The sequence below is a fragment of the Streptomyces sp. NPDC059917 genome, assembly GCF_042730635.1.
GTDB lineage: Bacteria > Actinomycetota > Actinomycetes > Streptomycetales > Streptomycetaceae > Streptomyces.
Genome location: NZ_JBHWLC010000037.1, coordinates 1 through 57,171, shown reverse-complemented (window position 1 = coordinate 57,171; position 57,171 = coordinate 1). Strand labels below are relative to the sequence as shown.

The window sequence follows — 57,171 nt, the reverse complement described above, 5'->3', positions numbered from 1 at the left end:
TCGCCCAGCCGAGCCACGTGCTGCTGGCCACCGGCACGGACCCGGACCTGGCCCGCGGCACCCTGCGCTTCTCCCTCGGGCACACCTCCACCAAGGAGGACGTCGCCGCCGTGGCCGCCGCCATCGGCCCGGCGGTGGAGCGCGCCCGCACCGCCGGTCTCAGCTGAGGCGGACGCGGGGCGGTCCGCTCAGCGCAGCAGCTCGCCCACCAGGCGCAGGTAGCGGTCCCAGTCCCAGTGCTGCCCGGGGTCCGTGTGGTCGGCGCCGGGCACCTCGGAGTGCCCGAGCAGGTGCTTGCGGTCGGCGGGTATCCCGTACCGGCGGCAGATGTCGGCGGCCAGCCGCGCGGAGGCGGCGTACAGCGCGTCCGTGAAGTCCTGCGGGCGCGTGACGAAGCCCTCGTGCTCGATGCCGATGCTGCGCTCGTTCATGGAGCGGTTGCCCGCGTGGAAGGCGACGTCGAGCTCGCGGACCATCTGCTCCACGTGCCCGTCCTGGCGGACTATGTAGTGCGCGGACGCCTTGTGCCACGGATTCTGGAAGGCCTCCACCGACGAGGCGAAGTCGCCCTGGGTCACATGGATCACGATCCGGTCGACGCGGTAGTCGTCCGGCCGGTCGGCCAGCCGCCAGTTCGCCGGGGAGGCCGCCGACCAGCTCGCGCCCGCGTGATCCAGCGCACCCTCCTGGCGCGGCTTGCGCACCCCCGGCAGCAGCCACCAGCCCCGCGCGATGCTGTCCCGGCCCGCCACCGCACCGGCCGCGACCACCCCGAGCCCCCCGATCAAAAAAGCCCGGCGCCCCCTGGAACCCATCCGAACCACCCCCCGCACCCGATAACGCGCCGTGACCCCGCGCGGTTCCCCGTACCCTGGACGGTGCTATGACTGAGAACCTGCCGAGCACCCGCCCCCTTCGCGTCCTGGCCGCCATGTCCGGTGGCGTGGACTCCGCCGTCGCCGCCGCCCGCGCGGCCGAAGCCGGGCACGAGGTGACCGGTGTCCACCTCGCGCTCTCCGCGAACCCGCAGTCCTTCCGCACCGGCGCCCGCGGCTGTTGCACGATCGAGGACTCCCGCGACGCCCGCCGCGCGGCGGACGTCATCGGCATCCCCTTCTACGTGTGGGACCTGGCCGACCGCTTCCGCGAGGACGTCGTCGAGGACTTCATCGCCGAGTACGAGGCCGGGCGCACCCCGAACCCCTGCCTGCGCTGCAACGAGAAGATCAAGTTCGCCGCGCTGCTCGACAAGGCCCTGGCCCTCGGCTTCGACGCCGTCTGCACCGGCCACTACGCCACGGTCGTGCTCAAGGAGGACGGCAGCCGCGAGCTGCACCGTGCCTCCGACATGGCCAAGGACCAGTCGTACGTGCTCGGCGTCCTGGACGAGAAGCAGCTCGCCCACGCCCTCTTCCCGCTCGGTGACACCCTCACCACCAAGGAGGAGATCCGGGCCGAGGCCGAGGCGCGCGGCCTGGCCGTCGCCAAGAAGCCCGACAGCCACGACATCTGCTTCATCGCCGACGGCGACACCCAGGGCTTCCTCGCCGGGCGCCTCGGCAAGGCCGAGGGCGACATCGTGGACGAGTCCGGCGCGAAGGTCGGCACCCACGAGGGCGCCTTCGGCTTCACCATCGGCCAGCGCAAGGGACTGCGCATCGGCCACCCGGCCGCCGACGGCAAGCCGCGCTACGTCCTCGACATCTCCCCGGTGAACAACACCGTCACCGTCGGTCCCGTCGAGGCCCTGGACGTCAGCGCCCTCACCGCGATCCGGCCCCGCTGGTGCGGCTCCACCCCCGCGGCCCCCGGCACCTACACCGCGCAGCTGCGCGCCCACGGCGGCGAGACCGAGGTCTTCGCCGAGGTGGTCGACGGCGAACTGCACGTCTCCTTCACCGAGCCGGTCCGCGGCGTGGCCCCGGGCCAGGCCATCGTGCTCTACGACGGCACCCGCGTCGTCGGCTCCGCCACCATCGCGACGACCGCGAAGGCCGCCCCGGCGGTCTCCGCCTGACGCGTCTCCTCCTCGCCCTCCGGGGTCGAACGCCCCGGAGGGGTCCCCGCCGCCGCTCAGGCGGGGTCGGCCACCGTCAGGACGATCTTGCCGGTGGTCCGGCCGAGCTCGCCGAGCTCGTGGGCCTTCGCGGCCTGCGCCAGCGGGAGCACGGTGTCGACCAGGGGGCGCAGGGCGCCCTCCTCGGCCAGCGCGGCCAGGGCGAGCAGGCCCTGCCGGTCCGGCTCCACCAGGAGCACGCTCAGGCGCACCCCGGCCGCCTCCGCGTCGAAGCCCTCGGCGCCCGCGATGGTGACCAGGTGCCCGCCGGGCCGCAGGACCTCCAGCGAGCGCCGCCCGTAGTCGCCGCCGATGGTGTCGAGCACGACGTCGACGTCCCGCACCTCCTGCGCGAAGTCGGCGCTGCGGTAGTCGATCAGCTCGTCGGCGCCCAGCTCGCGCAGCAGGTCGTGCTTGGCCGCGCTCGCGGTGCCGATGACGTACGCGCCGCGCGCCTTGGCGATCTGGACCGCGAAGTGGCCCACCCCGCCCGCCGCGGCGTGCACCAGCACCCGCTGGCCCGGCCGGACGTCCGCGGTGTCCACCAGGGCCTGCCAGGCGGTCAGCGCGGCCAGCGGCAGCGCCGCCGCGGCCACGTGGTCCAGGGCGGCCGGCTTGCGCACGAAGTGCCGGGAGGGCGCGGTGACGTACTCGGCGTAGGCACCCGCCTGCTTCGGGAAGTGCGGCATGCCGAAGACCTCGTCGCCGGGCGCGAAGAGGGTCACGCCCATCCCGACGGCCTCGACGGTGCCCGAGACGTCCCAGCCCGGTACCGGGACCGCGCCCCACTCGATGAGGGCGCCGGAGGCGCGGGTCTTCCAGTCGACCGGGTTCACCCCGGCCGCGTGGACGCGCACCAGGACCTCGGTCGGGCCCGGCTCGGGGCGGTCGATCACGGTTTCGGTGAGGACCTCGGGTCCGCCCCACTGGCTGACGACGACGGCGTGCATGAATGTCTCCTCGGATCTGCTTCGGACCTGCTCGCTCCCGGGATTCCGGAAGGTGTCACCAGCTTCCGGCCCGGGCGGCGCCCGTGGTGTTGGCCGTTTGGCCACCATGTGACAGGATCTGGCCATGCACCGTGTCGTCGTACTCGCCCTCGAAGGCGTCGCCCCCTTCGAGCTGGGCATGCCCTCGCGCGTCCTCGGAAACGCCCGCGACGAGGACGGGCGGGTGCTGTACGAGACGGTCGTCTGCACGGCCGACGGGCAGCCGGTGACCAGCGACGCCGGATTCACCGTGGGCGTCACGGCCGGACCCGAGGCGCTGGCGACGGCGGACACCGTCGTCATCCCGCCCACGCACGCCATGGACGACCTGCTGGAGGGCGCGCCGCTGCCGCCCGCCCTGCTCGCCGCGCTGGCCGTGATCCGGCCCGGCACCCGGCTCGTGTCGATCTGCACCGGCTCGCACGTCCTGGCCGCCGCCGGGCTGCTCGACGGGCGGCCCGCGACCACGCACTGGCACGACGCGGAGAAGTTCCGCCGGGCCTTCCCCCGGGTCGACCTCGACCCGAACGTCCTCTTCGTCGACGACGGCGACGTCCTCACCTCCGCGGGCGTGGCCGCCGGAATGGACCTCTGCCTGCACCTCGTCCGCCGCGACCACGGCAGCGCCGTCGCCAACCGGGCCGCCCGCTTCTGCGTGGTCCCGCCCTGGCGGGACGGCGGCCAGGCCCAGTACATCGACCGCCCGGTGCCCGAGGCCACCGTCGCGACCACCACCGCCACCCGCGCCTGGGCCCTGGAGCGGCTCGACACCCCGCTCTCGCTCGCCGAGCTCGCCGCGCACGCCCGGATGAGCCTGCGCACCTTCACCCGGCGCTTCCGCGACGAGGTCGGGGTCACCCCGGTGCAATGGCTGACCGCCCAACGCCTGGAGCTGGCACGCCAGTTGCTCGAATCCAGCGACCTCCCCGTGGACCTGGTGGCCCACCGGGCCGGGTTCGGTTCGGCGGGCTCCCTGCGCCAGCACATGCGGACCGCCCTCGGGGTGTCACCGATCGCCTACCGGCGCACCTTCCGCCCCGCATCGGCGGCATGACCCGCGGGGTAATCGACGGGGGCCGCCCACCGGGGCAGGATCGGACCAACAGCCGGTCCCGCCGAGGGATCCGCCCGGAGGAAGAGGCCGCCGTGACCGCCTACGCCATCGCCCACATACGCCCCGACACGATGAACGACGACGTCCTGCGCTACATCGAGGAGATCCAGGCCACCATGGACCCCTTCGGGGGCGCGTTCCTCGTCCACGGCACCACCCCCGAGGTCCTGGAGGGGCCCTTCCCCGGGACCGTGGTCCTCATCTCCTTCCCGGACCTCGACCGGGCCCGCGCCTGGTACGCCTCGCCCGCCTACCAGGAGATCCTCCCGCTGCGCACCCGCCACGTCCCGGGCGAGGTCGTCCTCCTGGACGGCGTCGCGCCCGGGTACGACGCCACGAAGACCGCCGCGGCACTGCGCGAGGCCGCCGGGCTCTGAGGGACGGCCCGGGCGGCCCGGACGGCCCGGGCGGGGTGCGAGCATGGGCGGTATGGCTACTCACCTCATCACCGGCGCCGGATCCGGCATCGGCGCGGCCGTCGCGCGCCGCCTGCACGCGCGCGGCGACGACCTCATCCTCATCGCCCGGGACGCCGCCCGCGGCAAGGAGCTGACCGCCCTCTTCCCCGGCTCCCGCGCGCTCGTCGCCGACCTCGCGGACCCCGACCGGATCTCCTGGGCCTTCTCGCACCAGCCGCTGCCCGACCGGCTGGACTCGCTGCTGCACGTCGCCGGGGTCGTCGACCTCGGCCCGGTCGCCGAGCTGCGGCCCAAGACCTGGCACCAGCAGCTCAACCTCAACCTCATCGCCCCCGCCGAACTGACCCGCCTCATGCTGCCCTCGCTGCGCGCCTCCCGCGGGCAGGTCCTCTTCGTGAACTCCGGCGCCGGGCTCACCGCGCACGCCGAGTGGGGCGCGTACGCCGCCTCCAAGCACGGACTGCGGGCGCTGGCCGACTCGCTGCGCGCCGAGGAGAAGCCGAACGGCATCCGCGTCACCTCCGTCTACCCCGGCCGCACCGCCACCCCCATGCAGGCCAAGGTCCGCTCCCAGGAGGGCGAGAGCTACGACGCGGCCGACTGGATCGACCCCGAGTCCGTGGCCACGACCATGCTGATGGCCCTCGACCTGCCCCGCGACGCGGAGGTCAACGACCTCTCCGTGCGGCCCGGACGATGAGCGCACCCGTGACCGGCGCCACCGGGGTCGGCTCGCTGCCCGGCGGCGACGCCCGCGAGGCCGCCAAGACCGTCACCGGATCCTTCGAGGACTTCCCCTACCTCGCCGAGCTGCCCGCCCGCGGGCCCGGCGCCGACATGATCGGGCGCTCCCTCGGCCTGCTCGTCGACATGTACGCGCACGTCGAGCCCAGCGGTTGGCGCCTCAGCGACCGGCCCGGCCGGGACACCAAGCGGGCCCGGTCCTGGCTCGGCGAGGACCTCGACGCCCTGGAGGAGTTCACCCAGGGCTACCGCGGCAAGCTCAAGGTCCAGGCGGTCGGGCCGTGGACGCTCGCCGCCGCCCTGGAACTGCACGGCGGCGAGGCCGTCCTGCGCGACCCGGGCGCCTGCCGGGACCTGGCCGGTTCGCTGGCGGAAGGGCTGCGGGAGCACCTGGCCGACGTCCGCAAGCGGATCCCGGGCGCCGAGATCGTGCTCCAGGTCGACGAGCCCTCGCTGACCGCGGTGCTGCGCGGGCAGGTCCGTACCGCCAGCGAGTACCGCACCTACCGGGCCGTGGACCGGCAGGTCGTGGAGGGGGCGCTGCGGGACCTGTTCGCCGTGCACGAGGGCGAGACCATCGTGCACTCCTGCGCGCCGGACGTGCCCTTCGCGCTGCTGCGGCGGGCCGGGGTCGCGGGCGTCTCGTTCGATTTCTCCCTGCTCACCGAGCGCGAGGACGACACCCTCGGCGAGGCCGTCGAGGGCGGCATGAAACTCTTCGCCGGAGTGGTGGCGGGCACCGACGGCCCGTTGTCGGACCCGGGCGGTAGCGTCATGGGTGTCAGGAAGCTTTGGCGCAGGCTGGGACTGTCCCCGGGGACCCTCGCGGAGTCCGTCGTGGTCACCCCGTCGTGTGGTCTGGCGGGCGCTTCGCCCGCATATGCCCGCGCGGCGATGGCCCACTGCGTCAAGGCGGCGAGGTCGCTCGCCGACAACCCTGAGTGACGTAGAGACGGGCCCACGGGAGGACACGGCATGGCAGCCGAACAGCAGCACGGTGACGGCACGGCGGCGGACGCGGTCGCCGGAGCGGACGCGCCGGCGGCGGTGCTGGAGCAGCACGCCCTGCTCGCCGAGCAGATCGAGGAGCACCGCTTCCGGTACTACGTGAACGACCAGCCGGTCGTCACCGACGCCGAGTTCGACACCCTGCTGCGCTCGCTGGAGGCGCTGGAGGAGCAGTACCCGCAGCTGCGCACCCCCGACTCGCCCACCCAGAAGGTGGCGGGGGCCTACGTCACCGACTTCGCCTCCGTCGAGCACCGCGAGCGGCTGCTCTCCCTCGACAACGCCTTCGACGACGAGGAGTTGGCGGCCTGGGCCGAGCGGGTGGCCCGGGACGTCAACACCAGCGACTACCACTACCTGTGCGAGCTGAAGGTCGACGGCCTCGCCGTCAACCTCACCTACGAGAACGGTCGGCTGACCCGGGCCGCCACCCGCGGCGACGGCCGCACCGGCGAGGACATCACGCCCAACGTCCGCACCATCGCCGAGATCCCCGACCGGCTGGCCGGGGACCGCATCCCGGCGCTCGTCGAGATCCGCGGCGAGGTCTACTTCCCGATGGAGAAGTTCGAGGAGCTCAACGCCCGCCTGGTCGAGGCGGGCGACAAGCCCTTCGCCAACCCGCGCAACGCGGCCGCCGGTTCGCTGCGCCAGAAGGACCCCAAGGTCACCGCGACCCGCCCGCTGCACATGGTGGTCCACGGCATCGGCGCCCGCGAGGGCTTCGAGATCGACCGCCTCTCGCACGCCTACGAACTGCTCCACGAGTGGGGCCTGCCCACCGCCGAGCACAACAAGGTGGTCGCCTCCCTCGCCGAAGTCCGCGCCTTCATCGCCCACTTCGGCGAGAACCGGCACTCGGTGGCGCACGAGATCGACGGCGTCGTCGTCAAGCTCGACGAGATCCCCCTCCAGGGCCGCCTCGGCTCCACCGCGCGCGCCCCGCGCTGGGCGATCGCCTGGAAGTACGCGCCCGAAGAGGTCAACAGCAAGCTGATCGACATCAAGGTCGGCGTCGGCCGCACCGGCCGCGTCACCCCGTACGCGCAGGTCGAGCCGGTGACGGTGGCCGGGTCCGAGGTCGAGTTCGCCACCCTGCACAACCAGCAGGTGGTCAAGGCCAAGGGCGTCCTCATCGGCGACACCGTGGTCCTGCGCAAGGCCGGCGACGTCATCCCCGAGATCCTCGGCCCGGTGGTCGACCTGCGCGACGGCAGCGAGCGCCCGTTCGTGATGCCCGCCGACTGCCCCGAGTGCGGCACCCCGCTGCGCCCGATGAAGGAAGGCGACATCGACCTGCGGTGTCCCAACGCGCAGACCTGCCCCGCCCAGTTGCGCGAGCGGCTCTTCTACCTCGTCGGCCGCGAATGCCTGGACATCGAGAACTTCGGCAAGGTGGCCGCCGCCGCGCTCACCAGACCGCTGGAGCCCGCCGTCGCCCCGCTGCTGGACGAGGGCGACCTCTTCGACCTCACCATCGAAGCGCTGCTCCCCATCAAGGCGTACGTCCTCGACGCGGACAGCGGGCTGCCCAAGCGCGACCCGAAGACCGGCGAGGCCAAGGTCGTCACGGTCTTCGCCAACCAGAAGGGCGAGCCGAAGAAGAACGCCCTGGCCCTGCTGGAGAACGTGGCGGCGGCCAAGGACCGGCCGCTGGCCCGCTTCATCAACGGCCTCTCGATCCGGCACGTCGGACCGGTCGCGGCGGCCGCGCTGGCCCGCGAGTTCCGCTCCATCGAGCGCATCGAGGCGGCGACGGAGGAGGAACTGGGCGCCACCGAAGGGGTCGGCCCCATCATCGCCACCGCCCTCAAGGAGTGGTTCGCGGTCGACTGGCACCAGGAGATCCTCACCAAGTGGCGGGCCGCCGGGGTCCGGATGGAGGACGAGGCCTCGGCGCAGGAGGACGGCCCGCGCCCGCTGGAGGGACTGACCGTCGTCGTCACCGGCACGCTGGCGAGCCACACGCGCGACGGCGCCAAGGACGCCCTGCAGAGCCGCGGCGCCAAGGTGACCGGATCCGTCTCCAAGAAGACCTCCTTCGTCGTCGTCGGCGACAACCCGGGCTCCAAGTACGACAAGGCCGTCCAGTTGAAGCTCTCGATCCTGGACGACGCGGGCTTCGCGGTCCTGCTGGAACAGGGCCCCGACGCGGCGCGAGAGGCCGCCCTGCCGCTGGAGGAGCCCGCCGCGGCCCCGGACGACGCCGCCGAATCGGAGTAACGAAGGAGCGCGGGTCGAGCGGTGACGGGGCGCCCGGGCGGTCGAAGCGAACTGATGCGTGGCGTGCGTCCGTACGGGCGGGCGCACGCGGGGCGCACACGGCGGTCGCGAACGGCCGGTACCGGCCTAGCCGCAGGGCGTTGACCTGTCGGATCATCGCAAGGGTGACCCGGAAGTCCTGGTCCGGCCTCACCCGTTCGGCGGATACCGTACTGATGAGGATGGCTGGGTCGTATTCGGGCAACCGCCGCCGACCGCTGCACTTGGGAGCCTCTCCCGTCCTACTGTTGAGGGGTGCGCCCGTCGTGCACGGTTGTGGGACGCGAATCCAGCCGTGATGGCATGACATCGGGGCCATCACGAGGCAACGGCATCGCCGGCTGTGAGAGGGACGGGCATGAAACCCATCGAAAGCGCCGACCCGCCACCGGATTTCGGCGGGACGGGCGGGGAGGTGCCGTCGCTGCGGGCGGATCGGGCCGACCGTGCCACCGGACGGGGGAGCCGCGCCGAACACGCGCGCCGCGCCGGACGCGTGCCCCGGGCGGGTCGGACGCCGCGCGCCGAGCGTCCCGGACGTCCGGCCGCGACCGAGCGTCCCGCCCCGGCCGCGCGGTTCGGGGTCCTGGGCGCCCGGACCCCCGAGACCCACCCGCTCGACACCGGGGTCCCGACGGGCTCCGGCGGCGGCCAGGGCGCGCGCGTCCAGGGGTGGCGCGTCGCCGTCCCCTTCGCCGTCGTCGGCCTCTCCCTCGTGGTCCTCGTCGTCGGCATCGCCCGCGCGCTGAGCGACCGTCACCCCCTCTTCCCCGGCGGCGCCGCCGGCTGGGGACTCGCCCTGCTCACCGGCATCATCGTCGGCCACCTCGTCGCGCTCGGCCGCGACCGCTGGTGGGGCGGCACCGGCTCCGGCGCCGCCCTCACCCTCGGCGTGCTCATCCTCTACGGCTGGATCCCGGCCGGACTCGTCTCGCTCGCCGTCGTCTCCCTCGTCGGCGCCGCCCGCCGCCACCGCTGGCGCCAAGGCCTGCTGCACGGCTCCGCGGACATCCTCGGCATCGGCGCGGGGGCGCTCGTACTCGGCCTCTTCGGCCAGGCACCCAGCGTCGAGGTGCCCTGGCAGCCCACCGGTTGGGGACCCGGGGCGATCCCCGAGATCATCCTCGTCGCCCTCGCCTACCTGCTGGTCACCCGGGTGCTGCTGTGGCTCGCGCTGACCCCGCGCGGCGGCGGGCTGCCCACGGTCGCCCGCACCGCGCTCATCCGGCAGGCGTTAGTCGCCGCCGCCCTCCTCGGCATCGCCCCGCTGATCTGCGTGGTCGCCATCACCCTGCCCGTCCTGCTGCCGCTGTTCGCCGTGCCGCTGATCGCCCTCGACTCCACCCTGTGGATCGCCCGGGCGCGCGCCGAGGAGCAGCTGCGCGACCCGCTCACCGGACTGCCCAACCGGCAGTGGCTGCTGGAGCGCGCCTGGCGGGCCCTGGACGAGGCTGAACGTATCGGCACCCGCTCCGCGCTGGTCCTCATCGACCTCGACCGCTTCCGCGCCGTCAACGACACCCTCGGCCACCTCGCGGGCGACCGGCTGCTCCTGCAGATCGCCGACCGGCTCCGCCAGGCCCTGCCCGAGGACGCCGAGGTGGCCCGGCTCGGCGGCGACGAGTTCGCCGTCCTGCTGCCCGTCGCCGACTCCACCACCAGCGCCCAGCGGGTGGCCCGCCACCTCGTCGCCGAACTCAGCTCGCCGCTCGACCTCGACGGGCTCACCCTCGTCCTGGAGGCCAGCGCGGGACTCGCCGTCTTCCCCGACCACGCCCTCGACGCCGAGGGGCTGCTGCGGCGGGCCGACGTCGCGATGTACCAGGCCAAGCGGGACCGCACCGGGGTCGAGGTCTACGAGTCCAAGCGGGACAGCAACACGCCCGACCGGCTCGGCCTCCTCGGCGACCTGCGGCGCGCCCTGGACGCGGGCGAGGTGGAGCTCCACTACCAGCCCAAGGTCCGCTTCGACGGACAGGTCGCCGGGCTGGAGGCGCTCGTGCGCTGGGTGCATCCCGAGCGCGGGCGGGTCCCCCCGGACGAGTTCATCGCGATCGCCGAGACCTCCGGCCTGATGCCGCACCTGACCGAGTACGTGCTGGAGACCGCGCTGGCCCAGGTGGCCCGGTGGCGGGCCCAGGGCCTCAAGGTGCCGGTCGCGGTCAACGTCTCGCCGCGCGACGTCCACACGCCCGGCTTCGCGGGGGCGGTGGCCGCGCGCCTCGCCCGGCACGGGGTGCCCGCGAGCGGTCTCCAGCTGGAGATAACGGAGCACGTCCTGTTGGAGGACCCGCAGCGGGCCGCCGACACCATGGCGGGGCTGACCGGGCACGGCGTGAAGATGTCGCTCGACGACTTCGGGACGGGGTACTCGTCCCTGGTCCACCTGCGGCGGCTGCCGGTCAGCGAGCTGAAGATCGACCGGTCCTTCGTGGCGCGGCTGGCGGTGGACGCGCAGGACGCGGAGATCGTGCGGTGCACGGTCGACCTCGCGCACTCGCTCGGGCTGCTGGTCGTGGCCGAGGGCGTCGAGGACGACGAGACGTGGGAGCGGCTGCGGGACCTGGGCTGCGATGCGGTGCAGGGGTGGCTGGTGGCGGCCGCGATGCCGCCCGCCGAGGCGACCGCGTGGCTCCTGGCGCGGGGCGAGCGGGGCTGGCGCCGCCCGGCCGACATCACCGCGGAACTGGCCGCCGCGGCCGCCGCCCTCCCGGAGGCCCCGACCCCCTAGCCGGGCGCACCTCCGGCCGGGCCAACCCGGCCCGCCCGGCGTTCGAGGGCGTCTTCGAGCTGTGCATGCCTCCGGCGGCGCCTCAAACGCCGGCGGGGCTGGAGGTGGCTGGGCTATTCAGCCTGCCCGGCGTTTGAGGGCGTCTTTGGGGTGGTCGTCCCCCCGGCGGCGCCTCAATCGCCGACGGGGGTGGACGCGGCTGCCCCCCCCCCCCGGGAAGTAACCGTTTCGTGGGTCGGGGCCCCCGCCCCATAGGATTGGGGCCGAAACCAGAAACCCGATACACCACCCCAGAGGATCGCTGCATGCCTGGCATCACGCGCGAGGAGGTCGCCCACCTCGCTCGGCTGGCACGTCTGGAGCTCAAGAGCGAAGAGCTTGACCACTTCGCCGGACAGCTCGACGACATCATCGGCGCGGTCGCCCGCGTTTCCGAGGTCGCCGACCAAGACGTCCCGCCGACCTCCCACCCGCTCCCGCTGACGAACGTCATGCGCGCGGACGAGGTCCGTCCGTCGCTCACCCCCGCGCAGGCGCTCTCCGGGGCCCCCGCTCAGGAGCAGCAGCGTTTCAAGGTGCCGCAGATCCTGGGGGAGGACTAATCACCATGACGGACATCAACATCATCAAGCTCACGGCCGCCCAGACCGCCGAGAAGATCGCCTCCGGCGAGCTCACGGCCGTCCAGGTCACCGAGGCCCACCTCGCCCGCATCGACGCCGTCGACGAGAAGGTCCACGCCTTCCTGCACGTCGACCGCGAGGGCGCCCTCGCCCAGGCGCGCGCCGTCGACGCGAAGCGGGAGCGGGGCGAGGCGCTCGGCCCGCTGGCCGGCGTACCGCTCGCGCTCAAGGACATCTTCACCACCGTCGGGGTCCCGACCACCGTCGGTTCGAAGATCCTCGAGGGCTGGATCCCGCCCTACGACGCCACCCTGACGCGCAAGCTCAAGGAAGCCGACGTCGTCATCCTCGGCAAGACCAACATGGACGAGTTCGCCATGGGGTCGTCGACGGAGAACAGCGCCTACGGCCCCACCGGCAACCCGTGGGACCTCACCCGCATCCCCGGCGGCTCCGGCGGCGGCTCCGCGGCCGCGCTGGCCGCCTTCGAGGCCCCGCTCGCCATCGGCACGGACACCGGCGGTTCCATCCGCCAGCCCGCCGCCGTCACCGGCACCGTCGGCGTCAAGCCCACCTACGGCGGCGTCTCCCGCTACGGCATGGTGGCGTTCTCCTCGTCCCTGGACCAGGGCGGGCCCTGCGCCCGTACGGTCCTGGACGCGGCGCTCCTGCACGAGGTCATCGCCGGTCACGACCCGCTGGACTCCACCTCCATCGACGCCCCGGTCCCGCCGGTCGTCGAGGCGGCCCGCAACGGCTCCGTCGCGGGCATGCGCGTCGGCGTGGTCAAGCAGTTCTCCGGCGAGGGCTACCAGGCCGGCGTCGTCCAGCGCTTCAACGAGTCGGTCGAGCTGCTCAAGGAGCTCGGCGCCGAGATCGTCGAGCTGGACTGCCCGTCCTTCGACCTCGCGATGGCCGCGTACTACCTGATCGCGCCGTCCGAGTGCTCCTCGAACCTGGCCCGTTTCGACGCCATGCGCTACGGCCTGCGCGTCGGCGACGACGGCACCAAGTCCGCCGAGGACGTCACGGCCCTGACCCGCGAGGCCGGTTTCGGCGACGAGGTCAAGCGCCGCATCATCCTCGGTACGTACGCGCTCAGCTCCGGCTACTACGACGCGTACTACGGTTCGGCCCAGAAGGTCCGCACGCTCATCACGAAGGACTTCGAGAAGTCCTTCGAGCAGGTCGACGTGATCGTCTCCCCGACCACGCCCACCACCGCCTTCGCGATCGGTGAGCGCACCGACGACCCGCTGGCGATGTACCTCGCGGACCTGTGCACCATCCCGACCAACCTGGCCGGCAACTCCGCCATGTCGCTCCCCTGCGGCCTGGCTCCGGAGGACGGTCTCCCGGTCGGTCTGCAGATCATCGCCCCCGCCATGAAGGACGACCGGCTCTACAAGGTCGGCGCGGCCGTCGAGGCCGCCTTCGTCGCGCGCTGGGGTCACCCGCTGCTGGAGGAGGCTCCGTCCCTGTGAGTGCACTGACCAAGGCCAAAGGCTTCAAGAAGTCCAAGTCCGGTACGTACCTGTCGATCGGTACGACCGCCTTCGGCGCGCTGAGCGTGGTCAAGCAGGCCAAGAAGGCCCGCACCGAGCACGACACGTTGAAGCTGGTCGACGCCGTCGTGTCCGCCGCCGCCATCATCACCGGCCTCGCGATCCTGTACCGCGAGCTGAAGCGCCTGGGCGACGACGACGTCCTGCTCGGCTGAGAGGGAAAGTTTCACCGTGACCGTCACCGAACTCCTGTCGTACGAGGACGCCCTCGCGTCGTACGACCCCGTCATGGGCCTCGAGGTCCACGTCGAGCTGGGCACCCGCACCAAGATGTTCTGCGGTTGTTCGACCGAGCTGGGCGCCGAGCCCAACTCGCAGACCTGCCCCACCTGCCTCGGCCTGCCCGGCGCGCTCCCGGTCGTCAACGCGATCGGCATCGAGTCGGCGATCAAGATCGGTCTCGCGCTGAACTGCGAGATCGCCGAGTGGTGCCGCTTCGCCCGGAAGAACTACTTCTATCCGGACATGCCGAAGAACTTCCAGACCTCCCAGTACGACGAGCCGATCGCCTTCAACGGCTTCCTCGACGTGCAGCTGGAGGACGGCGAGATCTTCCGCGTGGAGATCGAGCGCGCCCACATGGAAGAGGACACCGGCAAGTCGCTGCACGTCGGCGGTGCCACCGGCCGCATCCACGGCGCGTCCCACTCGCTGCTGGACTACAACCGCGCGGGCATCCCGCTCATCGAGATCGTCACCAAGCCGATCGAGGGAGCGGGCGAGCGCGCCCCCGAGGTCGCCAAGGCGTACGTCGCCGAGCTGCGCGAGGTCATCAAGGCGCTGGGCGTCTCCGAGGCCCGCATGGACAAGGGCCAGATGCGCTGCGACGTGAACCTGTCGCTGCGTCCCACCCCGGAGTCCGAGTTCGGCACCCGCAGCGAGACGAAGAACGTCAACTCGCTGCGCAGCGTCGAGCGCGCGGCCCGCTTCGAGATCCAGCGCCACGCGGCGGTGCTCTCGTCGGGCGGCTCGATCCTCCAGGAGACCCGTCACTTCCACGAGGAGGACGGCTCCACCACCTCCGGCCGCATCAAGGACAACGCCGAGGACTACCGGTACTTCCCGGAGCCCGACCTCGTCCCCGTCGCCCCGGCCCGCACCTGGGTCGAGGAACTGCGCGCCGGACTCCCCGAGATGCCCCGCGTGCGCCGCAACCGGCTGCGCGAGGAGTGGGGGGTCAGCGAGCACGACATGCAGTCGATCCTCAACGCGGGCGCGGTGGACTCCATCGTCGCCACCATCGAGGCCGGCGCCGACTCGGCCGCCGCGCGCAAGTGGTGGATGGGCGAGCTGGCCCGCAACGCCAACGAGCAGGGCGTCGTCGTCGACGAGCTGCCGATCACCCCGGCGCAGGTCGCCCGGGTCGCGGCGCTCGTCGCGGGCGGCGAGCTGAACGACAAGCTCGCCCGCCAGGTCATCGAGGGCGTCCTCGCCGGCGAGGGCACCCCGGACGAGGTCGTCGAGAAGCGCGGCCTCAAGGTCGTCTCGGACGACGGCGCGCTCGGCGCGGCCGTCGACGAGGCCATCGCGGGCAACGCGGCCATCGCGGACAAGATCCGCGGCGGCAAGGTCGCGGCCGTGGGCGCGCTGGTCGGCGCGGTCATGAAGACCACGCGCGGCCAGGCGGACGCGGCGCGCGTCAAGGAACTGATCCTGGAGCGCCTGGGCGTCTCCGAGTAGGTCCGACGGGCTCCACGCGACGGCCCCGCACCGGTTCTCCGGTGCGGGGCCGTCGGCGTACCGCAGGCGCGGGGACCGCCGCGTCCCCTGCCCGCGCCTGCGCCGCTACGGGCGGCGCGGGGCGGCGAGGAATGCGAGGCGGGCCGGCTTCGCCGGGAGGTACACCTCGGGCAGGTCGATCTCGGGGAGTTCGACCTCGGGACCCAGGACGAAGCCGGTCCGCTCCAGGCGCGCGATCGCCTTCTCGTTGCGCGCGTCCGGCTCCGCGACGACGCGGACCGTGCGCCCGTCGGAGAAGACGTAGCCCATGAAGGCGGTCAGCAGCCCGGCGCTGAATCCGCGCTCGACCGCGCCGTCCGCGGGCCCGATCAGCAGGTGCACGCCGGTGTCCCCGGGCTGGACCTCGTAGCACTCGCTGACCCGGTCGGCCTCGCAGTCGTACGTCTGGAAGAGCGCCACCGGCACGCCCTCGCGCCGCGCGATGAAGGCGTGGTGCGTGTCGCGCCGGTCGACGTCCGCGTAGATCTCCTCCACCAGCTCGACGCTCGCCCCGTTCATGCCCCAGAAGCGGGCGCGCTCGTCGCTGACCCAGCGGTGGATCAACTCGGCGTCGGCGGCCGGGTCCACCGGGGTGATGGTGACCGTGCCGAAGCCCTCCACGTGCTGGGTGTGGACGGGCGCTCTGCGGGAGGTCGCGGGGGAGGTCATATCGATTCCTTGGTGAGCAGGGTCCAGTCGGTGACGACCGGTACGAGTTCGCCCCGCGCCCAGAGCGGGAGCTGGTCGAGGTGGTGCGCGGAGCCGGTGACCCCGTCCGCGCCCAGCGGGACGGCCCAGAGACTGTCCTCGCGCCGGGCCAGGTCCCAGACGTAACGGGCCGCCGACGCGCGGGAGCTGAGGTCGGTGACCCCGGGGACGGACGAGGTGGCGTTCACGCAGTCGTGGTCGCCGCCCAGCCCGGGCCAGACGGCCTCGGGGTCGTGCAGGGCCTGCCACGGCGCGAGCCGGTGGACCTCGGACCAGGCCGTGTCGGGGGCGGCCGCCGCGGCCGTCTCCTCCAGGGCGGCGCGCAGGTGCGCGGCGCGGTCGAGCGCGGGCAGCAGATCGGTGGTCAGCAGGCCCTCCAGGGCGTAACCGACCTTGGGGAGGAGGTAAAGCCAGGGGTGGAAGACCGACGGGCTGGTCGGCGCCGCGGCCAGCCCGGCGAGCGCGGGGTCGGCGGCGATCCGGCGGACGAGCGCCGTGCGCAGCGCCGCGAAGAGGGTGGCGTCGGTGCTCCCGGCCGCCATGTGCCGGTCCCAGCCGAGCAGTCGCTCGCGCAGCTTCGCGGCCTCGGGGGAGAGGCCGTCCGGTGCGGGCAGCCGGTCCAGGACGGCGGCGGCGGAGCCGAGGAAGGCGTCCCGGTGCACGTCGGCCATGTCCGGCGCGGACCAGTCGTCCGAACCGCTGAGCAGCTCCCGGATCCGGTGGGCCCGGTGCGGCGGCGCGAACTCCACGCCCAGCGGGGAGGCGATCCCGCGCGCGTTGGCCATCACCGCGAAGCCCTGCACCGGCTCGACGGGCGTCTCGGCCCAGCCCTGCCACTCGTACCCCGCTTCCCAGGCGGGCACCGGGCGCAGCCGGTTGTCCGGGTGGCGCAGCGGTACGGCGCCCGCGACCCGGTGCAGCAGGCCGCCCCCGGTGTCGGCGGCGTGCACGACGTTGACGGGCTCGGCCCATCCGTCGACCGCGCGGTCGATGTCGGCGACCGTGCGCGCGCGCAGCAGGGCCGGGAGCGCGGCGAAGCCGAGGTCCGCGCGGACCCGGGCCGGGTAGCGCAGGCTGACGCTCTGGTCGGGGGTGTCGATGACGACCGGGCCGCGGGCGGTCTCCAGCACCTCGACCTCGACCTCGGTGGGGGCCGCGCCGTCGGCGCCCGCGACCGTGATGGTCTCGGTGTGGCGGGCGACGGGCTCGGTGGCGCCGTCCGGGCCGAGGGCCTCGACGCGCTCGCCCGTGGCGTCGGTGACCCGGGTGAGCCGCTCGACGTACAGGTCCTGGTAGTCGGCCATGGCGTTGGTGATCGCCCAGGCGACGGAGCCGGTGTGGCCGAAGTGCGCCAGGCCCGGGACCCCGGGGACGGCCAGGCCGACCACGTCGAACTCGGGGCAGGCTAGGCGGATCTGCTGGTAGACCCCCGGGTCCTCGATGAAGCGGTGCGGATCGCCCGCGATGATCGCGGAGCCGGTGGAGGTGCGCTCGCCCGGTACGAGCCAGCCGTTGCTGCCCGCGGTGCCGGGGCCGTCGGTCGCGAACAGGGTGATGGCCTCGTCGCCGAGGGCGGCGGCGACCTGGGCGCGCCAGAGCTTGGTGGGGAACCCGGCGAACAGGACGTGGGTGGCGAGCCAGATCCCGAGCGGGACCCAGGGCTCCCAGGGGGTGTGCAGCAGGCCGGTGCGGGCGAACCGCTCGTCGCGGGCCGCGCCGGCGGCCATGCCGTCGTTGACCCCGTCGACGTACGCCCGTACCCACGCGGCGGTGTCGGCGTCGAGCGCCTCGAAGCAACGGCGGGCGGTGTCGTCGAGCCGGCACTGGCGGGCGAAGGTGTCCCAGGCGACCTCGCCGGCGCCGAGGAAGGCGGCGGTGGAACCCTGCGACCGGCGCCGCTCCACCTCCAGCTGCCAGGCGCGGTCCAGGGCGGTGGTCCGGCCCTGGGCGTAGGAGAGGCGCAGGCCGTCGGCGGCGCGCAGATGGGGAACGCCCCATGCGTCCCGATAGCGGGCGTGGTCGTCGACGGGGGCGTCCTCCGGAGCGGTCTCCGGGCCCGAATTGGTAACGCTGCTCACACTGTTCCCCAAGTGCATTAGGTTAGGCTGGCCTAACTATAAGGCCGAAAACGTGTGCCAGGGGAAGTCAGGGGAAGGGCGGACATGGGCGTTGCCAAAGGCTGGGAGGGCGTGGTCCTCAAGCTGCTGCGGGGCAAGGACTTCACGTTCACGGTGACGGGGGCGGAACAGGTCACGGAGAACTACCGCCGCGTCCACCTCTCGGACGGCGGCCTGCTCGCCGCCGCGGGGGAGTCGCTGCACCCGACGATGTGGGTGCGCGTGTGGTTCGAGAGCGAGGGCAAGCCGCACCAGCGGGCCTACACCCTGGTGGACCCCGACCCGGCCGCGGGCACCTTCACCCTCGAGTTCGCCCTGCACGACGGGGTCGCCAGCCGCTGGGCGCGCGACGCGAAGCCCGGTGACACCATCGACGCCACGGTGCACGGAACCGGCTTCACCGCGCCCGCCCCGGCGCCCGAGCGGCTGCTGGTGATCGGCGACGCCGCCTCGCTGCCCGCCATCAACTCCCTGCTGGACGCCTTCCCGCAGACCCCGGCCACCATCTGGTTCGAGACGCAGCACGACTCGGACGCCGACCTGCCGGTCCGCGCGGACGCGGCGCGCCACGAGGTGCGCCGGGTCGCCCGCGGGGGATCGGCCCTGGTGGAGAAGGTCAAGGAGCAGCTGCCGGAGCTGATCGACGACCCGGCTTCCGCCTACGTGTGGCTGGCGTGCGACACGACGACCACGCGGACGCTGACGTCGTACCTGCGCAAGGAGCTGGCCCTGCCCAAGCAGCGGGTCAACGGCCTCGGCTACTGGCGGGCCGCCTAGCGGAGGCCGGGACCGGGGCCGGAGCCGCGGGTCGCGGGCCGCGGGTCGGACCCGTGGCCCGGCCGGCGCCCCGTGCTCAGGCGCCGGTGGTGCCGTCGACGGCCTCGCGCAGGAGGTCGGCGTGGCCGCTGTGCCGGGCGTACTCGTGGATCAGGTGCTGCATCACCAGGCGCAGCGAGACGTCCGCCTCCCACTTGTCGAAGTAGGCCGTCACGTCGAGGGAGTCGGCCTCGGCCTCGAACCGGCGGGAGAAGGCGATCTCCGCCTCCCACGCGGCGAAGGCCTCGGCGCGGGTGGAGGTGGAGGCGTCGTACGCCTCCTGGAAGTCGTGCTTGTCGGACCAGACGTGCGCCACGTCCTCGCCCGCCAGCACGCGCCGGAACCAGTGGCGCTCCACCTCGGCCATGTGCCGCACGAGGCCGAGCAGGGTGAGGGTCGAGGGCGGCGACGCCGGCAGGCGCAGCTCCTCGTCGGTGAGGCCCTCGCACTTCATGAAGAGCGTGGCGCGATGGAAGTCGAGGAAGCCGCGCAGGGTTTCGCGCTCGGTGCCGGTCAGTGGGGGTGCGATGCGATCCATGCCGCTGATCTTGCCCGCCCGGCCCGGCGGGAGGAAGGGGCGCGGGGCCGAACCCGCGGTGGCCCGGCCGCGCCACCGCTCGGGGCCGCTACGTCCCGACCCGGACGTACGGCACCGTCACCCCCAGCACCCCGAACCCCAGCCGCTCCAGGATCGGGCGGCTCTCGCTCGACGCGTCCACCTGGAGGTAGGGGATGCCCAGCTCGGCCGCCGCGAGCGCGCGGTGGGCCACCAGGGCGCGGTAGATGCCCTTGCCCCGCCACTGCGGCGCGGTGCCGCCGCCCCACAGGCCCGCGAAGGAAGCGCCCGGGGTGATCTCCATCCGCGCGGAGCTGACCGGCTGGCCGTCCGCCATCGCGACCACGGCCAGGATCGTCTCCGGGGCCTGGGTCACCTGCGTGATCAGCGCGTGCCGGATCCGCGGCCGGTTCTCGCCGAAGGCCTGGGCGTGGACGTCCATCATCAGGTCGACGCCCTCGACGTCCGTCACGTTCACCAGCGTCACCCCCTCGGGCGTCGCCACCTCGCGCGCGATGTCCGCGACCCGCGCCACCATCAGCGTCTCGGGCGGCTCCGGCACGAAGCCAGCGGCCAGCAGGCGCGCGCCCAGGTCCGCCGGGGCGTCGTAGTCGTACATCTTCCACTCGAACTCCGGCACCTCGCGGCTCTCGAAGTAGGCGATCTGCGCCGCGATCCGCGCGTCCGCGGTGTCCTCGTCGAGATCCGACCAGAGCACCCCGTTCCAGCCCGGGCCGCGCGAGACGCGCCGTACGACGTCCCCGTCGTGCTCCACCAGGGAACGGTCCCCGTCCGACCGCGCCCCGCGGCGGGCCTCGGCGTCGAACAGGGCCCTCACTACCTCAAGATCCATCGTCATCCGTGCAGCTCAGCAGGCAATATGCCATCAACGCAAGTGCATTAGCCTCCCCACATGACCGATGCGACCGATCGCACCCGCCGCCCCGTCCCCGCACCTTCGGACGGGCTCGTCCACACCGGCCGGGCGGGCCCCGAGGCCGCCGCCGACCGCGGATGGCTCCTCGGCCACTTCAAGGCCGCCGACGACCCCCGGCACAGCGCGGACGTCGAGATCAAGTGGGGCGTCCACCCGAAGGGCGAGGAGCGCGCCCAGTGGGTGACGGGCGAGGAGCGCACCGCGCTGCAGGTCCTCATCAGCGGGCGGTTCCGGCTGGAGTTCCCCGGGCGGACCGTGGTCCTCGCCGAACAGGGGGACTACGTGATCTGGGGACGCGGAGTGGACCACTCCTGGCACGCGGAGGAGGACGCCGTCGTCCTCACCGTGCGTTGGCCCTCGCTCCCGGGGTACCGGGCGGACGGGGGCGCGGGGGAGTAGGGACCACCGGGCGGGCGGTCCGGGGTCCTTGGTGAGGGGGTCGCGGGGCCCTTGGTGAGGGGACGAGGTCCCGGTCCCGTCCCGTTCCCCCTCCACAACCTGTGACGATGCCCACGAAGCGGGCCAACGATCACCAATCGTTGAGATCGTGACGGTGTAGACCACCTCGGGCATACGCGTTCTTTCCGACGGGCTGTTCCCCGGCAAAGGATCCGAACCACCAGGGAGCACGTTCGTTGGCAGCAATCGCACGGTGGTGCATGCGGCACCGCCTCGTCGCCGTCATGCTCTGGCTGTTGGCCTTCGGCGCCACCGCGGCGGCCGCCGCGAGCGCCGGACCCGCCTTCTCCAACGACTACGAAGTCCCCGGCACCGAGTCCGGCAGGGCCCACGCCCTGCTGCGCGAGGGCTTCCACGGCCAGGGCGGTGACACCGACACCATCGTGTGGCGGACCCCGGAGCACGAGAACGCCCGCTCGCCCGAGGTCCAACAGCGCATGAGCCGGGCCCTCGACGCGGTCGCCGCACTGCCCGGAGTCGGCTCGGTCGTCGGCCCGTACGGCCCCGAAGGCGCGGCCCGCATCAGCGCGGACGGGCGCACCGCCTACGCCGTCGTCACCTTCGACCGGCCGGCCGACGCGGTCCCCAAGGCACAGGCCAAGGCGGTCCTGGCCGCCGCGAAGAACCCCGCCACCGAACGCGACGGCCTCCAGGTCGAGCTCGGCGGCCGGGCCATCGGCCTCACCGAGGCCCCCTCGGCCCACCTCGCCGAAGTGCTGGGCGTCGCCGTCGCCGGAGTCGTCCTCTTCCTCGCCTTCGGCTCGCTCGCCGCCAGCCTGCTGCCCCTGGCGACCGCCCTGGTCAGCGTCGGCACCGCGTACTTCGGCATCACCCTGCTCGGGCACGCCATGCCGGTCGCCGACTTCGCCCCGATGCTGGGCACCCTGGTCGGGCTCGGCGTCGGCATCGACTACGCGCTCTTCATCGTCACCCGGCACCGCAAGGGCCTGCGGCGCGGCCTGTCCGTCGACGAGGCCGCCCGCGCCGCCGTCGCCACCACCGGCCGGGCCGTCGTCTTCGCCGGGGCCACCGTCTGCATCGCGCTGCTCGGCATGCTGGTCCTGCGCCTGAACTTCCTCAACGGGGTCGCCCTGGCCGCCTCGCTCACCGTCGTCCTGACGGTCGCCGCCTCGGTCACGCTGCTGCCCGCGCTCCTCTCGTACATCGGCATGCGCGCCCTGTCCCGCCGCGAGCGCCGCAAGCTCGCCGCCGACGGCCCGCAGCCGGAGCCGCCCACCGGCTTCGCCGCCCGCTGGTCCGCCTTCGTGGAACGCCGGCCCAAACTGCTCGGCGCGCTAGCCGCCGCGGTCATGGTCGTCCTGGCGCTGCCCACCCTCTCCCTCCACCTCGGCACCTCCGACCAGGGCAACAACCCGGCCGCCTCCACCACCCGGCAGGCCTACGACCTGCTCGCCGACGGCTTCGGCCCCGGCGTGAACGGCCCGCTCAGCCTCGTCGCCCGGCTCGACGGCCCGGCGGACCGCGTCGCCCTCGACCGCCTCGGCGAGACCCTGCGCACCACCCCCGGCGTCGCGGCCGCGGGACCGGCCGTCTTCAACCGGAGCGGGGACACCGCGGTCCTGACGGTCGTGCCGACCTCCGCCCCGCAGTCGCGGGACACCAGCGACCTGGTCGACCGGTTGCGCCAGGACGTCATCCCGCGCGCCGAGCGCGGCCACACCATGGACGTCCACGTCGGCGGCGTGACGGCGGGCTACGACGACTTCGCCGGAGTCATCATCGGGAAGCTGCCCCTCTTCGTCGGCGTCGTCATCGCCCTCGGCTGCGTCCTGCTCCTCCTCGCCTTCCGGTCCATCGGCATCCCGCTCAAGGCGGCCGCCATGAACGTCGCCGCCGTCGCCTCGTCCTTCGGCGTCGTCGTCGCGGTCTTCCAGTGGGGCTGGGGCAGCGAACTGCTGGGCCTGGGCAGTGCGGGCCCGATCGAACCCTTCCTGCCGGTGATCATGGTCTCCGTCCTCTTCGGGCTGTCCATGGACTACCAGGTCTTCCTGGTCAGCCGGATGTACGAGGAGTGGTTGGAGACCGGTGACAACCGGCGGGCGGTCCGGGTCGGCCTCGCCGAGACCAGCCGCGTGATCAACTCGGCGGCGGTCATCATGATCTCCGTCTTCCTCGCCTTCGTCCTCAGCGGCGACCGGTTGATCGCCATGTTCGGCATCGCCCTCGCCGTCGCCGTCGCCCTCGACGCCTTCGTCCTGCGCACCCTGCTCGTGCCCGCCCTCATGCACATGCTCGGCGGCGCCAACTGGTGGATCCCCGGCTGGCTCGATCGCCGACTGCCCAAGATCAGCATCGAACCTCCCGAGTGCCGCTCCCGTGCGACACTGCCCGCGCAGCGCAGCACGACCGACGAACCGGCTGCCTCGCCCCGCTGACGCGCAGGGCCGGGCACCACAGGAGCCGAAGGAACCCGCATGTTCTCGATACACCTGGCCGACGACGCCCAGCTGTTCCCCCTGGAGATCCGGCACGCCGAAGAGTTCTTCGCACACATGGAGCGCGGCCGCGCGTACATCGGGGAGCACATCGGCTTCCCCGACGCCGCCACCGACCTCGCGTCGGCCCGCACCCTGCTGGGGAACTACGCCCAGAAGGCGGCCACCGACACGGGCCGGCTCTACGGCATCCGGGTCGACGGCACCCTCGTCGGCGGGGTCCTCTTCCGGACCTTCGACGCGGACGGCGGCACCTGCGAGATCGGCTGCTGGCTGGAGCCCGCCGCCGCCGGACGCGGCCTGATCACCAAGGCCTGCGGGGTCCTGATCGACTACGCGTTCCGGGAGCGCGGCATGCACCGCATCGAGTGGCACGCCTCCGCCCTCAACACCAAGAGCCTCGCCGTCGCCCAGCGCCTCGGCATGACCCGCGAGGGCGTCCTGCGCGAGAGCCACCGCCACCGCGGCGTCCTCCAGAACACCGAGATCTGGGCCCTTCTCGCCCACGAATGGGACGCGGCCCGACAGGGCTGAGCCCGCGGACCGGCGCGCCCGTCCGACCGCGGTCGGACGGGTCGCCCGGACCCGCGGACCCGGGCGGCGGACCCCCGCGGGCGCCCCGGCGGACAGCCGCACATGCGGCTCTCAGGAACCTCTCAGATACGCCGCCTACGGTGCCCCGCATGGACACCACGAAGACCCCCGCCCAGAACGCGCCCGAGTCGGACTCCAAGGAGTCGGCCGAGGCCACCGCCACCGCGACCACCGCCACCGATGCCGAGGTCAGCGACATCGCGGACGTGGTCGGCGCCCCCGACGGCGAACTGGACGAGGAGTCCGACGCGTTCCTGGACCAGGACGTCGAGGACCGCCCCACCGGCGTCTTCGCCGCCGCCGCGGCCATCGCCGGCGCCGGTCTCTCCCTCGTGGCCCTCAGCGGCACCTGGGTCGCCCGGGTGATCACCGAGCGCCAGGGCCTCATAGGCCAGATCGATTCGGTCAACGCCACCTCGACCGAGCAGAAGATCCAGGCCCTGTACAGCGACGGCTGGCACATGACCGCCCTCGTCAACGGCGTCTTCTCCACGATCGCCCTCCTCATCGGCATGTTCGTGCTGGTCGGTCCCTCCTTCGGCGCCCCCGGCCGGGTCAACCCGCAGTGGGTCAAGGCCGCCTCCTGGGTCGCCGTCGCGCTCGGCGTCATCGGCGTGCTGATCTTCGGCCTCATGTACTTCGACGTCCTCTTCCCCCTCCCCAAGGCCGCGCCCGCCGCCTAGGCCCCACCCCTGGGCAGCGCCCAGGAGCCACTCCCTAGGCCGCCGGGCGGGCGCGCACCCCGCCTTAGTCCGCCCGGCGCCCCGGGGCCACCCGCCTAAGGCCCCCGACCGCACCGAGATGCGGCATGCGCCCGATGCCCGCGCACCCCCTGGGACGAGATTCTTGGATCACACCGAACGAGGTGTCCGAGAAACAGGACCAGGGAGTACGAGATGTTCGTGTACGAGATCGCCATCGCCCACCGCGACGAGCTCATCCGTGAGGCCGCCGAGTACCGCCAGGTGCGCCTGGCCAAGGCCCGGTTCGGGCGCCGCGCCTTCTCTCTCAAGAAGGCCTCGGAAAGGCCGGTGAGGGAGACCCGCAGCCGGTTCACCCCGGCCGCGTAACCCGCGCCACGCACCACGTGATCTGACACGTGATGAGAAGCGCACCAATATCCGGTGTCACTCCCCAGCAACGCTGTGCGATGCTCGGCGGCGTGGAGACCAGATCTGTCAGCCCGGTGTTCGTCGGCCGCGCCGACGAACTGGCCGTACTCACCGACGCACTGACCCGGGCCGCGGGCCCGGAACCGCAGGCCCTCCTCATCGGGGGCGAGGCCGGGGTCGGCAAGACCCGCCTCACCGAGGAGTTCCTCGCCGAGGCCGAGCGGCGCGGCGCCGTCGTCGCCGTCGGCGGCTGTGTGGAGATAGGGGCGGAGGGTCTTCCCTTCGCCCCCTTCTCCGCCGCCCTGCGCAGCCTGCGCCGCCAGCTCCCCGAGCAGCTGACCGCCGCCGCCGCGGGCCAGGAGGACGAGCTCGCCCGGATCCTCCCCGAACTCGGCGAGACCCCCCGCGGACCGCACGACGAGGAGAGCACCGCCCGGCTCTTCGAGCTGACCGTACGCCTGCTGGAACGCCTCGCCGCCGACCGCACCGTCGTCATCGTCCTGGAAGACCTGCACTGGTCGGACACCTCGACCCGGCACCTCCTCGCCTACCTCCTGCGCACCCTCTCCACCGGCCGGCTCGTCGTCGTCGCCACCTACCGGGCCGACGACATCCACCGCCGCCACCCGCTGCGCCCGCTGCTCGCCGAACTCGACCGGCTGCGCTCCGTCCAGCGCATCGAACTCTCCCGCTTCAACCGCGCCGAAGTACGCCGCCAGCTCGCCGGGATCCTGGCCGCGCCGCCCGAAGAGGCACTGGTCGAGACCGTCTTCGACCGCTCCGACGGCAACGCCTTCTTCGTCGAGGAACTGGTCGCCTGCCGCGAGAGCGGCTGCCGCACCGGCCTCACCGAATCCCTGCGCGACCTGCTGCTCGTGCGCGTCGAGGTACTGCCCGACGCCGCCCAGCGCGTGGTGCGCATCGTCGCCGAAGGCGGCTCCACCGTCGAACACGAGCTCCTCCTCGCCGTCGCCCAGCTGCCCGAGGACGCCCTGATCGAGGCGCTGCGCGCCGCCGTCGGCGCCAACATCCTGCTGGCCAGCGCCGACCGGGACGGCTACCGCTTCCGGCACTCCCTCGTCCGCGAAGCCGTCAGCGACGACCTGCTGCCGGGCGAACGGGCCCGCGTCAACCGCCGCTACGCACAGGCCATGGAGGCTGACGAGAACCTCGTCTGCAGCTCGGAGCGGACCATCCGGCTCGCGAGCTACTGGTACTACGCCAACGATCCGGCCAAGGCCCTGCCCGCCGCGCTGGCCGCCTCCGTTACCGCCCGCCGCCGACACGCCTACTCCGAACAGCTGCGGCTGCTGGACCGGGCCATCGACCTGTGGGAGAGCGCGCCCGCCGAGGTCCGCGCGGAGCTGCGCCCGGCGGACTACACCGAGGTGTACCCGCCCTGCGGCTGCGACCCGGAGACGACCCCGCTGCGCCGCCTCGACCTGCTGGCCGAGGCCACCGTCGCGGCCCGCTTCGGCGGGGAGCGCGATCGCGCCCTGAAGATAACCAAGATGGCCCTGCGGGTGCTGGAGGACGAGGACGACCCGCTGCGCTCCGCCTGGTTCTGGACCGAGCGCTCCAAGCTGGTCGCCAGCCTGGGCCGCGGCGACGGCTGGGCCGAACTGAGCACCGCCCAGGAACTCGTCCAGGGGCTGCCCCCGTCCCACGTGCACGCCGAGGTGCTCTCCCGCGCCGCCGGTTGGGGCATGATCCACAACCCCGGCCTCGACAACATCGCGGCCGCCGAACGCGCCGTCGAGTACGCGCGGATGGTCGGCGCCCAGGAAGTCGAACTGCACTCCCGCATCACCCTGGGCTCCCTGCTCGCGGACGCCGGGGACGTGGCGGGCGGGCTCGCCCTGATGGAGGAGGTCAAGGAACGGGCCGCCGAACTCGGCCTGGCCATGCTCTCGGGTCGTGTTCACATCAATCTCACCTCTCAGCTCGAAAACAACGGCCGCTCGCGGGAAGCGGTGGAACTCGCGGAAGCGGGCGTCCAACTCGTCGGAGCCTCCCGGCTCCTGGATTCCGAGGCCTGGGTCCGCGGCAACATGGCGGAGAGCCTCTACAGCCTCGGCCGCTGGGACGAGGCCACCGAGGCGGCCCAACGCACCCTGCGCGTCAGCCAGAGCGCCGCCCCGCGCGGCATGGCCTCGGCGCGCCTGTCCTACCTCGCCCTGGCCCGCGGCGACGTGGCCGGCGCCGCCGAGTGGCTCGCCGCCGCCCACCAGCACTTCGGCACCCACGACGCCCAGCCCCAGCACCGGATCCCGATGTACCGCCTGGCCGTCGGCCTGGCCGCGCTGGAGGGCCGGATCACCGACGTCCGCACCGAGGTCGCCGAGGCGATCGGCGCCGGATTCCCGCTCGGCCACCACCGCTACGCCTGGCCCCTGCTCCTGGCCGCCGCCTCCGCCGAGGCCGACGCCCGGGGCCTCCCGGCCGCCGCCGCGGGCCACGAGGAGGCCGTACGGACCCTGCGCCGGGCCATGGCCGACCTGGCCGCCCCGGTGCCGCTGTGGGCCGCCCACGCCGACTTCGTCCGCGCCGAACTGCTGCGCGCCGAGGACCGCGACACCCCCGCCGACTGGACCGCCGTCGAGGCCGCGATCGAGCCGCTGGACCGCCCGTACCTGCTGGCCCGGGCCCGCCACCGGGTCGCCGAGTCACTGCTGGCCACGGGCGGCGACCGCGAGCACGCCGCCGCACTCGTGCGCGCGGCCCACGCCACCGCCGAGCAGCTGGGCTCGCTCCGGCTCCGCGACGACCTGGCGCTGCTCGCCCGGCGCGGCCGCCTCCAGCTCACCGCCCCCGACGAGGGCGCCGCCCCGGCCCCCACCGGGCCCGACACCGACCCGGTCGAGAGCCTGGGCCTGACCAGCCGCGAGCGGGACGTGCTGCGCCTGGTCGCGGCGGGCCACAGCAACCGTCAGATCGCCGAGGAGCTCTTCATCTCCCCGAAGACGGCCAGCGTCCACGTCTCGAACATCCTGGCCAAGCTGGGCGTCGCCGGCCGCGGCGAGGCGGCAGCCCTCGCCCACCGCCTGCGCCTGTTCGCCCCCGTCCCCTCCTGAGGCAGCGGCTCCCGGCCCCGGCTCCGGCTCCCGGCCCCGGCGGTCGGGAGCGGCGGGCCCCCGGGATCGGCGGACCCCCCGGGATCGGTGGGCGGCCGGGAGCGGCGGGCTACCGGACCGTCAGGCTCAGGATCCGGTCGTCCCCCGCCTCGGGCGTCCCGCGCCCGTCCGTCTCGCTCGTGACCAGCAGCAGCTTGTCCCCGCCCAGGGGCACCACCGTCCGCAGGCGCCCGTACGCCCCCTGGAGGAAGGCCTCGGGCTCCGCGAGCGCCTTGGTGCCGTCCAGCGGGATCCGCCACAGCCGGGCGCCCTTGAGCCCCGCCATCCAGATCGAGCCCTGTGCGAAGGCGATCCCGCTCGGTGAGGCGTCATCGGTCTTCCACTGGGCCACCGGGTCGATGAGACCGGGCTTGCCCGCCTTCCCCTCGGCATCGGGCCAGCCGTAGTTGCCGCCGGGCTGGATCAGATTCAGCTCGTCCCAGGTGTCCTGGCCGAACTCCGAGGCCCACAGCCGCTTGTCCTTGTCCCAGGCCAGCCCCTGCACATTGCGGTGACCGTAGGAGTAGACGACCGAATCGGCCTCCGGATTCCCGTGCACGGGCTGTCCGTCCGGGGTCATCCGGATGATCTTCCCGCCCAGCGACTTCTTGTCCTGGGCGAGCCCGGTCTCCCCGGTCTCGCCCGTCCCCGCGTAGAGCATCTTGTCCGGGCCGAAGGCGATCCGGCCGCCGTTGTGCACGAGTCCCTTGGGGATCCCCCGGAACACGGTGTCGGGGGCGCCCAGTTGCTGGCCGGGCTGTCTCTGCTCGTCGTACCTGAGCCGGGCGATCCGGTTGTCGGACTCCGTCGTGAAGTACGCGTAGACCAGGTGGTCCGAGGCGTACGAGGGGGACAGGGCCAGGCCGAGCAGCCCGCCCTCGCCGCCCGGGGCCACCCCGGAGACCTTGCCGATCTCCGTCGCCTTGCCCGTCTTCGCGTCGACCCGGGTGATCGTGCCCTTGTCCCGCGAGGCGACCAACAGGTCCCCGCCCGGCAACGGGGCCACGCCCCACGGCGATTCCAGGCCCTTGGCCACCTCGCCGGACACCGTCACCGACCCCTTCGCCGGTGGCCCCGGGGTCGGGGCCCCCGCGGAGGCGGAACCACCCGAAGGGCTCGCCCCCCGCGCCGGTGGCGAGGAACCCGCCGTGGCCCCGGACCCCGGCCCGCCGGCCGGAGCGCACCCGGCCACCACCAACGCCCCGCAGCCGACCAAGGCCACGGCCGCCCACACACCCCGTCCAGCCCCGCTCCGTACCGCCGCGCTCCCTGCCGCGCCGCGGCCCCGCATCGCTCCCGCACCCATCGCCCTGCTCCCTTCGCCTGCCCACTGCCCGTCGATCCTGCCGGTCACCAGTCTCAACAGCCGCCGCCGTCGCCGAAGTTCCACACCTTCGTACACTCGATCGAGTGGGGATGGACGGCTCCGAACGGGGAAGAGGCCGATCGGACGGCCCGGCGGACCACCGCGTCCCGGTCAGTCCCAGGCCCCCACCGCCACCGGCAGCGCCGCGACCTCCTCCAGGTCCAGCGCCGTCAGCCGCACCTCCGCGGCCCCCGCGTTCTCCGCCGCCCAGGACGCCCGCTCCGCCCCCGGCACCGGCACCACCTGCGGCCCCTGGGCCAGTACCCACGCCAGCGCCACCTGGGCCACCGTCGCGGGCCGCCCGCCCGGCCCCTCGTGCCGCCGGGCTATCCGCCGCAGCCCCGCGACCAGCACCTGGTTCGCCGCCATCGCGTCCGCCGTGAACCGCGGGTGCCGGGCCCGCGCGTCCGCCTCCTCGAAGCCCTGCCCCGGCGTCAGCGTCCCGGTCAGGAAGCCGCTGCCCACCGGCATCGCCGCCAGCAGCCCCACCCCGCGCGTCCGGCACCACGGCAGCAGCTGCCAGGCCGCCTCCGGCGACCACACCGACAGCTCCGCCTGCACCGCGCTCACCGGGAACACCTGCTGCATCCGGTCCAGGTGGCGCAGGGTCGCCGTGTAGGCACGGTCCCCGAGCCGCCCCGCCCCGGGCCCCGCGCCCGCCCCCAGCGCGCAGAACCCCAACGCGCGCACCTTGCCTGCCCCGACCAGGTCGGCCATGGCCCCCCAGGTCTCCTCCACCGGCACGTCGGGATCCACCCGGTGCAACTGGTAGAGGTCTATGACGTCGGTCCGCAGCCGGCGCAGCGAGGCGTCGCACGCCCGCCGCACGTACCCGGGCCGCCCGTCGGCCACCACGTGCTGGTCGCCCGCCCGCAGCCCGACCTTGGCCGAGACGAATGCCTCCGCCCGGCGCTCCTGGAGCACCCGCCCCACCAGCAGCTCGTTGGTGTAGGGCCCGTAGATGTCGGCCGTGTCCAGCAGGCTGGCGCCCAGATCCAGCGCTGTGTGCACCGTCCGCAGCGATTCCTCGCTCCGGCGCCCCGAGGCGGCGTACCCCCAGCTCATCGGCATGCAGCCGAGCCCGATGGCACCCACCGTCAGAGCCGATGCCCCGATCGACCTGCGCTCCACTCCTGGGTCCCCCTCCCGGTCCGCCACACAAACTAACGGCTCGACCGGGATCGCTTCGCATAGCCTCGCGATCATGACTTCAAAGACCGAGGACGTCTGGCTGCCCTTCCCCGCCGAGGAGATCGAGGGTCTCCCCGACGCGTACCGCTACCGGCACTGGGACGGCGAGGAGGAGTTCCCGGCCGACCCTGCGGCCTGCGTCTTCTACGTCACCCCCTACATGAAGTCCCCGGAAGTCACCCTGCGCCCGCTCGCGCACATGCCCGACCTGCGCGTGGTGCAGACCCTGACCGCGGGCATCGACCACGTCCTGGGCGGCCTCGACGACCTGCGGCCCGGCGTGCACCTGTGCAACGCCCGCGGCGTCCACGAGGCCAGTACGGCCGAGCTGGCGCTCACCCTCGTCCTCGCCTCCCTGCGCGGGATCCCCGGCATGGTCCGCGGCCAGGACCGCGAGGAGTGGCGCTCGGGCTTCTACGACGCCCTCGCCGACCGGACCGTCCTCGTCGTCGGCTACGGATCGATCGGCGCCGCCATCGAGGACCGGCTCGCCCCCTTCGAGTGCGCGCGGATCATCCGCGTCGCCCGCTCGGCGCGCACCGCCCCGCACGGCCCCGTGCACGCCCTCGCCGACCTGCCGGGGCTGCTGCCGCAGGCCGACGTGGTGATCCTCTCCACCCCGCTCACCGAGGACACCCGGGGGCTCGCGGGGGCCGGGTTCCTGGCCCGTATGCGGGACGGCGCGCTGCTCGTCAACGTCGCGCGCGGAGGGGTCGTGGACACCAACTCCCTGTTGAAGGAAGTGGAGTCGGGGCGGCTGCGGGCGGCCCTCGACGTCACCGACCCCGAACCGCTGCCCCAGGGGCACCCCCTCTGGCATGCTCCGAATGTCCTGATCACCCCTCATGTGGGGGGCAGCAGTTCCGCTTTCGAGCCACGGGCGAAGCGACTGGTGGTCCGCCAGCTCACCGCACTGGCCGCCGGCGAGCCGCTCGCGAACACGGTGCTGACCACGGGCTGAGCCCGCTCCGCGCACCCCGCGTAGTCGCGCGAGCGCGGCGCGTGTCCACAACTCCCCTGGTGGTGACGGAGAGTAGAGCTTCTATGTCCCTGAGTGACGAAAGTGGTGTATCGTCCGGACCAAGGGGCTGCAGCGCGTTGGTCTGGCGCTGGGGAGTGATTCAGACATTTTGGGGGGCGACGGGCGATGTACGGCCAATGGGCGAACGATCCGACGCGGCGCGACCGCCGAAAGCGACGACAGTGCGTGCCGAAACCGGCCACCGGGGCGGACCGGTGAGCGCCCCCGGGGCCCTGCTGACCCGGCCGCCCGCCGTCAGTGGCGGCCGGGGCCTGGCGGCGCAGCTCCTCCTCGCCGTGATCAGCGCCGGCTATGCCGTAGGGGCCGCGGTCGGCTGGGGGACCAAGGAAGCCGCCGAGATCATGGGCGACTTCGGCCTCAGCGGCGCGGGCTTACTGGCCGCGGTCTCCTGCTTCCACTACGCGAGGACCATCGGCCGCCGTGAACGCCCCGCCTGGCTGCTGTTCGCGTTCTCCTCGCTCATGGCGGCCGTCGGCAACCTCGTCTGGGGCTGGTACGAGGTCGTCCTCGGCCAGGACGTGCCGAAACCCTCGGTCGCCGACTTCGCCTTCCTCTGCTTCGCACCGTCCGCGATCGTGGGACTCCTCGTCCTCGCCAAGCGCCCCGTCACCCGGGCCGGATGGGTCTGCCTCGCACTCGACTCCTGGCTGATCGCCGGATCCCTGCTGACCCTGTCCTGGAGCCTGGCCCTCGCGCACGCCGCCCGGACCGCCCAGTCGGGCGCCCTCGGCAGCGTCCCGCGCGCCGCACTGTCCCTGGCCTACCCGCTGCTGGACATCGCGCTCGTCTCCATGGTGCTGGTCCTGCACTTCCGCCGCTCCGCGACCAACCGCTCGGCCGTCAACACGGCCATCGCGGCCCTCGCGCTCACCGTGCTCAGCGACGCCCTCTTCACCTCGCCGCTGTTGAGCGCCCACTACCAGTCCGGCCAGCTGCTCGACGCGGGCTGGTTCGCCGGTTCGCTGCTCCTGGCCTACGCGCCCTGGGGCGCCCGGCGGATGCAGCCGCTCCCCGAGGCACCTCGCCCCGCGCCCGCCCCGCGCCCGCGCCCGCGGCGCGGCGCCGGGGGAGCGGGACGTGCGGCGGCGGCCCGCCGGGGCGCCGCGCACGGCGCCGGCGAGCAGCTCTCCGCGCACGCGCGCGAAGACCGCCCGGTCAGCCGCCCGATCACCGGGTCGCTGCCCGCGCTGACCCCGTACCTCGCCGCCGCCGTGTGCACCCTCGGCATCCTCTACAACGTGATCGAGGGCCGGAAGGTCGACCGCATGGTCGTCTTCACCGGCTGCACCGTCGTGCTCGCCCTGGTCATCCGGCAGGGCATCATGCTCCTCGACAACATCGCGCTGACCCAGGAACTTGCCCAGAAGGAGAACCACTTCCGCTCCCTGGTCCAGGGTTCCAGCGACGTGATCATGATCGCCGCGCCCACCGGGATACTGCGCTACGTCAGCCCCGCCGCCGCCGGGGTCTACGGCCGCGACGCCGAGGAACTGGTCGGCAGCGAGCTCTCCGCCCTCATCCACCCCGAGGACCTCGGCCGGGTGGTCCACGAGGTGCGCCGGTTCCTCGCCGCGCCACCGGCCGAGGAGCCCACCACCCGCATCGAATGCCGCTTCAAGTCCGGCGGCGGCGAGTGGCTCAACGTGGAGTCCACCGTCAACCGGCACCAGGGCGGGCTCATCCTCAACAGCCGGGACGTCACCGAGCGGGTCCGGCTCCAGGCCCAGCTCCAGCACAGCGCCGAGCACGACCCGCTGACCGACCTGCCCAACCGGGCCCTGTTCACCCGCCGGGTCCGCCAGGCCCTCACCGGCCGCCGGGCCGGGGACCACAGCACCGCGGTGCTCTTCATCGACCTGGACGGCTTCAAGGCCGTGAACGACACCATCGGCCACCAGGCGGGCGACGAACTGCTCGTCGAGGCCGCCCGCCGCCTCCAGGACTCCGTCCGGGCCGGTGACACCGCGGCCCGGCTCGGCGGGGACGAGTTCGCCGCCCTGATCCTCGGCGACGGCAACCGGGACCGCTCCGCCCGCGAGTACCAGGTCCACGAGATCGCCGACCGCCTGCGGACCACGCTCTCCCAGCCCTACCGGATCGCGGGCAGCGAGGTCCGGGTCGCCGCCAGCATCGGCGTGGCCTTCGCCGACCCCGGCATCACCCCTTCGGACCTGATGCGCAATGCGGATCTGGCCATGTACCGGGCGAAGGCCGGCGGCAAGAACCGGGTGGAGCTGTACGCGCCCCAGATGCAGGCCGAGGTGGTCCGCAAGGCGGAGCTGGCCGGGCGGCTGCGCACCGCGCTCCACGAGGGCGAGTTCGCGCTGCTCCACCAGCCCGTCGTCTGCCTCGGCAACGGCGCGGTCACGGCGGTGGCCGCGCAGGCCCGCTGGCGGTCGGCCCAGGGGATCCTCTTCACCCCCGCGGAATTCCTCCGGGTGGCCGAGTACAGCGAGGGCGCGGCGGGCCCCGGCGGGGCCGCGGGACCGGCCGGGACCGCCGCGCCGGACGCCACCCGGACCGCCGAGCTGAGCCGCTGGCTGCTGGAGGAGGCGGTGGACCAGGCGGCCGACCGCCACCGCTCCGGGCACGACGTACCGGTGGCCGTCCGGATGACCGCCCAGCGGCTCCTGGACCGGTCGATGCCGGGCGGCTCGGTGGAATCCCTGCTGACCCGCTACGGGCTGCCGCCCGACGCGTTGGTGATCGAGCTGGCGGACAGCGACCCCAGAGTCCCCTTCGACGAGCTGGAGCGCCGCCTGACGGCCTTGCGGCGGCTCGGCGTCCGAATCGCCCTGGACGGCTTCGGCAGCGGTTACGCGGCCATCAGCGCCCTCCGCAGGCTCCCCGTCGACGTGCTCAAGCTGGACCGGGGCCTGGTCGAAGGTGTGGTCGAATCGCCCAGGCTGCACAAGATCACCGCAGGTCTGTTGCGGATCGCAAACGATCTGGGAATGCAGTCGGTGGCCGACGGGGTGGACCTCCCCGAGCAGCTCATGGCGCTGCGCGCGATGGGCTGCACACACGGCCAGGGGATGGCCTTCTCCGGGCCTCTCGATGAGTACCGGCTGCGCCGCGCGCTCGTGCGCGGTACGTTCCCTGTACCGGGCGCGGCGGTTCATCCCGCCTTGGCCGGCGGGTCCCTCGGGGGCTCGATGGCCGTCCATAGGGGCTCAAATAATGAGACGCCCGTCCCACCCGCTTGACATCGACCTCCCGCCGGAGGGAGGGTCAGTGCCATGCGCACCCGAATTCTCGTACTTGGAAAGCGCGTCGGCTGAAGCAGGGTCAATCATGCCCCCGCTCACTGCACCCGACGCGCTCCCCTCGCTTGCCTCCCGGCACGAGGGGTTTTTTGTTGCACTGGCACACACCGAACCCTCGCAAAAACCCTCAGCTTCGAGAAGAGAATGCCGATGACCGAGCAGGCCACCGGGGCCCACCATCCGCAGCCGCGGGCCCGTAACGGCGGATCCCACACCGCCGCAGTTGAGCACGTCACGGGTGCGCAGTCCCTCATCCGCTCTCTCGAAGAGGTGGGGTGCGACACCGTCTTCGGCATTCCGGGCGGCGCCATCCTCCCCGCGTACGACCCGATGATGGACAGCCGCAAGGTCCGTCACATCCTGGTCCGCCACGAGCAGGGCGCCGGTCACGCCGCCACCGGATACGCGCAGGCCACCGGCAAGGTCGGCGTCTGCATGGCGACCTCCGGGCCCGGCGCCACCAACCTCGTCACCCCGATCGCCGACGCGCACATGGACTCCGTGCCGCTGGTCGCGATCACCGGTCAGGTCTCCTCCAAGGCGATCGGCACCGACGCCTTCCAGGAGGCGGACATCGTCGGCATCACGATGCCGATCACCAAGCACAACTTCCTGGTCACCAAGGCCGAGGACATCCCGCGCACGATCGCCGAGGCGTTCCACATCGCCTCCACCGGCCGCCCGGGACCGGTCCTGGTCGACATCGCCAAGGACGCCCTCCAGGCGAAGACCACCTTCAGCTGGCCGCCGCACCAGGACCTCCCGGGCTACCGGCCGGTCACCAAGCCGCACGCCAAGCAGATCCGCGAGGCCGCCAAGCTCATCTGTCAGGCCAAGCGCCCGGTCCTGTACGTCGGCGGCGGCGTCATGAAGTCCGGCGCCACCGCCGAACTGAAGGTCCTGGCCGAGCTGACCGGCGTCCCGGTCACCACCACCCTGATGGCGCTCGGCTCCTTCCCCGACAGCCACCCGCTGCACGTGGGCATGCCCGGCATGCACGGCGCCGTCACCGCGGTCACCGCGCTGCAGAAGGCGGACCTGCTGATCGCGCTGGGCACCCGCTTCGACGACCGCGTGACCGGCAAGCTGGACAGCTTCGCCCCCTTCGCGAAGATCATCCACGCGGACATCGACCCGGCCGAGATCGGCAAGAACCGGGCCGTCGACGTCCCGATCGTCGGCGACGCCCGCGAGGTCATCGCCGACCTGGTCCAGGCCGTCCAGTCCGAGCACACCGACGGCCACGCGGGCGACTACACCGCCTGGTGGAAGGACCTCAACCGCTGGCGCGAGACCTACCCGCTGGGCTACGACCTGCCCGAGGACGGCATGCTCTCGCCGCAGCAGGTCATCGAGCGGATCGGCGCGCTCGCGCCGAAGAGCACGATCTTCGCGGCGGGCGTCGGCCAGCACCAGATGTGGGCCTCGCACTTCGTCAACTACGAGGAGCCCCGCACCTGGCTGAACTCCGGCGGCGCCGGAACCATGGGCTACGCGGTCCCGGCCGCGATGGGCGCCAAGGTCGGCATGCCGGAGCGCACGGTCTGGGCGATCGACGGTGACGGCTGCTTCCAGATGACCAATCAGGAACTGGTCACCTGCGCGCTGAACAACATCCCGATCAAGGTCGCGATCATCAACAACGGCGCCCTGGGCATGGTCCGCCAGTGGCAGACGCTGTTCTACAACCAGCGCTACTCCAACACCGTCCTGCACGCCGACGAGACCGGCCAGGGCACCGCGGTCGGCTCGCAGCTCGGCGAGTCCAGCGCCCCCCGCAAGGGCACCCGCGTCCCGGACTTCGTCAAGCTGTCCGAGGCCATGGGCTGCGTGGCGCTGCGTTGCGAGGACCCGGCCGACCTGGACAAGGTCATCGCCGAGGCCAACGCGATCAACGACCGTACGGTGGTCATCGACTTCATCGTCCACGAGGACGCCATGGTGTGGCCGATGGTCGCCGCCGGCACCTCGAACGACGAGGTCCTGGCCGCCCGGGGCGTCCGTCCCGACTTCGGCGACAACGAAGACGACTGAGCGAAGAGCGAAAGAGAGAACGACCGACATGTCCAAGCACACGCTCTCCGTCCTGGTCGAGAACACGCCCGGCATCCTCGCCCGGATCGCCGCGCTGTTCTCCCGCCGCGGGTTCAACATCGACTCGCTGGCGGTCGGTGTCACGGAGCACCCCGACATCTCCCGCATCACCATCGTCGTCAACGTCGAGGACCTGCCGCTCGAGCAGGTGACCAAGCAGCTCAACAAGCTGGTCAACGTGCTCAAGATCGTCGAGCTGGAGCAGCACCACGCGATCGAGCGCGAGCTCGTCCTGGTGAAGGTCCGCGCCGACAACGAGACCCGCTCGCAGATCGTCGAGATCGTGCAGCTGTTCCGCGCCAAGACGGTCGACGTCTCCCCGGATGCCGTCACCATCGAGGCGACCGGCGGCACGGACAAGCTCGGCGCGATGCTGAAGATGCTGGAGCCCTTCGGCATCAAGGAACTCGTGCAGTCCGGCACGATCGCCATAGGGCGTGGCGGCCGGTCCATCACGGACCGCAGCCTGCGCGCGCTCGACCGCAGCGCCTGAGCCGTTCTTCCCCCTCGCCCGGCGACAGAGCCCTCTGCTCGCATAGCGAGACTTGAAACCTGATATTCCGTTCCCCGCCGTACGGTGGGAGCAACACCAGCGCACCAAGGAGATATCCCAGTGGCCGAGCTGTTCTACGAGAACGACGCCGACCTGTCCATCATCCAGGGCCGCAAGGTCGCGGTCATTGGCTACGGCAGCCAGGGCCACGCCCACGCGCTGTCCCTGCGCGACTCCGGTGTCGACGTCCGCGTCGGCCTCCAGGAGGGCTCCAAGTCCAAGGCCAAGGCCGAGGAGCAGGGCCTGACGGTCGTCTCCGTTGCCGAGGCCTCGGCCTGGGCCGACGTCATCATGATCCTCACCCCGGACCCGATCCAGGCCGAGGTCTACGAGGCGTCCATCAAGGACAACCTGAAGGCCGGCGACGCGCTCTTCTTCGGTCACGGCTTCAACATCCGCTACGGCTTCATCCAGCCGCCGGCGGACGTGGACGTCGCCCTCGTCGCCCCGAAGGGCCCGGGCCACCTGGTCCGTCGCCAGTACGAAGAGGGCCGCGGCGTTCCGTGTATCGCGGCGGTCGAGCAGGACGCGACCGGCAAGGCCTTCGACCTGGCCCTGTCCTACGCGGCCGGCATCGGCGGCACCCGCGCCGGCGTCATCAAGACCACCTTCACCGAGGAGACCGAGACCGACCTGTTCGGTGAGCAGGCCGTCCTCTGCGGTGGCGCCTCCGCCCTGGTCAAGGCCGGTTTCGAGACCCTGACCGAGGCCGGTTACCAGCCGGAGATCGCGTACTTCGAGTGCCTCCACGAGCTGAAGCTCATCGTGGACCTCATGTACGAGGGCGGCCTGGAGAAGATGCGCTGGTCGGTCTCCGAGACCGCCGAGTGGGGCGACTACATCACCGGCCCGCGCGTCATCACCGACGCCACCAAGGCCGAGATGAAGAAGGTCCTCGCCGAGATCCAGGACGGCACCTTCGCCAACAACTGGATGGCCGAGTACAAGGCCGGTCTGCCGAAGTACAACGAGTACAAGAAGGCCGACGAGGAGCACCTGCTCGAGACGACCGGCAAGAAGCTGCGCAAGCTGATGAGCTGGGTCGACAACGACGAGAGCTGAGCCGTTCGCGGCGGGGCCGGGACGCACCGTTCCGGCCCCGCCGCGTACCCGCACCACCGGATTCCGGCCTTCCGGGTACGTGCCTTGTCCACCCCGTCCAACCACGGACGGGTGATCCTTCCGGACAGGCGGAAAAGCGGTCCCGCAACGCGATTACACTGCTCAACACAACGCGTCAGGCCCACAGTGTCGTGCGTCTTCCACGCGGCTACCCCCTCCACGCCTGCGGCCGTCGGGACGGCCGTCCGCACTGGACTTGTGAGGACCCACGTGAGCTCGAAACCTGTCGTACTCATCGCCGAAGAGCTGTCGCCCGCCACCGTCGAGGCTCTCGGCCCCGACTTCGAGATCCGGCACTGCAACGGCGCCGATCGCGCGGAGCTGCTGCCCGCCATCGTCGACGCCGACGCGATCCTGGTGCGCTCCGCCACCAAGGTCGATGCCGAGGCCATCGCCGCCGCGAAGAAGCTGAGGGTCGTCGCCCGCGCGGGCGTCGGTCTGGACAACGTCGACGTCTCGTCCGCCACCAAGGCCGGCGTGATGGTCGTGAACGCTCCGACCTCCAACATCGTCACCGCCGCCGAGCTGGCCTGTGGTCTGCTCGTCGCCACCGCGCGCAACATCCCGCAGGCCAACACCGCTCTGAAGAACGGCGAGTGGAAGCGGAACAAGTACACCGGTGTCGAGCTGAGCGAGAAGACCCTCGGTGTCGTCGGCCTCGGCCGCATCGGCGTCCTGGTCGCCCAGCGCATGTCGGCCTTCGGCATGAAGATCGTCGCCTACGACCCCTACGTACAGCCCGCGCGCGCCGCCCAGATGGGCGTCAAGATGCTGACGCTGGACGAGCTGCTGGAGGTCGCCGACTTCATCACCGTGCACCTGCCCAAGACCCCGGAGACCCTCGGTCTCATCGGTGACGAGGCTCTGCACAAGGTGAAGCCGTCGGTCCGCATCGTCAACGCCGCCCGCGGCGGGATCGTGGACGAGGCCGCGCTGTACTCCGCCATCAAGGAGGGCCGCGTCGCCGGCGCCGGTCTCGACGTGTACGCGAAGGAACCCTGCACGGATTCCCCGCTGTTCGAGCTGGACCAGGTCGTCTGCACCCCGCACCTCGGCGCGTCCACGGACGAGGCCCAGGAGAAGGCCGGCATCGCGGTCGCCAAGTCGGTGCGCCTCGCCCTCGCCGGCGAGCTCGTCCCCGACGCGGTCAACGTGCAGGGCGGGGTCATCGCCGAGGACGTGCGTCCCGGCCTGCCGCTCGCCGAGAAGCTCGGCCGCATCTTCACCGCCCTTGCGGGCGAGGTCGCGGTCCGCCTCGACGTCGAGGTCTGCGGCGAGATCACCCAGCACGACGTGAAGGTGCTCGAACTCTCCGCGCTCAAGGGCGTGTTCGAGGACGTCGTCGACGAGACGGTCTCCTACGTCAACGCGCCCCTGTTCGCCCAGGAGCGCGGTGTCGAGGTGCGCCTGACCACCTCCTCGGAGTCCCCGGACCACCGCAACGTGGTCACCGTGCGCGGCACCCTGTCGGACGGTCAGGAGATCTCGGTCTCCGGCACCCTCGCCGGTCCCAAGCACCTGCAGAAGATCGTCGGCATCGGCGAGTACGACGTGGACCTCTCGCTCGCCGACCATATGGTCGTCCTGCGCTACACCGACCGCCCCGGCGTGGTCGGCGCGGTCGGCCGACTGCTGGGCGAAGGCGGCCTGAACATCGCGGGCATGCAGGTCGCCCGTGCCGAGGAGGGCGGCGAGGCGCTCGGTGTGCTCACCGTGGACGCCGAGGTGCCGGTGGAGGTCCTCGCGGCCATCTCCGAGGAGATCGGCGCGGTCTCCGCCCGCTCCGTCAACCTGGGCTGACCGCAGCACCGCACGAACGTGTGAAACAAGGGCCCGGGGTCGCTCCCGGGCCCTTGTTCCGTAAAAGGACCGAAGGGCAGGGGGCGTCCCATGGACACGGCAGGTCTGGCGGAAGCCCGCATCGACGACACGGGCAACGTCCTGGTCGCGCCCGCGGCCCTGCGGGACGACGACGCGGTCAAGGGCTTCTTCGGGAGCACGATCACGCCGCGGGAACTCGGTTCCGGTGCGGTCGACCTCGCGGGCAAGACCGTCTACCTGTGCGGCGACGCGTCCGGGATCGACGGCCGCCGACTGGGCGAGGCCGCCCGGGTGTTCGTCGTACGGGAGCTGTCGCACGGGTACCGCGAGGACTCCGACGCGCCGTGGCCCGTCGTGGACCTCGGCCGGGTCCCCCTGCGCGTGCACGGCGTCGGCGCGTACTACCGCCGCTTCTTCCGTCCCGGCGACGACCACTTCGGGCGGATCCGCGCGGAGCACGCGTTCCAGTCCCTGACGGAGTCCACCAAGCCCGGAACGGCCCATCGCAGCGGCATCTATCTGACGCCCGTCACGCGCGACGGCGACGCACTGCACTTCCGCCTGCTGCGGTGCTCCACGAACCTCTCGGGGCCGACCGAGGGCTTCGGGCCGACCGACGCGCACATCGTCGACGCCCTGAACCGCGAGGCCGCCTCCGTCTTCCGCGACCAGGCACCGCTGAACCACGTCCTCGCCCAGATCTACCACAACACCCGTGCCACGGACGGGCGCAAGCAGTCCAAGGCCAAGATCTCGGCCCATGCCGACAAGACCAAGGACATGCCCGGCAACGGGATCATGGCCTTCTGCACCTTCTACGACCGGGTCGACGGGCTCCAGCCCCTCGCCGCCGACGCCTTCGACCGCGGGGTGAAGGGCGTCAGCGGGCTGACCACCCTCCGCTTCCGCCTCAAGGAGCCGACCGGAGAACTCGACGGGGACGCCTTCCCCCAGCAGTTCAGCCTGACCCTCCATCCCGGCTCCGTGTTCTTCATGCCGCTGTCCACCAACCGGCTGTACACGCACGAGATCAGGCCCTCGGCCCTGGCGCCCGATCTGCTCCCGACCCGACTGGGCTACGTGGTGCGCTGTTCCGGCGCCGAGGCCGTCCACGAGAACGGCCGTACCTTCCTCAAGGCGCCCGGGGGCCCGGTGGAGCTCGGGCCCCCCACCCAGGCCGGGCTGGACGAGCTGCGCAGGCTGTACGCCGAGGAGAACAGGAGCGCGGCCCGCGTCGACTACGGCGACGCGTTCTCCTTCAGCATGAACACGGGGGACTACCTTGCCCCCCGAGCCTAGGATCTCCGACGCGGTCCGCTCGTACCTCGTGCCGACCGAGGAGGACCTCTTCGCGGAGCTGTCCGCATCGGCTCGCTGGGAGGACGTGGGCAAGGGCCGGCGCGGCGCCGTGCTCGTCAGGACCGACGCGGCCGGCGGGGTGCCCCTGGTGCGCACCACCACGTCGTACCGGGTGCCGGCGCAGCGCTTCCGGGCCGTGCACGACCGGCTCGCGGAGCGGATCCGGGAACGCGCGGCGCTGCCGGTCGGTTTCAACAACGCCCTCATGGAGCGCTACACGAACGCCTACACGACCATGGGCAGCCATAGCGACCAGGCCCTCGACCTGGCCGACGGGTCCTTCATCGCGGTCTTCTCCTGCTACCGCCATCCCGGAGCGGACCCGTCGCGGAGGCTGATCTTCGAGTCGAAGGGGCCCGGGGGAGAGCGGTTCGAGATTCCCCTCGCCCACCACGGCGTCGTCGTGTTCTCCGTCGACGCGAACCGGCGGCTCAAGCACAAGATCGTGCTGGACGCCCCGGCCCGGGCGGCGGACGACGAATGGCTGGGCGTCACCTTCCGCACGTCGAAGACCTTCGTCCGGTTCCGCGACGGGCACGCGTACCTCCCGCAGGGAGCGCGCCTGGTGCCGGCCGGGGACGAGGAGCGCCGCGCGTTCTACCGCATGCGGCGCCGGGAGAACACGGAACCGGACTTCGTCTACCCCCCGCTGGCCCACACCGTCAGCGAGAGCGATCTGCTGGCGCCCGACTGACTCAGCCGTGCAGCCGGGAGGCCTTCAGGGCCATGTGGAGCAACAGCCGGTCCTCGCCCGCGTCGAGGTCCAGACCGGTCAGCTTCTCCACCCGGGCCAGCCGGTAGTACAGGGTCTGGCGGTGGATGCCCAGGGCCGCCGCCGTCCGGCCCGCCTGACCGGCGCAGTCGAGGTACACCTCCGCCGTACGGGCCAACTCGGCGTGGGCCGGTGCCAGCAGGGCGCGGGTCGCCGGGTCGTCCCTGGCCAGCTCCGGGGCCTCGGCCAGGGCCGCCAGCATCCGGTACGGGCCGATCTGCGACCACTGGGCCACGGGCCCCAGCCCGGGCTGGGCCGCCGCCGCCCGGGCCGCGGCCACCGCCTGCTCCCAGGCGTCCGGGAGCCCGGCCAGGCCGGTCCGGGGCAGCCCGACCCCGGCGGTCGCGGTCCCGGCCAGCAGCCGGGTCGCCGTCGTGAGCGCCGGGGTCGGCTGGTCCGCGGTCCGCAGCCGCACCAGCACCGCCAGCGCGAACCCGGAGGGCCCCTCGCCGCCGTCCCCGCCGGTCCGGGGGACCAGGCAGACGGCCGCCGCGCCCGGCACCGACGGCGGGGCCTGCCCGCTCCAGGGCGCCACGCAGACCACCGCGTGCGGCCCCTCCGCGCCCGGCCCCAGGGCCACCCGCAGGGCGGCCACCGCCATGTCCCGCTGCCAGCCGCGCCCGGCGGTGACCAGCGCGCGGAACTCGCGGGACAGGTCGGCCCCCGCCTTCGCCTCCTCGGCCATCAGGACGCCGATCCGCTCGGCCACCTCCATCGCCGCGGCCAGCTGCTCCGGCCCGGGCCCGGGCTCGGCGTCCAGGAGCCACACGTAGCCCTGGGCGATGCCCCGGTAGCGCACGGGCAGGCAGATCCGGCCGCGGAAGACCCCGGCCTCGGGCGCCGCGGGGATCCGGACGGGCGCGGTGGCCCGGGTGATGCCGAACCCCTCGAACCAGGCCCGTACGGCCGCCGTCGACTGGCGGGTCAGGATCGAGCGGGTCCGTACCGGGTCCATGGCGAGGTCGTCCTCGCTGTCGTGCGCGCCGAAGGCGATGAGGCGGAAGTCCCGGTTCTCCAGCGTCGCCGGGGCGCCGAGCAGCGCGGAGATCTCGTCCACCAGGTCCTGGTAATCGCCTTTCACCCGGACATTCTCCCACCCTCCCGTTCATGTTTCAGACATATGTATGAGATCGCGGCAACGGATGCGTGACAGCTGTCGATGGCAGAGGATCGAGGCGATCTCTAGGTTTCACGGTGGTCTTACTTGCGATTCTTTTACTTCTGCCACCCGTTGGAGGTGCCCGTGCTGGGTCCCGCGATCCTTGCCGCTTCGCGCAGCGACAAGATGCGCCGCATCGTTTCCGCCGCTCCGGTGACCAAGCCCGTGGTGAACCGGTTCATCCCGGGTGAGACGGTCGACCAGGTCATCCCGATCGTGGTGGACCTCACGCAGAAGGGCCTGGAGGTCACCCTCGACGTCGTCGGTGAGGACATCACCACCGTCGAGCAGTCGCACGCCGCCCGCGACGCCTACCTCCAGCTCATCGAGCACCTCGCCGAGCTGGGCCTGGGCGAGACGGTCGAGATGTCGGTCAAGCTCTCCATGTTCGGCCAGGCGCTGGAAGGCGGCCACGAGCTGGCCCTCGCCAACGTCCGCCCGGTCGTCGAGGCCGCCGCCGCCATCGGCACCACCGTCACGCTGGACGCCGAGGACCACACCACCCTCGACTCGATGTTCGCCATCCACGAGGAGCTGCGCCGCGACTTCCCGCAGACCGGCTGCGTGATCCAGGCGTACCTCTTCCGCACCGAGGCCGACGCCCGCCGCCTGGCCGCCGCCGGCAGCCGCGTCCGCATCGTGAAGGGCGCCTACAAGGAGCCCGCCGAGGTCGCCTACCAGAACAAGGCCGAGACGGACAAGGCGTACGTCCGCATCCTGAAGACGCTGATGGAGGGCGAGGGCTACCCGATGATCGGGTCCCACGACCCGCGCCTGATCGCCATCGCCCAGGAACTGGCCCGCCAGGCCGGACGCAAGCCCGACGAGTACGAGTTCCAGATGCTGTACGGCATCCGCAGCGACGAGCACCTGCGCCTGGCCGCCGAGGGCCACCGGATGCGCGTCTACACGGCGTACGGCACGGACTGGTACGGCTACTTCATGCGCCGCCTCGCGGAGAAGCCGGCCAACCTGCTCTTCTTCGTCCGCTCGATGATCACCAAGAACTAGCCGCGAACCGAGAACTAGCTCAAGGAGTTACCAGCCCCATGGATGCTGTGACCCAGGTCCCCGCGCCGGTCAACGAGCCGGTCCACTCGTACGCCCCCGGCACCCCGGAGCGCGCACGTCTCGAATTCCAGCTCAAGCAGCTGGCCGAGAACCCGATCGACCTGCCGATGACCATCAACGGCGAGAAGCGGATGGGCGGCGGCGACCGCTTCGACGTCGTGCAGCCGCACGACCACAAGTCCGTCATCGGTACCTACGCCAACGCCACCCAGGCCGACGCGCAGGAGGCCATCGACGCCGCCCTCGCCGCCGCCCCGGCCTGGCGCGCGATGGACTTCGACGACCGCGCCGCGATCATCCTGCGCGCCGCCGAGCTGCTGTCCGGCCCGTGGCGCGAGAAGCTGGCCGCCTCCACCATGCTCGGCCAGTCGAAGACCGCCCAGCAGGCGGAGATCGACACCCCGTGCGAGCTGGTCGACTTCTGGCGCTTCAACGTCCACTTCGCCCGCCAGATCCTGGCCGAGCAGCCGGTCGCGAACTCCGCCGGCGTGTGGAACCGCAGCGACCACCGCCCGCTCGAGGGCTTCGTCTACGCGATCACGCCCTTCAACTTCACGGCCATCGCGGGCAACCTGCCGACCGCCCCGGCCCTGATGGGCAACGTGGTCCTGTGGAAGCCGTCCCCGACCCAGACCCACTCCGCGGTCCTCCTCATGGAGCTGCTGGAGGCCGCCGGTCTGCCCAAGGGCGTCATCAACCTGGTCACCGGCGACGGCATCGCCGTCTCCGAGGTGGCGCTGAACCACCCCGAGCTGGCCGGCATCCACTTCACCGGCTCGACCAAGACCTTCCAGTACCTGTGGAAGACGGTCGGCAACAACATCGAGAACTTCAAGTCCTACCCGCGCCTGGTCGGCGAGACCGGCGGCAAGGACTTCGTCGTCGCGCACCCGTCCGCGGACCGCGGCATCCTGAAGACCGCCCTGACCCGCGGCTCCTTCGAGTTCCAGGGCCAGAAGTGCTCGGCCTCCTCGCGCGCCTACGTTCCGGCCTCGATCTGGAACGACGGCTTCAAGGAGGAGTTCGCGGCCGAGGTCGACGGCATCACCATGGGTGACGTCCGCGACCTGTCGAACTTCATCGGCGCGGTCATCGACGAGCGCTCCTTCGCGAAGAACAAGGCCGCGATCGACCGTGCGAAGGCCGACCCGACCTGCGAGATCGTCGCCGGTGGCACGTACGACGACGCGGAGGGCTACTTCGTCCGCCCGACCGTCATCGCCTGCACCGACCCGGCGAACGAGGTCTTCACGACCGAGTACTTCGGTCCGATCCTCGCCGTCCACGTCTACGAGGACGACGCCTTCGACGCGATGCTGGAGCAGATGGAGTCGGTGTCGGCGTACGCGCTGACCGGCGCCGTCATCGCCCAGGACCGCTACGCGGCGGCCGACGCGATGGAGAAGCTCCGCTTCGCCGCGGGCAACTTCTACATCAACGACAAGTCCACCGGCGCCGTCGTCGGCCAGCAGCCCTTCGGCGGCGGCCGCGCGTCCGGTACGAACGACAAGGCGGGCGCGGCCTCCAACCTGCTGCGCTGGACCTCGACGCGCTCCATCAAGGAGACCCTGGTCCCGCCGACCGAGTACGGCTACCCCCACATGGGCTGATGCCCGTACGGGCCGCTCCGCGGCCCCGCTGAACCCCGCCCCCGCTCCGGTACCCCCAAGTCCGGAGCGGGGGCGGTCCCAGTTTCCGCGGTCGTGGTGTGCGCCGGTCAGGGCACGAGCACGACCTTGCCGAGGTTGCGCCGCCCCTCGATGACGGCGTGCGCGCGGGCGGCCTCGGCCAGCGGGATCTCGGCGTGCACCGCCGGGCGCAGGACGCCCCGCTCCCACAGCTCCCACAGCTCGCGCAGCCAGCGGGCGTACACCTCGGGCTTCCCGCGCGCGATCACCGCCATCTGGAAGCCGATCACCGACGCGCCGCGCACCAGCAGCTCGTACGCCTCCACCGTGCCCCCGCCGGAGCCGAAGGCCACCAGCCGCCCGCCCGGGGCGAGCGCGCGGACCGCGGGGCCGAGCAGCGCGCCGCCGACCCCGTCGAGGACCACGTCGTACGGGTCCCCCCAGTCGGCGGCGTCGTAGGTCACCACCTCGTCGGCGCCCAGGGCGCGCACGAAGTCCGCCTTGTCGGGGCTGCCGACCGCCGCGACCACGCGCTTCGCCCCGCCCGCCCGGGCGTACTGCAGGGCCAGCGAGCCGACCGCGCTCGCGGCGGCGGTGACCAGCACCGACCCACCGGGCGCGGGGGAGCCCGCCTCGTGGGCCCCGCGCGCCACCAGCCCGCTGCGGACCAGGGCGATCGCGGTGGCGGCGCCCGCCGCGTCCGGGATCCGGGAGGCGAAGGCGGCCGGTACGACGGCGTACTCGGCGTAGGCGTGCGCGAAGCAGAGCCCGGTCACCCGCTCCCCGACCGCGAAGTCCGCGCCCTCGCCCACCGCCTCCACGACGCCCGCGACCTCGCCGCCGAGCGGCACCGGGCCGTCGCCGTCGCGGACCTTGCGGACGGTCGGCAGGGTCACCCCGATCGCCTCGGCGCGCAGCAGCACCTCCCCGGGACCGGGCGCGGGCACCTCCACCCGCTCCGTGAAGAGCACCTCGGGACCGCCGTTGACCTCGAACCGGACGCGCAGCATGCGTCGCTCCCCCCTGTGACCTCGATGAACGTCACAGGGTACGGAAGCCCTCCCGATGGGCCGTCATCCGGTGCTAGCCTGGCGGGAGTTGTCGTGCACGGCGACACGCTCCACAACTCGGGCCCGGCTTCCCGAGGGGGCGAAGGGCTCTGGCGAGTTCCCGTGCGGGGTGGATGCTTCATGCAGGGGATACGCGACCTCTACGCGTCCGTGCCGGGACGGGGGCCCCGAGGAGACGTATGTCCCGGCGCACCGACAACCGCCACCGTGTGGCCACCCTCTGCCGCGAGGCCACGGGCCTGCCGCACCACATCTGCCTCCAGTGGGCCGCCGACGGCCTGATCTCGCGCGCTCTCCCCGTCCCCGACGCGGAGAGCCCCGCGCAGCGGGCCTTCGAGGCGCGGGTGGTGGTCGCCCTGGCCGACGCGCTGACCTACGAGCCGACGTACGGCGCGCTCCTGGGGATCACGGCGGTGCGGCCCACCGCCTCCGGGCTCGGGATCGAGCTGGATCCGCGGACGTCGCACCAGGTGTTCGCCGCCTTGATGCCGATGTTCGACGCCGCGAGCGGCGCCCTCGACGGGGTGCCGGGCCTGCGCCGGGACCACCGCGGGGACGGCGGACTCCACCTGCGGTGCGCGGCGGGCGGCGGAGCCATCCGGCTGCTGCCGTCCGCGCCCGCCTGGCAACGGCCCCTGAGCCGGGCGGGCGCGATCGCCCTGGGGTACGGGGACACCCCGCTGCACGGCGTCGAACGGGCGCGCCTGGACGACTGGGACCGCGGCACGGCCGCCCGGGACCGGCTGCTCAGCCGGGTCCTGCGGCGCCCGCGGGTGCTCAACGCCGTCGGCGCGGCGCACGGCCGGGCGAACACCTACGGCCACGGACGCTCGGACCTCGTCATCGAGTGGGACGCCGATCCGGGGATCGCGGCGGTGGAGCGCGGGCTCCGGCGCAGCGGGCTGGCCGCCCCGGCCCCCGGGGCCGGCCCGCCCGACCCGCCCGCGGCCGGGATCATCAGCCTGGGCGGGGCCAGGCTCGTCCTGCGGACCACCGGGGAGGTGTGTCCCGCGTGCTGAGCGCAGCGATCGTGGCGGCGGCCGTGCTGGGGGTGGCCAAGGTGGTGCGGGACTGGCTGGTGTTGCGGCAGGTGCGGGCGGCCATGGAGGGGTGCTCCGCCGAGGACCGGGTGCGGATCGGGATGCGGCTGGCCGCGACCCTCGGCGGGCGGCAGGAGCCGCCCGCCGACGGCGCCGGGGACGCCTAGACCTCGACCATGACCTGGTCCAAGGACTTGCGCAGGAGGTCGGGGACCTCGCAGTCGGCGGCGGGGTAGCCGACCGGGATGACCGCGAAGGCCTTCTCGTTCTCGGGGCGGTTCAGGACGTGGCTGAGGAAGCGCATCGGGCTCGGCGTGTGGATCAGCGCCGCCAGCCCGCTCAGGTGCAGGGCGGACAGCAGCATGCCCACCGCTATGCCGACCGACTCGTCGACGTAGTAGTGCTTGCGCTTGGCGCCGTCGGGGCCGAGCCAGTAGCGCTGCTGGAAGACCACGATCAGCGCGGGCGCGTCGGTCAGGTGCGTCTTGACCGCGTCCGTGCCGATGGGGCGCAGGGCCGCGAGCCACTCGTCGCCGAGGCGGCCGTCGTAGGACAGCTGCTCCTCCTGCTCGGCCGCCGCGCGGATCTGTGCGCGCACGGCCGGGTCCTTGACCACGACGAAGGTCCACGGCTGCTGGTGCGCCCCGGACGGCGCGGTCGCGGCGCAGGCGATCGCGTCCCGGACGGCCTGCTCGGGCACGGGGTCGGCGGAGAAGTGGCGCACCGTGCGCCGCTGGTCCATCCGCTCCCGCAAGTCGGCGGCGCGCGCGAGGGTTTCGGGGGCGGGCATCCGCTCGGGCCGGTAGGCGACGGCGCGGTAGGGCTCGCCGTGGGTGGGGGTCCATTGCTGGGTCTGAGGCGACATGCGCCGAGTCTGCCGAGAGCGGTACCGCCCTGACCAGCACCGCGTCGGCCGAATCCGGCCGGTGCGACCCCCTTCGGCGTCCGCATTGCGGGTACGGTCCCCGCATGAGCGTACGCGTCGTGCACACCGCCGGGCTGGGCGAGGACGGGCTCCGCGAGGTGCGGGCCCTGCTGGAGGGCGCCTTCGAGGGGGACTTCGACGACCTCGACTTCGAGCACGCGCTCGGCGGGATGCACGCCCTGGCGTACGAGGGGGAGCGGATCGTCGCGCACGGCAGCGTGGTCATGCGCCGGGTGGTGCACCGGGGCCGGTCCCTGCGCACCGGGTACGTCGAGGCCGTGGCCGTGCGGTCCGACCGGCGCCGCCGGGGGCTGGGCGCGGGGATCGTGGCCGCCCTGGAGCAGGTGATCGCCGGGGCCTACGTGCTCGGCGCGCTCTCGGCCTCGGAGCAGGGGGCCGCCCTGTACGCGGGCCGGGGCTGGAGCGTGTGGGGCGGGGAGATCGGGACCCTGGGGCCCGGCGGGCCGGAGCGGCTCGCCGAGGAGGAGGGGTCGACGTACGTGTGGGCGCCGCCCGGTGGGGTCCTGCCGGACCCCACCGGGCGACTCGACTTCGACTGGCGCGACGGGGACGTGCTGTAGCGGGCGCTCAGCCGCTGATGCTCGGGGCGCCTGTCTCGATGTGGCCCGTGTAGCGGCGCGACCAGGTGCCGTCGGAGTCGGCCAGGATCGTGAAGTCGTACCAGCCGTTCGAGTACGCCACCACGTTCCAGAAGTCCTCGCGGGAGGAGTTCGCCGGGACGGTGTAGGTCCAGGGGCCGTCCGTGCGGTAGGCGTTGGAGCGCACGGTGAAGGTGACCGCCGAGGCGGAGGCGTTGGTCAGCTTGAAGTAGATCGCGGTCTTGCCGGTTCCCGGCTCGGTCGCGAAGCGGGCCGCCACCTCGATCGACCTGCCCGCCTTGGTGGTGTCTCCGATGAACCGGCGCAGGAAGCGGTTCGGGCCGACCATCGAGAGGTCGTACTTGCCGGAGCCGCTGCCGGTCCCGATGTTGAAGTAGTCGCTCGCGACGCCGCCCGGGTCGACCGTGTACTCCCAGGACGCGGTGTCGCGGTACTGGTGCGGGCGGATCTGGAAGTGCGCCGCGCTCGTGGCCTGCGCGCCCTGGTTGGTCATCGAGAACCAGGCGAGGATCTTGCCGGCCGCGCCGAACTCGAAGCGGTCGAGGTTGCCGTTCACCTGGTAGGGAAGGGCGCGCGCCGGGCGGGTCCCGGACTCCTGCACCGGCAGGGCGTTGTCCTGGGGGACCGGGTTGGACAGCGGGCCGCAGGTCGACTGCCCGATCACCTTCGCGGTGGACGGCAGGCCCGCCGGGACCCCGTAGACCGGGTGGGCGAAGTCGAAGACGCCGGTGAGGTCGCCGGTCACCTTGCGGCGCCAGGCGCTGATGTTCGGACAGGTGGCGGGGGTGCCGATGGCCGCGGTCCAGGTCTCCATGAACTGGAGCACGGAGGTGTGGTCGAAGACCTCGGAGCTGACCCAACCGCCGCGGGTCCAGGGGGACATCACGATCATCGGAACGCGGAAGCCCAGGCCGATCGGGGTGCCGTCGATGTACTCGCCGGGGGTGCCGGGCGGGGCGACGGGCGGCGGCACGTGGTCGAAGAAGCCGTCGTTCTCGTCGTAGTTGAGGAAGAGGACGGTCGAGTCGAAGACCTCGGGGTTGGCGGCCAGGGCGCGGTAGACCAGGTCCACGAAGTGCGCGCCGTCGGCGGGCGGGGCGTAGGGGTGCTCGGAGAAGGCCTCGTTGGCCACGACCCAGGAGACCTGGGGCAGGGTGCCGGCGACCACGTCCGCGCGGATGGCGGCGGCGATGTCGTCGGGGGTGGAGCCGGTGACCTTGGGGACCGATCCCATGCCCCGGTCCCACAGCGGGTTGCCGGGGGCGGCGTCGGTGAACTTCTTGAAGTAGGCCAGGCCGTTGTCGCCGTAGTTGTCCTGGGCGTTCTGGTAGACCTTCCAGCTCATGCCCGCCCGCTGGAGGGCCTCCGCGTAGGTCTCCCAGGTGAGCCCGGACTCGTCGCCGCCGTCCTTGCTGCCCGCGTCGACCTTGCCGCTCCACAGGAAGGTGCGGTTGGGCCCGGTGGCGCTGAGGGTGGAGCAGAAGTAGGCGTCGCAGATGGTGTAGTTGTCGGCGAGACCGTAGTGGAAGGGGATGTCCCCGCGGTCGAGGTAGCCGAGGGTGCGGGTGTTGCCGACGCCGGTGACGAAGTTGTCCATCCGGCCCTTGTTCCAGGCCGCGTGCTGGGAGGACCAGCTGTGCGGCAGGTCGCCGTTGCACTGGGCGAGGGTCTCGCCGTCGACCCCGCCGACGGCCGGGGTGGAGCTGAGCTTCCACGGGTACTGCCGGCCGCCCCAGTTGTACTGGTTGAACATGCCCCAGCCGCCCGGGATGTTGCCCGCGGCGCGGTCGCCGAAGCCGCGGACGCCCTTCAACTTGCCGAAGTAGTGGTCGAAGCTGCGGTTCTCCTGCATGAGGATCACCACGTGCTTCACGTCCGTGATCGTGCCGGTCGCGGCGGCCGCGGCGGCCGTCGCCGTCATCGGGGGCAGCGCCGCCCCCGCCACCAGCCCCGCGCCGATACCGACGAATCCTCTGCGGCTGATCGGAGTCACTGGCCACCACTCCCCACTCGGGTGCCCTGTCGGCACGTCAGCCGCAAGAGTGGCGGCGCGGGCTTCAAAGGTCTACAGCCGTGCGGTAAGGGTTCGGTGAACTTCGGGTGGCTGTATTCAGCCATCGATCCCGACGAGCATCTTGCCGAGATTCTCCCCGCGGAGCATGCCCAGGAAGGCGTCCACGGTGTGCTCGAAGCCCTGGACAACGGTGGTGTCGGTGCCGATCCGGCCACTGCGCAGGTGCGGGACGAGGAAGTCCTCCAGCTCGTCCTGCAGATTGGTGTGATTGCGAACCAATACCCCTTCCAGCCGCAGCGACTTGTGTACGACCTCGAAGAGGTTGCGCGGCGCGGCGGGCGAGCGGTCGGCGTTGTACATCGAGATCGCGCCCACCCAGGCGATCCGGCCGTACTCCCGCAGGACGTCGATCGCCCCCGCCAGGTGGTCGCCGCCGACGTTGTCCACGTACACGTCGATGCCGTCCGGGGCGGCCGCCGCCAACTGCTCGCCGACCGGGCCGTCGTGGTAGTCGAAGGCGGCGTCGAAGCCCAGGTCGCCGGTCAGGTGGGCGACCTTGGCCGCCGAGCCCGCGCTGCCGATGATCCGGCGCGCGCCGAGCAGCCGGGCGATGTGGCCGGTGGCGACGCCGACCCCGCCCGCGGCGGCCGAGACGAAGAGGTCCTCGCCCGCGCGCAGTCCCGCCGTGCGGGTCAGGGCCGCGTAGGCGGTCAGTCCGGTGCCGCCCAGGATGCTCAGGTAGGCCTCCAGCGGTACGCCCTCGTGGCCGCGCAGCACGCGGGCGCCGGCCACGCCGCGGGTGACGAGCGCGTGGGTGCGCCAGCCCTCCCGGTGGAAGACCAGGTCGCCCTCGTTCAGGCCCGGGTCGCGGGAGGCGATCACCCGGCCCACCGAGCGGCCCTCCAGCGGGGTGCCCAGCTCGAAGCCGCCCTCGCCGCCGTCCATCATCCCGCGGTGGTACGGGTCCACGGAGAGCAGCAGGTTCTCCACCAGGGCGGTGCCCGGGGCGGGGGAGGGGACGGGAGCGGCGGCGACGGTGAAGTCGGCGGCGGTCGGGAAGCCGGTGGGGCGGGCGCTCTGGTGGACGGCGTACGCGGTCTGGGAAGTCATGATCAGGAGGCTAGGAAGGAATCACCGGGTCGGGCAGGGGGTTGCGTTCATGGATGGGTGCCATCCATGAACGACGCTCATGGAACGAGGTGGGAGGCGCGTGGAGCTGTTGCCCCAGGAGCTGCGGGTGCTGGTCGCGGTCGCCGCGGCGGGGGGCTTCTCGGCCGCCGCCCAGAGCCTCGGACTCACCCAGTCCGCCGTCTCCCACTCGGTCCGCGGCAGCGAGGCCAAGCTCGGCGTCGTCCTCTTCGAGCGGGGCCGTACGGGCGCCAGGCCCACGCCCGCCGGGGAGCGCGCCGTCGCCCACGCCCGCCGGATCCTGCGGTTGTACGAGGTGCTGGCCGCCGAGGCGCGCGGCGCCGGGCGGGACTGCGGGGCCGACCGCGTCGAGGGACCGCTGCGCGTCACCGCCTTCCGCAGCGCCGCCCTGCACCTGCTGCCGCCGGCCCTGGCGCGGTTGACCGCGCTGCACCCCGGCATCCGGCCCGAGGTGCGCGTGGTGCGCGAGTTGGGGGCCGGCAGCGCGGGCGAGGTGGCCGCGGGCCGCGCCGACCTGGGCATCGCGACGCTGGGCGGGTCCGGCGAGGTGCCGCCCGGGCTGCTGACGGGGGTGCTCGTCGAGGAGGCGTACGCCCTGGTCCACCCGGCCGGGCATCCGAGTCCGCGCGCGCTGCCCCTGTTGGACTGGGACGAGAACTGCGGCTCCTACACCCGTGCGTGGTGGCGGGCCCAGGACTGGATCCCCGGCGCCACCGTCAAGGCGGAGGACGACGCGATGGTGCTGACGATGGTCGGCCGGGGGTTGGGGATGGCGATCATGCCCGAGCTGTCGCTGCGCGAGGCCACGGACGCCGTGGAGATCGTCGGTCTCGGCCCGCGCGGGCCCGTGCGGAGCGTGGGATACGTCACCACGCCGGAATCCGCCTCCACCCTGGCCGTCAGGGCGCTGATCAGGGAACTCAGGGCTGAGAGGGGCTGAAACGGACTGATCGGGAGGGGCTCGGACAGGTCCTTCCGGTGGGTTCGCCGTCTCAGATAGTAGGAAGTCCGAGTAATTGCGGAGACATACAGGGCGTGCTGGCCTAGCTTTGTAGGAGCCGAACGTCTCGCTGATCCAGCGAATGGCGGTCGAGAGCGTGCGCCCCGAGACAGGCAACCCCTGTGGCGCACCGTTCCCCGCCCCTTCCGGCGCCTTGAAGATCCCCCTCTCTTCTCAAGGAGTCGATCACCATGTCCGAGACCTCTGCCGTCCGCCGCGTCCGCCACGGCTCCCGCCCCGCCGACGCCGACCGCAAGAACGCCGCAGCCGCCCTCCAGCGCGCCCTCGACCGCCGTGACAACGGCGGCTCCACCGGGCACTGACCACCCGCTGCCCACGACATGTGCTGTCCACATCCTGGACGGCACATGTCGAGGGCTGGGACAGGGAGTACGGTTCCGACATGGCGACCAGCATCAATCTCGCAGTGATCCCCGGTGACGGAATCGGCCAGGAAGTCGTGGCTCAGGGCCTCAAGGTCCTTGCCGCGGTCCTGCCCCAGGACGTGAAGCTGGAGACCAAGGAATACGACCTCGGCGCCCAGCGCTGGCACCGCACCGGTGAGACCCTCCCGGACGCGGAGCTCGAATCCCTCAAGGGGCACGACGCGATCCTCCTGGGCGCCATCGGCGACCCGTCGGTCCCGTCGGGCGTGCTGGAGCGCGGGCTGCTGCTCAAGCTCCGCTTCGCCTTCGACCACTTCATCAACCTGCGGCCGTCGAAGCTCTTCCCCAACACCGCCACCCCGCTGGCGGGCCGTCCGGACATCGACTTCGTCGTCGTCCGCGAGGGCACCGAGGGCCCGTACACCGGCAACGGCGGCTCGCTGCGCACCGGTACGCCCGCCGAGGTGGCCACAGAGGTCAGCGTCAACACCGCCTACGGTGTGGAGCGCGTGGTGCGCGACGCGTACGAGCGCGCCAACGCCCGCCCCCGCAAGAAGCTGACGCTCGTCCACAAGAACAACGTCCTCGTCTTCGCCGGCCACATGTGGAAGAACATCTTCGACACGGTCGGCAAGGAGTACCCCGAGGTCACCACCGACTACCTGCACGTCGACGCCGCGACGATCTTCTTCGTCACGCAGCCCGAGCGCTTCGACGTGATCGTCACGGACAACCTCTTCGGTGACATCCTCACCGACCTGGCCGCCGCCGTGACCGGCGGGATCGGCCTGGCCGCCTCCGGGAACATCAACCCGACCGGCGCCTTCCCGTCCATGTTCGAGCCGGTCCACGGCTCGGCCCCGGACATCGCGGGCACCGGCAAGGCCGACCCGACCGCGACGATCCTCTCCGTCGCCCTCCTGCTGCGCCACCTGGGCCACGAGTCCCAGGCCGCCCGCATCGAGGACGCGGTCTCGGCCGACCTGGCCGAGCGCGACGGCACCTTCCGCAGCACGGACCAGATCGGCGACGCCCTCGTCGCACGAGTAGCCGGCTGACCCGGCAGCTCCACTTCCAGGAAGCCGCCGGGTGGCACACCGCACCCGGCGGCTTTTCCTGCACGGCCCCGGGTGCCACCATCTCCCCTGGGCCGCAACACCCCCGTTTCACCGGAGCCCTCGCGCGCGCGATAATCGAACGTGAGGCCGCGGAATGCGGGGAAGCTCGGACGTCCTAGTACGCCGTGAGCGCGGTCCGCCCTACGAACCGGTGAAGGACAAGCACTCATGACGACGCCCACGATCGAGCTGAAGCCCTCCTCGACCCCCCTGTCCGCCGCGGAGCGCGAGGCGATCCTGGCCAGCCCCGGATTCGGCCGCCACTTCACCGATCACATGGTGACGATCAAGTGGACCGAGGGACGCGGCTGGCACGACGCCGAGCTGGTGCCCTACGCGCCGCTGTCGATGGACCCGGCCAACATGACGCTGCACTACGCGCAGACGATCTTCGAGGGCCTCAAGGCCTACAAGCAGCCCGACGGCACCGTCGCCACCTTCCGCCCGCAGGCCAACGCCGAGCGGTTCCAGCGCTCGGCCCGCCGCATGGCGATGCCGGAACTGCCGACCGAGCTGTTCATCGAGGCGTGCGACGCGCTCATCAAGCAGGACCGCGCCTGGGTGCCGGACTCCGGCGAAGCCTCCCTCTACCTGCGCCCGTTCATGTTCGCGAGCGAGGTCGGCCTCGGTGTCCGCCCGGCGAACGAGTTCCTCTTCATCGTGATCGCCTCCCCGGCCGGCGCCTACTTCCCCGGTGGCGTCAAGCCGGTCTCCGTCTGGCTCTCCGAGGAGTACGTCCGCGCCGTCAAGGGCGGCACCGGCGACGCGAAGACCGGCGGCAACTACGCCGCCTCCCTCGTGGCCCAGGCCCAGGCCGCCTCGCACGGCTGCGACCAGGTGGTCTGGCTCGACGCGATCGAGCACCGCTGGATCGAGGAGATGGGCGGCATGAACCTGTACTTCGTGTACGGCGACCGCATCGTCACCCCGGAGCTGACCGGCTCGCTCCTGCCGGGCATCACCCGCGACTCCCTCCTCACCATCGCCCGCGACCTCGGCTACACCGCCGAAGAGGGCCGGATCACCACCGAGGACTGGAAGCGCGACAACGAGAACGGCACCCTCACCGAGGTGTTCGCCTGCGGCACCGCCGCCGTCATCACCCCGGTCGGCTCGGTCAAGTCCGAGCGCGCCGACTGGACCCAGGGCGACGGCGAGCCCGGTGAGGTCACCATGAAGCTCCGCAAGGCGCTCCTGGACCTCCAGACCGGCAACGCCGCCGACACCCACGGCTGGATGCACCCGCTCGGCTAGCCGCTCCCGCCCCGCCGGTACGACGACGGCCCGCGCCCCCGACGAAAGGGGGC

The 57,171-nt window shown here is 72.5% G+C and carries 49 protein-coding genes (1 of these 49 only partly in view); 36 read left to right on the top strand and 13 right to left on the bottom strand.

Going from position 1 to position 57,171, the window contains the following annotated elements; genetic code table 11:
* Positions 1-167: the final stretch of a cysteine desulfurase family protein gene (locus ACFWAR_RS21915; protein ID WP_385779573.1), read on the top strand. 997 nt of this gene lie to the left of the window's left edge; only the last 167 of its 1,164 coding nucleotides appear in the window; its start codon lies off the left edge, out of view; the stop codon is at positions 165-167.
* Between the two features lie 21 nt (positions 168-188).
* On the opposite strand, the gene ACFWAR_RS21910 is transcribed toward ACFWAR_RS21915, so the two are convergent.
* Positions 189-815: an N-acetylmuramoyl-L-alanine amidase gene (locus tag ACFWAR_RS21910; RefSeq protein WP_385779571.1), complete on the bottom strand. Its 627-nt coding sequence runs from the start codon at positions 813-815 to the stop codon at positions 189-191.
* 68 nt (positions 816-883) lie between these two features.
* On the opposite strand from ACFWAR_RS21910, the gene mnmA reads away from it, so the two are divergent.
* Positions 884-2,017, top strand: coding sequence for a tRNA 2-thiouridine(34) synthase MnmA (mnmA, locus tag ACFWAR_RS21905; RefSeq protein WP_385779569.1), 1,134 nt, complete (start codon positions 884-886; stop codon positions 2,015-2,017).
* 56 nt (positions 2,018-2,073) lie between these two features.
* On the opposite strand, the gene ACFWAR_RS21900 is transcribed toward mnmA, so the two are convergent.
* Positions 2,074-3,006, bottom strand: coding sequence for an NADP-dependent oxidoreductase (locus ACFWAR_RS21900; RefSeq protein WP_385779567.1), 933 nt, complete (start codon positions 3,004-3,006; stop codon positions 2,074-2,076).
* 124 nt (positions 3,007-3,130) lie between these two features.
* Here ACFWAR_RS21900 and ACFWAR_RS21895 point away from each other — a divergent pair, with 124 nt between their 5' ends.
* The 10 genes from ACFWAR_RS21895 to gatB all read left to right on the top strand — a co-directional run bounded on the left by ACFWAR_RS21895 (position 3,131) and on the right by gatB (position 15,191).
* Entirely contained in the window at positions 3,131-4,099 is a 969-nt protein-coding gene (locus ACFWAR_RS21895; protein ID WP_385779565.1) for a GlxA family transcriptional regulator, read from the top strand.
* A 92-nt stretch (positions 4,100-4,191) separates the two neighbouring features.
* Positions 4,192-4,536, top strand: coding sequence for a DUF1330 domain-containing protein (locus ACFWAR_RS21890; RefSeq protein ID WP_385779563.1), 345 nt, complete (start codon positions 4,192-4,194; stop codon positions 4,534-4,536).
* Positions 4,537-4,588: 52 nt separating this feature from the next.
* Positions 4,589-5,278, top strand: a complete 690-nt coding sequence (locus tag ACFWAR_RS21885; protein ID WP_385779561.1) for an SDR family oxidoreductase — start codon at positions 4,589-4,591, stop codon at positions 5,276-5,278.
* On the top strand, positions 5,275-6,267 hold the full coding sequence (locus tag ACFWAR_RS21880; protein WP_385779559.1) for a methionine synthase: 993 nt from the start codon (positions 5,275-5,277) through the stop codon (positions 6,265-6,267). The genes ACFWAR_RS21885 and ACFWAR_RS21880 overlap by 4 nt, the downstream gene beginning before the upstream one ends.
* Positions 6,268-6,297: 30 nt before the next feature.
* Positions 6,298-8,553: an NAD-dependent DNA ligase LigA gene (ligA, locus tag ACFWAR_RS21875; RefSeq protein ID WP_385779557.1), complete on the top strand. Its 2,256-nt coding sequence runs from the start codon at positions 6,298-6,300 to the stop codon at positions 8,551-8,553.
* Between the two features lie 397 nt (positions 8,554-8,950).
* Entirely contained in the window at positions 8,951-11,323 is a 2,373-nt protein-coding gene (locus ACFWAR_RS21870; protein ID WP_385779555.1) for a putative bifunctional diguanylate cyclase/phosphodiesterase, read from the top strand.
* Between the two features lie 305 nt (positions 11,324-11,628).
* Positions 11,629-11,925: an Asp-tRNA(Asn)/Glu-tRNA(Gln) amidotransferase subunit GatC gene (gene gatC, locus ACFWAR_RS21865; protein WP_073772988.1), complete on the top strand. Its 297-nt coding sequence runs from the start codon at positions 11,629-11,631 to the stop codon at positions 11,923-11,925.
* The gene (gatA, locus tag ACFWAR_RS21860) at positions 11,925-13,430 is read left to right on the top strand and encodes an Asp-tRNA(Asn)/Glu-tRNA(Gln) amidotransferase subunit GatA (protein ID WP_385779618.1); all 1,506 of its coding nucleotides are present in this window, start codon (positions 11,925-11,927) and stop codon (positions 13,428-13,430) included. The genes gatC and gatA overlap by 1 nt, the downstream gene beginning before the upstream one ends.
* Positions 13,427-13,666, top strand: a complete 240-nt coding sequence (locus ACFWAR_RS21855) for a hypothetical protein (RefSeq protein ID WP_330332777.1) — start codon at positions 13,427-13,429, stop codon at positions 13,664-13,666. Before gatA ends, ACFWAR_RS21855 begins: the two co-directional genes overlap by 4 nt.
* 73 nt (positions 13,667-13,739) lie before the next feature.
* Entirely contained in the window at positions 13,740-15,191 is a 1,452-nt protein-coding gene (gatB, locus tag ACFWAR_RS21850; RefSeq protein WP_385779616.1) for an Asp-tRNA(Asn)/Glu-tRNA(Gln) amidotransferase subunit GatB, read from the top strand.
* A 105-nt stretch (positions 15,192-15,296) separates the two neighbouring features.
* Here gatB and ACFWAR_RS21845 read toward each other — a convergent pair whose 3' ends face one another.
* Complete coding sequence (locus ACFWAR_RS21845) at positions 15,297-15,899, bottom strand: GNAT family N-acetyltransferase (protein WP_385779552.1); 603 nt, start codon at positions 15,897-15,899, stop codon at positions 15,297-15,299.
* Positions 15,896-18,016 carry a penicillin acylase family protein gene (locus ACFWAR_RS21840; RefSeq protein ID WP_385779550.1) on the bottom strand — a complete coding sequence of 707 codons (2,121 nt, stop codon included), beginning with the start codon at positions 18,014-18,016 and terminating at the stop codon, positions 15,896-15,898. Before ACFWAR_RS21840 ends, ACFWAR_RS21845 begins: the two co-directional genes overlap by 4 nt.
* 84 nt (positions 18,017-18,100) lie before the next feature.
* Between ACFWAR_RS21840 and ACFWAR_RS21835 the strand changes: the two genes are divergently transcribed.
* On the top strand, positions 18,101-18,832 hold the full coding sequence (locus ACFWAR_RS21835; protein ID WP_385779548.1) for a siderophore-interacting protein: 732 nt from the start codon (positions 18,101-18,103) through the stop codon (positions 18,830-18,832).
* A gap of 76 nt (positions 18,833-18,908) precedes the next feature.
* Here the strand turns inward: ACFWAR_RS21835 and ACFWAR_RS21830 are convergent, their stop codons facing one another.
* Together ACFWAR_RS21830 and ACFWAR_RS21825 are read right to left on the bottom strand one after the other, a co-directional pair.
* Positions 18,909-19,409 (bottom strand): DinB family protein, encoded by a 501-nt coding sequence (locus ACFWAR_RS21830; RefSeq protein WP_385779546.1) that lies wholly within the window; start codon positions 19,407-19,409, stop codon positions 18,909-18,911.
* A gap of 88 nt (positions 19,410-19,497) precedes the next feature.
* Positions 19,498-20,280, bottom strand: coding sequence for a GNAT family N-acetyltransferase (locus ACFWAR_RS21825; RefSeq protein WP_385779544.1), 783 nt, complete (start codon positions 20,278-20,280; stop codon positions 19,498-19,500).
* Between the two features lie 60 nt (positions 20,281-20,340).
* On the opposite strand from ACFWAR_RS21825, the gene ACFWAR_RS21820 reads away from it, so the two are divergent.
* The 6 genes from ACFWAR_RS21820 (at position 20,341) to ACFWAR_RS21795 (ending at position 28,059) form a co-directional block, all read left to right on the top strand.
* Positions 20,341-20,763, top strand: a complete 423-nt coding sequence (locus ACFWAR_RS21820) for a signal peptidase I (protein ID WP_385779542.1) — start codon at positions 20,341-20,343, stop codon at positions 20,761-20,763.
* A 236-nt stretch (positions 20,764-20,999) separates the two neighbouring features.
* On the top strand, positions 21,000-23,219 hold the full coding sequence (locus ACFWAR_RS21815; protein ID WP_385779540.1) for an MMPL family transporter: 2,220 nt from the start codon (positions 21,000-21,002) through the stop codon (positions 23,217-23,219).
* A 39-nt stretch (positions 23,220-23,258) separates the two neighbouring features.
* A complete protein-coding gene (locus ACFWAR_RS21810; protein WP_385779538.1) occupies positions 23,259-23,813 on the top strand; it encodes a GNAT family N-acetyltransferase in 555 nt (184 codons plus the stop codon).
* Positions 23,814-23,962: 149 nt separating this feature from the next.
* Positions 23,963-24,556: a hypothetical protein gene (locus tag ACFWAR_RS21805; protein ID WP_385779536.1), complete on the top strand. Its 594-nt coding sequence runs from the start codon at positions 23,963-23,965 to the stop codon at positions 24,554-24,556.
* 213 nt (positions 24,557-24,769) lie between these two features.
* Positions 24,770-24,943, top strand: coding sequence for a hypothetical protein (locus tag ACFWAR_RS21800; RefSeq protein WP_385779534.1), 174 nt, complete (start codon positions 24,770-24,772; stop codon positions 24,941-24,943).
* Positions 24,944-25,023: 80 nt separating this feature from the next.
* Entirely contained in the window at positions 25,024-28,059 is a 3,036-nt protein-coding gene (locus ACFWAR_RS21795) for an AAA family ATPase (RefSeq protein ID WP_385779532.1), read from the top strand.
* Positions 28,060-28,168: 109 nt separating this feature from the next.
* Here the strand turns inward: ACFWAR_RS21795 and ACFWAR_RS21790 are convergent, their stop codons facing one another.
* Both ACFWAR_RS21790 and ACFWAR_RS21785 read right to left on the bottom strand, forming a co-directional pair.
* Positions 28,169-29,389, bottom strand: coding sequence for a PQQ-dependent sugar dehydrogenase (locus ACFWAR_RS21790; protein ID WP_385779614.1), 1,221 nt, complete (start codon positions 29,387-29,389; stop codon positions 28,169-28,171).
* A 186-nt stretch (positions 29,390-29,575) separates the two neighbouring features.
* Positions 29,576-30,595 carry an aldo/keto reductase gene (locus ACFWAR_RS21785; RefSeq protein WP_385779530.1) on the bottom strand — a complete coding sequence of 340 codons (1,020 nt, stop codon included), beginning with the start codon at positions 30,593-30,595 and terminating at the stop codon, positions 29,576-29,578.
* Between the two features lie 73 nt (positions 30,596-30,668).
* Between ACFWAR_RS21785 and ACFWAR_RS21780 the strand changes: the two genes are divergently transcribed.
* The 8 genes from ACFWAR_RS21780 (at position 30,669) to ACFWAR_RS21745 (ending at position 42,606) form a co-directional block, all read left to right on the top strand.
* Positions 30,669-31,616, top strand: coding sequence for a 2-hydroxyacid dehydrogenase (locus ACFWAR_RS21780; protein WP_385779528.1), 948 nt, complete (start codon positions 30,669-30,671; stop codon positions 31,614-31,616).
* A gap of 275 nt (positions 31,617-31,891) precedes the next feature.
* A complete protein-coding gene (locus ACFWAR_RS21775) occupies positions 31,892-34,903 on the top strand; it encodes a putative bifunctional diguanylate cyclase/phosphodiesterase (protein WP_385779526.1) in 3,012 nt (1,003 codons plus the stop codon).
* Between the two features lie 204 nt (positions 34,904-35,107).
* Positions 35,108-36,997: an acetolactate synthase large subunit gene (locus tag ACFWAR_RS21770; protein WP_385779524.1), complete on the top strand. Its 1,890-nt coding sequence runs from the start codon at positions 35,108-35,110 to the stop codon at positions 36,995-36,997.
* Positions 36,998-37,025: 28 nt separating this feature from the next.
* Positions 37,026-37,550, top strand: coding sequence for an acetolactate synthase small subunit (gene ilvN, locus ACFWAR_RS21765; protein WP_354380022.1), 525 nt, complete (start codon positions 37,026-37,028; stop codon positions 37,548-37,550).
* 120 nt (positions 37,551-37,670) lie between these two features.
* Positions 37,671-38,672, top strand: a complete 1,002-nt coding sequence (gene ilvC, locus ACFWAR_RS21760) for a ketol-acid reductoisomerase (RefSeq protein WP_351048434.1) — start codon at positions 37,671-37,673, stop codon at positions 38,670-38,672.
* A gap of 270 nt (positions 38,673-38,942) precedes the next feature.
* Positions 38,943-40,532: a phosphoglycerate dehydrogenase gene (gene serA, locus ACFWAR_RS21755; RefSeq protein WP_354380024.1), complete on the top strand. Its 1,590-nt coding sequence runs from the start codon at positions 38,943-38,945 to the stop codon at positions 40,530-40,532.
* 90 nt (positions 40,533-40,622) lie between these two features.
* Entirely contained in the window at positions 40,623-41,852 is a 1,230-nt protein-coding gene (locus tag ACFWAR_RS21750) for a hypothetical protein (protein WP_385779521.1), read from the top strand.
* On the top strand, positions 41,836-42,606 hold the full coding sequence (locus ACFWAR_RS21745) for a hypothetical protein (RefSeq protein WP_385779519.1): 771 nt from the start codon (positions 41,836-41,838) through the stop codon (positions 42,604-42,606). Before ACFWAR_RS21750 ends, ACFWAR_RS21745 begins: the two co-directional genes overlap by 17 nt.
* A gap of 1 nt (position 42,607) precedes the next feature.
* On the opposite strand, the gene ACFWAR_RS21740 is transcribed toward ACFWAR_RS21745, so the two are convergent.
* Complete coding sequence (locus ACFWAR_RS21740; RefSeq protein WP_385779517.1) at positions 42,608-43,765, bottom strand: PucR family transcriptional regulator; 1,158 nt, start codon at positions 43,763-43,765, stop codon at positions 42,608-42,610.
* Between the two features lie 162 nt (positions 43,766-43,927).
* Between ACFWAR_RS21740 and ACFWAR_RS21735 the strand changes: the two genes are divergently transcribed.
* Together ACFWAR_RS21735 and pruA are read left to right on the top strand one after the other, a co-directional pair.
* Positions 43,928-44,854: a proline dehydrogenase family protein gene (locus ACFWAR_RS21735; protein ID WP_330332802.1), complete on the top strand. Its 927-nt coding sequence runs from the start codon at positions 43,928-43,930 to the stop codon at positions 44,852-44,854.
* 38 nt (positions 44,855-44,892) lie between these two features.
* Positions 44,893-46,524, top strand: coding sequence for an L-glutamate gamma-semialdehyde dehydrogenase (gene pruA / locus ACFWAR_RS21730; RefSeq protein ID WP_385779515.1), 1,632 nt, complete (start codon positions 44,893-44,895; stop codon positions 46,522-46,524).
* Positions 46,525-46,631: 107 nt separating this feature from the next.
* Here the strand turns inward: pruA and ACFWAR_RS21725 are convergent, their stop codons facing one another.
* Entirely contained in the window at positions 46,632-47,552 is a 921-nt protein-coding gene (locus ACFWAR_RS21725) for a zinc-binding alcohol dehydrogenase family protein (protein ID WP_385779513.1), read from the bottom strand.
* A gap of 239 nt (positions 47,553-47,791) precedes the next feature.
* On the opposite strand from ACFWAR_RS21725, the gene ACFWAR_RS21720 reads away from it, so the two are divergent.
* Positions 47,792-48,631: a hypothetical protein gene (locus tag ACFWAR_RS21720; RefSeq protein WP_385779511.1), complete on the top strand. Its 840-nt coding sequence runs from the start codon at positions 47,792-47,794 to the stop codon at positions 48,629-48,631.
* Positions 48,625-48,819, top strand: a complete 195-nt coding sequence (locus ACFWAR_RS21715) for a hypothetical protein (RefSeq protein WP_385779509.1) — start codon at positions 48,625-48,627, stop codon at positions 48,817-48,819. The genes ACFWAR_RS21720 and ACFWAR_RS21715 overlap by 7 nt, the downstream gene beginning before the upstream one ends.
* Here the strand turns inward: ACFWAR_RS21715 and ACFWAR_RS21710 are convergent.
* Positions 48,816-49,517, bottom strand: a complete 702-nt coding sequence (locus ACFWAR_RS21710; protein WP_385779507.1) for a nitroreductase family protein — start codon at positions 49,515-49,517, stop codon at positions 48,816-48,818. The genes ACFWAR_RS21715 and ACFWAR_RS21710 overlap by 4 nt on opposite strands.
* Before the next feature lie 104 nt (positions 49,518-49,621).
* Here ACFWAR_RS21710 and ACFWAR_RS21705 point away from each other — a divergent pair, with 104 nt between their 5' ends.
* Positions 49,622-50,158 carry a GNAT family N-acetyltransferase gene (locus ACFWAR_RS21705; protein ID WP_385779505.1) on the top strand — a complete coding sequence of 179 codons (537 nt, stop codon included), beginning with the start codon at positions 49,622-49,624 and terminating at the stop codon, positions 50,156-50,158.
* Positions 50,159-50,165: 7 nt separating this feature from the next.
* On the opposite strand, the gene ACFWAR_RS21700 is transcribed toward ACFWAR_RS21705, so the two are convergent.
* Both ACFWAR_RS21700 and ACFWAR_RS21695 read right to left on the bottom strand, forming a co-directional pair.
* Positions 50,166-52,190, bottom strand: coding sequence for a phosphocholine-specific phospholipase C (locus tag ACFWAR_RS21700; protein WP_385779503.1), 2,025 nt, complete (start codon positions 52,188-52,190; stop codon positions 50,166-50,168).
* Between the two features lie 117 nt (positions 52,191-52,307).
* Entirely contained in the window at positions 52,308-53,321 is a 1,014-nt protein-coding gene (locus tag ACFWAR_RS21695) for an NADP-dependent oxidoreductase (RefSeq protein ID WP_385779501.1), read from the bottom strand.
* Between the two features lie 79 nt (positions 53,322-53,400).
* Between ACFWAR_RS21695 and ACFWAR_RS21690 the strand changes: the two genes are divergently transcribed.
* The 4 genes from ACFWAR_RS21690 to ACFWAR_RS21675 all read left to right on the top strand — a co-directional run bounded on the left by ACFWAR_RS21690 (position 53,401) and on the right by ACFWAR_RS21675 (position 57,118).
* Positions 53,401-54,300, top strand: coding sequence for a LysR family transcriptional regulator (locus ACFWAR_RS21690; protein WP_385779499.1), 900 nt, complete (start codon positions 53,401-53,403; stop codon positions 54,298-54,300).
* Positions 54,301-54,551: 251 nt separating this feature from the next.
* On the top strand, positions 54,552-54,683 hold the full coding sequence (locus ACFWAR_RS21685; RefSeq protein ID WP_351048405.1) for a hypothetical protein: 132 nt from the start codon (positions 54,552-54,554) through the stop codon (positions 54,681-54,683).
* An 80-nt stretch (positions 54,684-54,763) separates the two neighbouring features.
* On the top strand, positions 54,764-55,804 hold the full coding sequence (locus tag ACFWAR_RS21680) for a 3-isopropylmalate dehydrogenase (RefSeq protein ID WP_385779496.1): 1,041 nt from the start codon (positions 54,764-54,766) through the stop codon (positions 55,802-55,804).
* A gap of 228 nt (positions 55,805-56,032) precedes the next feature.
* On the top strand, positions 56,033-57,118 hold the full coding sequence (locus ACFWAR_RS21675) for a branched-chain amino acid aminotransferase (RefSeq protein WP_385779494.1): 1,086 nt from the start codon (positions 56,033-56,035) through the stop codon (positions 57,116-57,118).
* The last annotated feature ends 53 nt before the right edge of the window (positions 57,119-57,171 follow it).

Bases quoted from the DNA above. Each gene is read 5' to 3' on its own strand.
- ACFWAR_RS21910 (WP_385779571.1), bottom strand. From the start codon at position 815: ATGGGTTCCAGGGGGCGCCGGGCTTTTTTGATCGGGGGGCTCGGGGTG.
- mnmA (WP_385779569.1), top strand. From the start codon at position 884: ATGACTGAGAACCTGCCGAGCACCCGCCCCCTTCGCGTCCTGGCCGCC.
- ACFWAR_RS21900 (WP_385779567.1), bottom strand. From the start codon at position 3,006: ATGCACGCCGTCGTCGTCAGCCAGTGGGGCGGACCCGAGGTCCTCACC.
- ACFWAR_RS21895 (WP_385779565.1), top strand. From the start codon at position 3,131: ATGCACCGTGTCGTCGTACTCGCCCTCGAAGGCGTCGCCCCCTTCGAG.
- ACFWAR_RS21885 (WP_385779561.1), top strand. From the start codon at position 4,589: ATGGCTACTCACCTCATCACCGGCGCCGGATCCGGCATCGGCGCGGCC.
- ACFWAR_RS21880 (WP_385779559.1), top strand. From the start codon at position 5,275: ATGAGCGCACCCGTGACCGGCGCCACCGGGGTCGGCTCGCTGCCCGGC.
- ligA (WP_385779557.1), top strand. From the start codon at position 6,298: ATGGCAGCCGAACAGCAGCACGGTGACGGCACGGCGGCGGACGCGGTC.
- ACFWAR_RS21870 (WP_385779555.1), top strand. From the start codon at position 8,951: ATGAAACCCATCGAAAGCGCCGACCCGCCACCGGATTTCGGCGGGACG.
- gatC (WP_073772988.1), top strand. From the start codon at position 11,629: ATGCCTGGCATCACGCGCGAGGAGGTCGCCCACCTCGCTCGGCTGGCA.
- gatB (WP_385779616.1), top strand. From the start codon at position 13,740: ATGGGCCTCGAGGTCCACGTCGAGCTGGGCACCCGCACCAAGATGTTC.
- ACFWAR_RS21845 (WP_385779552.1), bottom strand. From the start codon at position 15,899: ATGACCTCCCCCGCGACCTCCCGCAGAGCGCCCGTCCACACCCAGCAC.
- ACFWAR_RS21835 (WP_385779548.1), top strand. From the start codon at position 18,101: ATGGGCGTTGCCAAAGGCTGGGAGGGCGTGGTCCTCAAGCTGCTGCGG.
- ACFWAR_RS21830 (WP_385779546.1), bottom strand. From the start codon at position 19,409: ATGGATCGCATCGCACCCCCACTGACCGGCACCGAGCGCGAAACCCTG.
- ACFWAR_RS21825 (WP_385779544.1), bottom strand. From the start codon at position 20,280: ATGGATCTTGAGGTAGTGAGGGCCCTGTTCGACGCCGAGGCCCGCCGC.
- ACFWAR_RS21820 (WP_385779542.1), top strand. From the start codon at position 20,341: ATGACCGATGCGACCGATCGCACCCGCCGCCCCGTCCCCGCACCTTCG.
- ACFWAR_RS21810 (WP_385779538.1), top strand. From the start codon at position 23,259: ATGTTCTCGATACACCTGGCCGACGACGCCCAGCTGTTCCCCCTGGAG.
- ACFWAR_RS21805 (WP_385779536.1), top strand. From the start codon at position 23,963: ATGGACACCACGAAGACCCCCGCCCAGAACGCGCCCGAGTCGGACTCC.
- ACFWAR_RS21800 (WP_385779534.1), top strand. From the start codon at position 24,770: ATGTTCGTGTACGAGATCGCCATCGCCCACCGCGACGAGCTCATCCGT.
- ACFWAR_RS21795 (WP_385779532.1), top strand. From the start codon at position 25,024: ATGCTCGGCGGCGTGGAGACCAGATCTGTCAGCCCGGTGTTCGTCGGC.
- ACFWAR_RS21790 (WP_385779614.1), bottom strand. From the start codon at position 29,389: ATGCGGGGCCGCGGCGCGGCAGGGAGCGCGGCGGTACGGAGCGGGGCT.
- ACFWAR_RS21780 (WP_385779528.1), top strand. From the start codon at position 30,669: ATGACTTCAAAGACCGAGGACGTCTGGCTGCCCTTCCCCGCCGAGGAG.
- ACFWAR_RS21770 (WP_385779524.1), top strand. From the start codon at position 35,108: ATGCCGATGACCGAGCAGGCCACCGGGGCCCACCATCCGCAGCCGCGG.
- ilvN (WP_354380022.1), top strand. From the start codon at position 37,026: ATGTCCAAGCACACGCTCTCCGTCCTGGTCGAGAACACGCCCGGCATC.
- ACFWAR_RS21750 (WP_385779521.1), top strand. From the start codon at position 40,623: ATGGACACGGCAGGTCTGGCGGAAGCCCGCATCGACGACACGGGCAAC.
- pruA (WP_385779515.1), top strand. From the start codon at position 44,893: ATGGATGCTGTGACCCAGGTCCCCGCGCCGGTCAACGAGCCGGTCCAC.
- ACFWAR_RS21725 (WP_385779513.1), bottom strand. From the start codon at position 47,552: ATGCTGCGCGTCCGGTTCGAGGTCAACGGCGGTCCCGAGGTGCTCTTC.
- ACFWAR_RS21720 (WP_385779511.1), top strand. From the start codon at position 47,792: ATGTCCCGGCGCACCGACAACCGCCACCGTGTGGCCACCCTCTGCCGC.
- ACFWAR_RS21710 (WP_385779507.1), bottom strand. From the start codon at position 49,517: ATGTCGCCTCAGACCCAGCAATGGACCCCCACCCACGGCGAGCCCTAC.
- ACFWAR_RS21705 (WP_385779505.1), top strand. From the start codon at position 49,622: ATGAGCGTACGCGTCGTGCACACCGCCGGGCTGGGCGAGGACGGGCTC.
- ACFWAR_RS21695 (WP_385779501.1), bottom strand. From the start codon at position 53,321: ATGACTTCCCAGACCGCGTACGCCGTCCACCAGAGCGCCCGCCCCACC.
- ACFWAR_RS21690 (WP_385779499.1), top strand. From the start codon at position 53,401: ATGGAACGAGGTGGGAGGCGCGTGGAGCTGTTGCCCCAGGAGCTGCGG.
- ACFWAR_RS21685 (WP_351048405.1), top strand. From the start codon at position 54,552: ATGTCCGAGACCTCTGCCGTCCGCCGCGTCCGCCACGGCTCCCGCCCC.
- ACFWAR_RS21680 (WP_385779496.1), top strand. From the start codon at position 54,764: ATGGCGACCAGCATCAATCTCGCAGTGATCCCCGGTGACGGAATCGGC.
- ACFWAR_RS21675 (WP_385779494.1), top strand. From the start codon at position 56,033: ATGACGACGCCCACGATCGAGCTGAAGCCCTCCTCGACCCCCCTGTCC.